General features: G+C 35.4%; 50 protein-coding genes (1 of these 50 running past the window's edge). 29 read left to right on the forward strand and 21 right to left on the reverse strand.

Annotated features, from left to right (window positions below):
* The first annotated feature begins 314 nt into the window (after window positions 1-314).
* Window positions 315-1388: a 3-oxoacyl-ACP synthase III family protein gene (locus tag ACRD7B_RS12260; protein WP_430824856.1), complete on the forward strand. Its 1074-nt coding sequence runs from the start codon at window positions 315-317 to the stop codon at window positions 1386-1388.
* A gap of 110 nt (window positions 1389-1498) precedes the next feature.
* On the opposite strand, the gene ACRD7B_RS12265 is transcribed toward ACRD7B_RS12260, so the two are convergent.
* Window positions 1499-2110, reverse strand: a complete 612-nt coding sequence (locus ACRD7B_RS12265; RefSeq protein WP_430824857.1) for a hypothetical protein — start codon at window positions 2108-2110, stop codon at window positions 1499-1501.
* 131 nt (window positions 2111-2241) lie between these two features.
* Here ACRD7B_RS12265 and sov point away from each other — a divergent pair, with 131 nt between their 5' ends.
* Complete coding sequence (gene sov, locus ACRD7B_RS12270; RefSeq protein ID WP_430824858.1) at window positions 2242-3573, forward strand: T9SS outer membrane translocon Sov/SprA; 1332 nt, start codon at window positions 2242-2244, stop codon at window positions 3571-3573.
* 4 nt (window positions 3574-3577) lie between these two features.
* Here the strand turns inward: sov and ACRD7B_RS12275 are convergent, their stop codons facing one another.
* The 4 genes from ACRD7B_RS12275 to ACRD7B_RS12290 all read right to left on the reverse strand — a co-directional run bounded on the left by ACRD7B_RS12275 (window position 3578) and on the right by ACRD7B_RS12290 (window position 6971).
* Window positions 3578-5044 carry a methyl-accepting chemotaxis protein gene (locus ACRD7B_RS12275; RefSeq protein WP_430824859.1) on the reverse strand — a complete coding sequence of 489 codons (1467 nt, stop codon included), beginning with the start codon at window positions 5042-5044 and terminating at the stop codon, window positions 3578-3580.
* Between the two features lie 203 nt (window positions 5045-5247).
* Window positions 5248-5661: a c-type cytochrome gene (locus ACRD7B_RS12280; protein WP_430824860.1), complete on the reverse strand. Its 414-nt coding sequence runs from the start codon at window positions 5659-5661 to the stop codon at window positions 5248-5250.
* Window positions 5662-5691: 30 nt separating this feature from the next.
* Window positions 5692-6573 (reverse strand): DUF5777 family beta-barrel protein, encoded by an 882-nt coding sequence (locus tag ACRD7B_RS12285; RefSeq protein ID WP_430824861.1) that lies wholly within the window; start codon window positions 6571-6573, stop codon window positions 5692-5694.
* A gap of 14 nt (window positions 6574-6587) precedes the next feature.
* Window positions 6588-6971, reverse strand: coding sequence for a hypothetical protein (locus tag ACRD7B_RS12290; RefSeq protein ID WP_430824862.1), 384 nt, complete (start codon window positions 6969-6971; stop codon window positions 6588-6590).
* Window positions 6972-7417: 446 nt separating this feature from the next.
* On the opposite strand from ACRD7B_RS12290, the gene ACRD7B_RS12295 reads away from it, so the two are divergent.
* The 4 genes from ACRD7B_RS12295 to ACRD7B_RS12310 all read left to right on the forward strand — a co-directional run bounded on the left by ACRD7B_RS12295 (window position 7418) and on the right by ACRD7B_RS12310 (window position 13459).
* Window positions 7418-7870 carry a C-GCAxxG-C-C family protein gene (locus ACRD7B_RS12295; protein WP_430824863.1) on the forward strand — a complete coding sequence of 151 codons (453 nt, stop codon included), beginning with the start codon at window positions 7418-7420 and terminating at the stop codon, window positions 7868-7870.
* Between the two features lie 91 nt (window positions 7871-7961).
* Window positions 7962-9164: an exonuclease SbcCD subunit D C-terminal domain-containing protein gene (locus ACRD7B_RS12300; protein ID WP_430824864.1), complete on the forward strand. Its 1203-nt coding sequence runs from the start codon at window positions 7962-7964 to the stop codon at window positions 9162-9164.
* Window positions 9165-9175: 11 nt separating this feature from the next.
* Window positions 9176-12835 carry an SbcC/MukB-like Walker B domain-containing protein gene (locus ACRD7B_RS12305; protein ID WP_430824865.1) on the forward strand — a complete coding sequence of 1220 codons (3660 nt, stop codon included), beginning with the start codon at window positions 9176-9178 and terminating at the stop codon, window positions 12833-12835.
* A 12-nt stretch (window positions 12836-12847) separates the two neighbouring features.
* A complete protein-coding gene (locus ACRD7B_RS12310) occupies window positions 12848-13459 on the forward strand; it encodes an ankyrin repeat domain-containing protein (RefSeq protein ID WP_430824866.1) in 612 nt (203 codons plus the stop codon).
* A gap of 112 nt (window positions 13460-13571) precedes the next feature.
* Here the strand turns inward: ACRD7B_RS12310 and ACRD7B_RS12315 are convergent, their stop codons facing one another.
* The 8 genes from ACRD7B_RS12315 to ACRD7B_RS12350 form a co-directional block, all read right to left on the reverse strand.
* Entirely contained in the window at window positions 13572-16022 is a 2451-nt protein-coding gene (locus ACRD7B_RS12315; protein WP_430824867.1) for a TonB-dependent receptor plug domain-containing protein, read from the reverse strand.
* 99 nt (window positions 16023-16121) lie between these two features.
* Complete coding sequence (locus ACRD7B_RS12320) at window positions 16122-16637, reverse strand: YfiR family protein (protein WP_430824868.1); 516 nt, start codon at window positions 16635-16637, stop codon at window positions 16122-16124.
* A 68-nt stretch (window positions 16638-16705) separates the two neighbouring features.
* Window positions 16706-17725, reverse strand: a complete 1020-nt coding sequence (locus ACRD7B_RS12325) for a glycosyltransferase family 9 protein (RefSeq protein ID WP_430824869.1) — start codon at window positions 17723-17725, stop codon at window positions 16706-16708.
* Window positions 17726-17816: 91 nt separating this feature from the next.
* Complete coding sequence (atpC, locus tag ACRD7B_RS12330) at window positions 17817-18062, reverse strand: ATP synthase F1 subunit epsilon (protein ID WP_430824870.1); 246 nt, start codon at window positions 18060-18062, stop codon at window positions 17817-17819.
* Between the two features lie 5 nt (window positions 18063-18067).
* Window positions 18068-19576 carry a F0F1 ATP synthase subunit beta gene (gene atpD, locus ACRD7B_RS12335; protein ID WP_430824871.1) on the reverse strand — a complete coding sequence of 503 codons (1509 nt, stop codon included), beginning with the start codon at window positions 19574-19576 and terminating at the stop codon, window positions 18068-18070.
* Between the two features lie 45 nt (window positions 19577-19621).
* Window positions 19622-20596: a polyprenyl synthetase family protein gene (locus ACRD7B_RS12340; RefSeq protein ID WP_430824872.1), complete on the reverse strand. Its 975-nt coding sequence runs from the start codon at window positions 20594-20596 to the stop codon at window positions 19622-19624.
* A gap of 8 nt (window positions 20597-20604) precedes the next feature.
* Entirely contained in the window at window positions 20605-23007 is a 2403-nt protein-coding gene (locus tag ACRD7B_RS12345) for an efflux RND transporter permease subunit (protein WP_430824873.1), read from the reverse strand.
* An 81-nt stretch (window positions 23008-23088) separates the two neighbouring features.
* Window positions 23089-24174 (reverse strand): hypothetical protein, encoded by a 1086-nt coding sequence (locus ACRD7B_RS12350; RefSeq protein ID WP_430824874.1) that lies wholly within the window; start codon window positions 24172-24174, stop codon window positions 23089-23091.
* Window positions 24175-24372: 198 nt separating this feature from the next.
* On the opposite strand from ACRD7B_RS12350, the gene ACRD7B_RS12355 reads away from it, so the two are divergent.
* The 23 genes from ACRD7B_RS12355 to ACRD7B_RS12465 all read left to right on the forward strand — a co-directional run bounded on the left by ACRD7B_RS12355 (window position 24373) and on the right by ACRD7B_RS12465 (window position 46022).
* Window positions 24373-24885, forward strand: coding sequence for a YfiR family protein (locus ACRD7B_RS12355; protein ID WP_430824875.1), 513 nt, complete (start codon window positions 24373-24375; stop codon window positions 24883-24885).
* Between the two features lie 152 nt (window positions 24886-25037).
* Window positions 25038-26756: a methyl-accepting chemotaxis protein gene (locus ACRD7B_RS12360; protein ID WP_430824876.1), complete on the forward strand. Its 1719-nt coding sequence runs from the start codon at window positions 25038-25040 to the stop codon at window positions 26754-26756.
* Between the two features lie 9 nt (window positions 26757-26765).
* Window positions 26766-27077 (forward strand): hypothetical protein, encoded by a 312-nt coding sequence (locus ACRD7B_RS12365; protein ID WP_430824877.1) that lies wholly within the window; start codon window positions 26766-26768, stop codon window positions 27075-27077.
* Between the two features lie 21 nt (window positions 27078-27098).
* On the forward strand, window positions 27099-27464 hold the full coding sequence (locus tag ACRD7B_RS12370) for a response regulator (RefSeq protein WP_430824878.1): 366 nt from the start codon (window positions 27099-27101) through the stop codon (window positions 27462-27464).
* Window positions 27461-27859, forward strand: coding sequence for an Hpt domain-containing protein (locus ACRD7B_RS12375; RefSeq protein WP_430824879.1), 399 nt, complete (start codon window positions 27461-27463; stop codon window positions 27857-27859). The genes ACRD7B_RS12370 and ACRD7B_RS12375 overlap by 4 nt, the downstream gene beginning before the upstream one ends.
* On the forward strand, window positions 27852-29897 hold the full coding sequence (locus ACRD7B_RS12380) for a chemotaxis protein CheA (protein ID WP_430824880.1): 2046 nt from the start codon (window positions 27852-27854) through the stop codon (window positions 29895-29897). The genes ACRD7B_RS12375 and ACRD7B_RS12380 overlap by 8 nt, the downstream gene beginning before the upstream one ends.
* A gap of 24 nt (window positions 29898-29921) precedes the next feature.
* Window positions 29922-30368 carry a chemotaxis protein CheW gene (locus ACRD7B_RS12385; protein WP_430824881.1) on the forward strand — a complete coding sequence of 149 codons (447 nt, stop codon included), beginning with the start codon at window positions 29922-29924 and terminating at the stop codon, window positions 30366-30368.
* Window positions 30369-30382: 14 nt separating this feature from the next.
* On the forward strand, window positions 30383-30868 hold the full coding sequence (locus ACRD7B_RS12390) for a chemotaxis protein CheW (protein ID WP_430824882.1): 486 nt from the start codon (window positions 30383-30385) through the stop codon (window positions 30866-30868).
* A gap of 1 nt (window position 30869) precedes the next feature.
* Window positions 30870-31739, forward strand: coding sequence for a CheR family methyltransferase (locus ACRD7B_RS12395; RefSeq protein WP_430824883.1), 870 nt, complete (start codon window positions 30870-30872; stop codon window positions 31737-31739).
* A gap of 29 nt (window positions 31740-31768) precedes the next feature.
* Window positions 31769-32668, forward strand: a complete 900-nt coding sequence (locus ACRD7B_RS12400) for a sensor histidine kinase (protein ID WP_430824884.1) — start codon at window positions 31769-31771, stop codon at window positions 32666-32668.
* A gap of 8 nt (window positions 32669-32676) precedes the next feature.
* Window positions 32677-33153: a chemotaxis protein CheD gene (locus ACRD7B_RS12405; RefSeq protein WP_430824885.1), complete on the forward strand. Its 477-nt coding sequence runs from the start codon at window positions 32677-32679 to the stop codon at window positions 33151-33153.
* 130 nt (window positions 33154-33283) lie between these two features.
* On the forward strand, window positions 33284-34363 hold the full coding sequence (locus tag ACRD7B_RS12410; protein ID WP_430824886.1) for a protein-glutamate methylesterase/protein-glutamine glutaminase: 1080 nt from the start codon (window positions 33284-33286) through the stop codon (window positions 34361-34363).
* A 44-nt stretch (window positions 34364-34407) separates the two neighbouring features.
* A complete protein-coding gene (locus ACRD7B_RS12415; protein ID WP_430824887.1) occupies window positions 34408-36285 on the forward strand; it encodes a PAS domain S-box protein in 1878 nt (625 codons plus the stop codon).
* A gap of 9 nt (window positions 36286-36294) precedes the next feature.
* A complete protein-coding gene (locus ACRD7B_RS12420) occupies window positions 36295-37146 on the forward strand; it encodes a CheR family methyltransferase (protein WP_430824888.1) in 852 nt (283 codons plus the stop codon).
* A gap of 4 nt (window positions 37147-37150) precedes the next feature.
* Window positions 37151-37975 carry a CheR family methyltransferase gene (locus ACRD7B_RS12425; protein WP_430824889.1) on the forward strand — a complete coding sequence of 275 codons (825 nt, stop codon included), beginning with the start codon at window positions 37151-37153 and terminating at the stop codon, window positions 37973-37975.
* Window positions 37976-37984: 9 nt separating this feature from the next.
* Complete coding sequence (locus ACRD7B_RS12430) at window positions 37985-38551, forward strand: chemotaxis protein CheB (RefSeq protein WP_430824890.1); 567 nt, start codon at window positions 37985-37987, stop codon at window positions 38549-38551.
* Between the two features lie 6 nt (window positions 38552-38557).
* Window positions 38558-39304: a hypothetical protein gene (locus tag ACRD7B_RS12435; RefSeq protein WP_430824891.1), complete on the forward strand. Its 747-nt coding sequence runs from the start codon at window positions 38558-38560 to the stop codon at window positions 39302-39304.
* Window positions 39305-39324: 20 nt separating this feature from the next.
* Complete coding sequence (locus ACRD7B_RS12440) at window positions 39325-41928, forward strand: PAS domain S-box protein (protein ID WP_430824892.1); 2604 nt, start codon at window positions 39325-39327, stop codon at window positions 41926-41928.
* Between the two features lie 148 nt (window positions 41929-42076).
* On the forward strand, window positions 42077-43555 hold the full coding sequence (locus ACRD7B_RS12445; RefSeq protein ID WP_430824893.1) for a phytoene desaturase family protein: 1479 nt from the start codon (window positions 42077-42079) through the stop codon (window positions 43553-43555).
* A 2-nt stretch (window positions 43556-43557) separates the two neighbouring features.
* Complete coding sequence (locus ACRD7B_RS12450; RefSeq protein ID WP_430824894.1) at window positions 43558-44394, forward strand: phytoene/squalene synthase family protein; 837 nt, start codon at window positions 43558-43560, stop codon at window positions 44392-44394.
* Window positions 44395-44396: 2 nt separating this feature from the next.
* On the forward strand, window positions 44397-44855 hold the full coding sequence (locus ACRD7B_RS12455; protein ID WP_430824895.1) for a hypothetical protein: 459 nt from the start codon (window positions 44397-44399) through the stop codon (window positions 44853-44855).
* Window positions 44852-45319, forward strand: a complete 468-nt coding sequence (locus ACRD7B_RS12460) for a sterol desaturase family protein (protein WP_430824896.1) — start codon at window positions 44852-44854, stop codon at window positions 45317-45319. Before ACRD7B_RS12455 ends, ACRD7B_RS12460 begins: the two co-directional genes overlap by 4 nt.
* Window positions 45309-46022, forward strand: coding sequence for a lycopene cyclase domain-containing protein (locus tag ACRD7B_RS12465; protein ID WP_430824897.1), 714 nt, complete (start codon window positions 45309-45311; stop codon window positions 46020-46022). The genes ACRD7B_RS12460 and ACRD7B_RS12465 overlap by 11 nt, the downstream gene beginning before the upstream one ends.
* A 36-nt stretch (window positions 46023-46058) precedes the next feature.
* Here the strand turns inward: ACRD7B_RS12465 and ACRD7B_RS12470 are convergent, their stop codons facing one another.
* The 8 genes from ACRD7B_RS12470 to porZ all read right to left on the reverse strand — a co-directional run.
* Window positions 46059-46499 (reverse strand): hypothetical protein, encoded by a 441-nt coding sequence (locus tag ACRD7B_RS12470; RefSeq protein WP_430824898.1) that lies wholly within the window; start codon window positions 46497-46499, stop codon window positions 46059-46061.
* 63 nt (window positions 46500-46562) lie between these two features.
* Complete coding sequence (locus ACRD7B_RS12475; protein WP_430824899.1) at window positions 46563-47477, reverse strand: hypothetical protein; 915 nt, start codon at window positions 47475-47477, stop codon at window positions 46563-46565.
* 55 nt (window positions 47478-47532) lie between these two features.
* A complete protein-coding gene (locus ACRD7B_RS12480; protein ID WP_430824900.1) occupies window positions 47533-50598 on the reverse strand; it encodes an ATP-binding cassette domain-containing protein in 3066 nt (1021 codons plus the stop codon).
* 22 nt (window positions 50599-50620) lie between these two features.
* Window positions 50621-51001 (reverse strand): DUF1987 domain-containing protein, encoded by a 381-nt coding sequence (locus tag ACRD7B_RS12485; RefSeq protein WP_430824901.1) that lies wholly within the window; start codon window positions 50999-51001, stop codon window positions 50621-50623.
* A gap of 11 nt (window positions 51002-51012) precedes the next feature.
* On the reverse strand, window positions 51013-51585 hold the full coding sequence (locus ACRD7B_RS12490; protein WP_430824902.1) for a SiaB family protein kinase: 573 nt from the start codon (window positions 51583-51585) through the stop codon (window positions 51013-51015).
* A gap of 324 nt (window positions 51586-51909) precedes the next feature.
* Window positions 51910-52905: a Gfo/Idh/MocA family protein gene (locus ACRD7B_RS12495; RefSeq protein ID WP_430824903.1), complete on the reverse strand. Its 996-nt coding sequence runs from the start codon at window positions 52903-52905 to the stop codon at window positions 51910-51912.
* 1 nt (window position 52906) lies between these two features.
* Entirely contained in the window at window positions 52907-55654 is a 2748-nt protein-coding gene (locus ACRD7B_RS12500) for a DUF3352 domain-containing protein (protein WP_430824904.1), read from the reverse strand.
* 97 nt (window positions 55655-55751) lie between these two features.
* Window positions 55752-57671, reverse strand: partial view of a type IX secretion system anionic LPS delivery protein PorZ gene (gene porZ, locus ACRD7B_RS12505; protein ID WP_430824905.1) — the 3' portion only. Its footprint extends 465 nt past the window's final position; 1920 of the gene's 2385 nt are visible here — the last part of the coding sequence; its start codon lies beyond the right edge, outside the window; its stop codon occupies window positions 55752-55754.

Here is a 57671-nt window from a genome sequence, read left to right on the forward strand (position 1 = left end):
CTAAATCCCCTGAAGGGGACTTAAGCCTCCACTTTAGGGGAGGTTTGGAGGGGTAAAACGAAAGTAAAATAACAAACTGTAAGTTTGCTTGTTCATAAAAATACTTTTTGGACACCCTTTTTGTTTTTTGTACCATATATTCCATGATAAATAATTCTAAGAAAAAACTTTAAAAAATCTTCATTTCATTATCAAAATTGGCAATAGAGTTGAATTTTATTAGTTTTGGACTCCTTCTATGATTGTTGGTTATAGTTTGACCAGACTAATACCTAAAATTGAAACGGGATTTAAAATATCTATAAAAATAGAGTATGAGCGCCATATACAGTATTATAACGGGATCAGGGAAATATATTCCAAAAAAAGTTGTTAGAAATGAGGATTTTCATTCCAATGTTTTTTATGAAAACAATGGTGAAAAAGTAAAGAAAGATAATCGGATAATAACTGATAAGTTTGAGGAGATAACCACTATAGCAGAGCGACGTCATGTGACTGAAGATCTTTTAACATCTGACATTGCTTTTTTTGCTGCCGAAGAGGCAATAAAGGCAGCTGGTATTAATAAAGAAGAGTTAGATTACATTATAGTCGCGCATAATTTTGGGGATGTTAATCATGGTAGTAGCCGTGTTGATATTTTACCTAGTTTAGCGGCAAGAGTAAAACATAAGCTCAAAATTGAAAATCCATTTGCTGTTGCATATGATTTACCTTTTGGTTGTCCAGGTTGGGTTCAGGCAGTTATTCAGGCTGACTATTATATTAAATCTGGTGATGCAAAAAAGATTTTGGTAATTGGTGCCGATGTGTTATCACGCATTTCTGATCCACATGATCGTGATAGTATGATATATGCCGATGGAGCCGGAGCTGTTATTATGGAAGCTAAAGAAAGTGAGACGCCTATTGGCGTCCTCGGCCATGTTTCAAGATCCGACACTTTAATTCATTCACAGATGTTGTACATGGGAAAATCGTACAATCAAGAAAATAAGGATGACCTTTATCTTAAAATGAATGGTCGCAAGTTATACCAGTATGCACTTGAGAATGTTCCTGCAGCTATTAAACTTTGTCTCGATAAAAAAGGAGTCGATATAAAAGACATCAAAAAGGTTCTTATTCATCAAGCCAATGGTAAAATGGATGATGCCATATTAAAACGTCTATATGCCTTATACAATATTGATGAGGCGCCAGAAGGAGTTATGCCAATGAGCATCTCTTGGTTGGGCAATTCGTCGGTAGCCACGGTACCTACCTTACTCGATTTAATACTAAAGGGTGAAATGGATGGACATGCTATAAATAATGGGGATACTATTGTGTTAACATCTGTGGGTGCCGGAATGAATATCAATGCGGTTATTTATAAGGCATAAGAACAACTATAGGAAAATATAACTACTAAGGAGGGCTTCCTTAAAATATAAAGCAGTTACATCGTTTTCGAAGTAACTGCTTTTTTATTTCATACACAATTTGCGACACCTTATTGTTGTAAGATTAACTCCTTTACTCCCAACAAAGCCTTTCCGCCAATGCTATCAACAACAGCAGGAGTTAGATAAATGGCATCTACATTATTTAGGTTCAAACCTTTACCTTTTGAGTATTCAGGAGTCCAGTCAGGACGTGTAAAATTAGAAAAACTTAATTGCTGTGTTACGTAGGTATCCGAAGCCGGAACCACGTACTGATAATGAGCATATGATTTATCGCCTTCGCCTCCAAAATCGGATTGCGACAACTTAATGACTAATGCTGTATCACATTTATAAGTGAGGGAAAGCCCCTTATGCTCGCTTAAATCATGACCCAAGTCACAGACAAGTTCGATAAAAACAATCTCATCCGCTTCTTTTTGTTTTAGATAGAACTCCACCTCATAAGCGCTGTCTTTAATCGTAATGGTATTTGGTAAATAATAAGAACCCAAGTTATCGGTAACAGGCTTCCAACCTTTGGCCGAGTATAAGAGGTTGGATTCTTCAGAATTATTGGACTTTTTAGTGCTACAAGCGGCAAAAAAAATAATAATTAGTGTACTTAAATAAACATGTTTCATCTCTACATTATAGTTTAAGGTATATAAATTGGCCATAAAACTACTTCTTTACTTTGGAATTTGAGTCACAATTAACAAGTCCTATGGGCAGCAACCAACGATATTTATTAAATTTGAAGAATAAATTTTATAAAACCACAGCAAAGTCCTAGTCAAAAGCCTTACAAATGACCCAACTAACATCTACCCTATTCACCTTCATTATTGCCTTATGCCTCTGTTCTTGTCAGTCTGACAATACTGAACCTATAGAGCCGGAAGATTTATCTTACCAATTAGCTAATCCGACAATCTGGTCGTTGGCCAGTACACCAGATCGTTTCACTGAGTCCACTTTAGTAAATGATCTTGGTTATGCATACAATCGTGCTAAACTTGCTTGGTATGTCATTAATCCGGAAGTGTTCTATCGAAATACTACCTTAATGCCAGATCATATTAAAAACGATGAAGACCAAAGAAATCATAGTTTGGTTCGAGAGATTTTTAAGCAAGAAATCTATCCTGACAGACAAGCAGCATATGGGAAAGCCGAAGCTATTAACAGTTTAAATCTAGCTTACTATCCAGTAGAAAGAGGCCCTTATAATTACGATACGGACAATATAAATACTGATGGTAGTCTTAAAAACCCGCAATTGCGATGGGCTGGCATGATGACATCGATCGAAATAAAGGAAACGCAAGATACCATTGCCTTTTGGTTGATGGATCCATTTACCAGCAATGAGTCAGGATATACGGGCAAGTTATACCTCAACTTCGGCACAATCTCCGAAGATGTATTGTCTGATGGTTACAATAGTTGCGAACAAGGATTAATGCTTAATGATGAAATACTAGAAACTGCATGGGGACTTATTCCATCGAATGCTAGCTACCCTAATCATTTTGACTCTGATAAAGATATCCAACTGCAACAAGATATTGGCTTAGACGGTTTTCGAAGTGACACCCTCCGAAAGGTTAATAGTGAAGCTACTTACTTCAGCGATTTTTTAAGTGTGCTTAAAACCAAACTCTCTGAACCGGCCTATGATAAAATAAGTAAAGATCCTTCGTCGGATGATTTTCACTTTTATCGAGGCTTGGATTACGATCAAATGCAACGGTCAATTCTTGATCGTTATAAATACTTTAACAACCCTGAACGGAACTCACTTGATATAAAGTTTTCTCACGAATCTTATTCTGTAGCAGCTACAACCAAACCAGACTATGAAGATATCGACCTTGATAATGCGATAAACACAACTTCAGACTATAAAGAATTTGTTATTAGTATTGATAGAGATAATATGCAACCTGATCAGCAGTACATCGATGATATGCGAATATCGTGGTCACCAAATAACATAAAAACCAGATGGTACCATTTTTCAATACCCATCGATAATTTAAACGATGAGCTCGTTGGTACCAATCAAACTTTACGCATTTATTTGAGTGAATTTAATAAGCCGATAGTACTACGATTAGTCGACTTTAAGCTACAGTAACTTTCTATTTCTCAATCTTAAAGAATGATACAATCTCTTTAAACTGCTGAGCTTGAGAGTTAAGCTCATCCGCACTTGAAGCCATGTCTTCAGCGGTCGAAGCATTTAACTGGGTGGCTCTATTCAGCTCTATGATGGTTGAGTTGATTTGTTCAGTACTCATGTTTTGTTCCTTACTGGCAATATTAACTTCGTGAATTAGTTCAGCCGTCTTTTCAATATCGGGTAGGGTTTGCGATACTAATCTAGCAGCTTCTTCAGTTACTTCAACCGATGAACCAGATAACTTAATGATTTCGTCCGCAGCACTGGTACTTAGTTCAGCCAGATTTTTCACTTCGCTGGCCACAACAGCAAAGCCTCTTCCTTCCTGACCAGCTCGTGCTGCTTCAACTGCAGCATTTAACGCCAGTATATTAGTTTGACTGGCAATATTATTAATGATGGCAATCTTCTCTGATATACTTTGAATTGAAACCAGGCTTTTATCAGCCGAGCTCCCCACATTAAGCATCGATTTGGCAGCTGCTTCTGCCTTCTCTTTCGTTTGGCCCGATAAGTGTGTATTTTGCTGGATGGAAGCCAGCATCTCTTCCATAGCTGCTGAAACTTCTTCGATTGAGCTGGCTTGCTCGGTTGCACTCTGCGCTACAAGGTTCGAGTTTTTACTAATGCGCTGACCGGCATCTGCCAATTGATCGGCACCCGAAATAATTGATTGAATAATTTTTCGCATGCTCTCTATCATCCCGTGCAGGCTAGAAGCTATTTCACCAAGCTCATCTTTACTTGTCACCTCAATATTACTTGTTAAATCGCCCTTTGTAATGTTCTTACTCGCAACTAAAATACTTGAAAATGACTTATTAATTTTTCGAATAACCATTATACCTACGAATATGGCAATGATGGCAATTAGAATACTAAACGCTGATATTTGAAAAATAGAGGATTTAACGTTCTGGTAAACCGGTTTAATACTTGTGGAGACAATAAATAATCCCCGAACATCACTGTTTAAAGCTGCATTTTGTTCTTGATTCAGAGCATGGCAAAAAGCACAGTTTTGTTCATCGCTGTAATAAACTGGACGTATTATACGCATCTCTTGCATTTCGTCATCAATCAACTTTAGTGTACTCAAAGAATCCTTAACAATCGTTTCTTCATACTTTACTTCATCCAAAGTTGAATTATGAGCCTCATTCAATGCGGTCTGAGATACAATTCGAAAATCATATGACCCCTCTAAGGTATCGTCGGTTTCATCTTTTGTATCCTCCGACATACTTCCATCGGTATGATATCGCAAAAAATGCATTGTGTATAAATCAAGAATAGAATTGCTTTTTTGTTCAAGGTCTTTAAGGCCTTGATCATAGATTCTAAATGATGAAACGATAAGTGCAATTGCTCCACTGGCAAGTACAGGAAGGATAACAAGAAGTAATAATTTTCGCTTCAGTGACATAGGTTTGGGGTTTATGAACTTACAATTTCAAGTTCTTAAAAAAGTAAATCCTCTGGTACAATTCTTTTGCCTATCACAATTAGGTACTATTTTAATACTTAATTGCATCATGCGCACGAAACACTATTTAGGGTTTCAATTTGTGCAAATGAGAGATTAGCTTAGGGCAATAATACAATTACTACCCTAAACTACTTATGGAACTATTTCTTCAATGAGCGTACATAATTAACCACTGCCCACTTATCTTCTTCACTTGGAATCAATTTCATAAAATCTGGTCGATCAGCAATTCCGATGAATGATAGATAATAAATTTCACCATCATTGTATTGATCCATTTCTGCCAGAGTTAAATCACCAGGTGATGTTTTTAAGTTCTTTGCCATCACACCGTCGCCTTCACCTTTTTTTCCGTGGCACGCCACACAATGGCGATTAAAATTTCGCAATCCAATCATTTTTAATGACTCGTCACCTTTGTGCGGATTTTCCTTGCTCTTAAATTCTGAAGGCACATCTTTTTTAACAAAGTCTTGAGCCTGAATTTGTGTAAACGACATTGCAAAAACTGACACAACAGCCATTGCTATAACTACCTTTAAATGCTTATTCATAATGTCTATATTTTAGAGTGTTATAGTTAGTTACGAGAAATTATACAATCGGGTTATAATAAAGCCAAATCGAAGCTGACCTTTTACCCAATTATTTTGATTATACAAAGCACTGTGTTGAGGAACAAAGCTATCTGATGATGTCGCAAATAGTTGAAATACGTGTGCGCTGGTTCTTATTTCCCAACCTATCCCTACATTAGGATAAGGATGATCAATGAACTCATTGTGCTCCGTGATGGATTTCGCTTTCAGTGGTAGGTCAAACTGAAATAGCACTGCATACTTATAATTAACAGTTATGCGACCATTTAATCCAACCGAAATTTTATCATGGTCAATGCCTTCTTCGGTTTTGTTATAATGAGCAAAACTTGTATTGGCCTGAATAGTTGCCCACTCGCCAAATTTTCGACTTATAATTAGCTGTCCAAAGTATGACAGACGATCTTCAAACTTATAATTGGTGCCAAAATGTTCCTTCTCACGCCCGTCAATTGCCATATTACCGTATAGTGTAACAGCAACTGGCATAGTGTTTTTTCTGGTCTGCTCAAACAAGGTATATTTCGCGGAAAAATCATTATACATTCGAATTTTACTTAGGCCGTATCCAAGCTGAAGATTCTTTATGGGCACATAGTTTATACCCATTCGTATAGATGCAAAGGGCGCATATATGCCAAACAGATCTTTGAAACCATTATCCATTGATCCGAACTTGTGTTGAATTACAAACTCAAATGTTTTTTTAACAGGAACAAAGGTGGTTTGATTATCGATTAACAATCCACTTAAGAAAGGCTCTCTGACGGGCAAATCTTTTACCTTTTGTTCGACGACGGGATCGTCCTGAGCCATAATTCCAAGGCTTAGTAAGGATAAGTAAAGCGTTAAAATCAGATGTTTCATAGTAACTAGTTTGGTTAATTGTCTTTGGCTCCTTGAGTTATCCAATTCAAAACTAAGGCCGCTTCAATTGGGGCATACTTTTTATATTGATGATCGGAATAACTAGGATTGGGATATAGATAAATCTTACTATTGGCTGGGTCGTTTTCATCAATTAGATCTGGCACAATTGAATCATAGGCCTTATCGGGGCTCAAATCAACTAAAGAGCTATTTGAATTGTGGCATTCTGTGCAGTTGTTTTTGGAAAAGATGGGTAGTATTTCTTCGGAAAAACTTACAGGAATACTTTCGTCGGGTAAATCAATTTCAACAAAATCATATTGACAGGAAGTAATACTAGCTACTAAGATAATGAGGAGAAATACTAAAACGGGGTTAATTTTTAGTTTAGTCATCAATATTTGGGTTTGAGTGTATTGCTATTACCAAATATAACTTTTTTAATTTAATTATCAAGCTTTTAACTTAACAGTTTAAGGGTTTCTAAAATTAAAATCTCTGTTCTCCAATATTGTTTAAATAAAACCACAAATTATTATACGGCTGTATTGAAATGAAAAGAGTAACTTCTATGCTTCTAACTATCAATAGCTCACAATGAGATTTTGCTCCTTGTTTTTTATTCATCAGCAAACACTTTTCTTAAATAAGAATATTGCCTTATAGAAATGGTAATCTGCGCCATATACATAAACTTAAATAGTGTTAGGTGCAGATGGTCTAGTTTTAAACTTATAAAGTAAGAAAATACTTAATTTAATATTGCTTCGAGTTTTAAAACAAAAATACTGTTGTGAAACCAGCTTTTTACTAACTTTATGCATCATCAAAACAAGTGGCTATGCTGGACAAGAAAAGGTATGCATTACAAGGCTTTTATGAAGGTAAGAATTGTGCCCAATCAGTTATTATGGCTTATGCCAACGAATTTGATATGGATACTAAACAGGCTCTTAAATTGGCACAAGGTTTTGGAGGAGGCATAGGTAAGATGCAAAAAACCTGTGGAGCGGCCAGTGGTGCCTATATGTTGATTGGCATGCGCAACTCGGCACACATAGATAATGAACATATACAGCAAAGTACTACTACCGAAATGATTCAATTATTTAATAAGGAATTTATCCGAATTAATGGGTCGGATCAATGCAATAAGCTTTTAAATATTGATTTGAAAACTGAAGAAGGGCAGGCGTCTTTTAAGGCCAAGGATATGAAAAAGGAGATTTGTTCAAAATGTGTGACTTCGGCCATTGATATCCTTGAAGATTTGTTCCAGACTCATAAAAACTAAGCCAAAATAATAGCTTAGGTATCAAAATTTAATGTGTAGACTTCATGAATTATTTCTTTAATGATGTCCAATTATATTAATGCTTTAATGAATGAAAATATTACATACTTCCGATTGGCATTTGGGACATCGGCTTCACGAGCAGTCGCAGCATGAAGAGCAAACTCTATTTCTAAGTTGGTTAATTAAGTGTATCAATGAACAAGAAATTGATGTCTTACTAATATCTGGTGACATATTTGATACCAGTGCTCCCTCATCTCAAAGTTTAACCCTCTACTATAATTTTTTGGTAGATTTAAGAAATTCACATTGTCAGGACGTTATTATAACTGGAGGTAATCATGATGCTCCGGGCACTTTAAATGCACCAAAAGATCTGCTAAAAGCATTGGCAATTAATGTGCTTGGCAAAAGTGAGGAAGATATAAAGGATGAAATAATTAAAATTAACTGTAAGGGTGAAAAATTGATGGTAGCGGCAGTGCCATACCTGCGCGATCAGGACATACGTAAAGCTATTGCAGGCGAAAGTTTTGATCAGGTTGGTGATAGATATAAAGCGGCCTTAATAAAACATTATAATGATGTGGCGGAATGTTGCCATCGCGAAAAAGAGGATAATGAATTAGTAATAGCCATGGGGCATTTGTTTGCCATTGGAGGTAGTACTAGTGATAGTGAACAAACTATTTATGTGGGTAACGCTGGTGATATTGGCGCTGATGATTTTCATCCTATTTTTGATTACATTGCTCTTGGGCACCTCCATCGAAGCCAGGTAGTTAAGAATCATATAAGATACTCGGGCTCTCCATGTATTTTAAGTTTTAGCGAGGCCAATCACCAAAAACAGCTCATTTGTATTGATGCTCAGAACGGATCCATTGATTCAATTAGTACAATCGACATCCCTCGCTTTAGGGATATCAAACAGCTCACTGGAGATCTCCATCACTGCATTAAGCAATTGAATGCGATTGATAAGGAAAATCACAATTTATTACCTTGGGTAGAAGTCGTTCTTGACAATGAAGACAATTCAGGCATTGGATATAGCCAAATTAACGAGGCTGCTGAGCAACTTCGCTTAAAAGTATTGAAAGTCTCATTGAAGAATGATACTAGACAAGCCGATCTTTTAAACGAAAGTTTCGATGGCGAGAACATCAAGAACATATCGCCAATGGATGTATTTAAATTGCGATGTGATGAACAGAACTTCGAGATAAATGACCATCCTGACATAGAAGACGCCTTTCATGAAGTACTTCAAATAGCAAGAGATAATTAGGAAAGAAAGCAATGCGCATACTTAAAATAGAACTCCAGAATATAAACTCGCTTAAATGCGAACAGCCAGTTGTTGTTGATTTTGAAAGTAAGGCTTTTCAGGATGTTGGTTTATTTGCGATTACTGGTTCAACGGGTGCTGGAAAAACCACTTTACTCGATGCCATAACTATTGCCATGTACCATAATGTACCAAGATTTAATAAAAGCAATAGCAAAGGTAGTCTGGAAGATGTGGTGAGCCACGGTGCTGCCAATGCCATGGCACGAGTTACTTTTCAATCAAATAATCAACGCTTCGAGGCATTTTGGAGTATGCGTCTGAAAACTCAGGCCGGCAAACAATTAGCCAATCCTCGAGAAGAGGTTCGACTGAAGAACCTTAGCGATGAAACCATTCTTGCCGAAAAGAAGCGTGATGTTCAACAAGGTGTTGAAGAAATAACTCAGCTCACGTATCAACAGTTTTTGCGTTCAGTAATGTTGGCTCAGGGCGAATTTGCAGCTTTTCTTTCTGCGTCGGCTAAGGATAAAGGCACCTTATTAGAACAAATTACCGGGGAAGAAATTTATAAGAAAATTGGAGAGGCTCTTGGACAACGAATTACTGAGGAGAGTAAATTATTATATGATATTAAGGCCAAAATTAACACAGTTGACCTGCTGAGTGATGAAGAGCGAGAAAGCCTTCTGGATGAACAGAGGCAGCAAGAGTTAAAGCAAAAAGAACTAGGAGAACAATTAAAAGAAAATGAGCAAATTCTTCTTTGGTATAAAAAAGCGGATGAATTAAAGCTTTCTAACAATGAACTTATCAATAGAGAAGGACTTCTTAAGGATAAATTGACAAAATATGAAAGTACTCTAAATAGCTTATCTAATCACAAACTAGCTGAACCCTTTAAAGATCAACTTCTTGCTCTGCAGCACCTCGAAAAGAGTATTGATGAGCAACAAAAAAGAAGTCTGAAATACAAAGAAATCATCAGAGTTTCACTCGAAGCTCAGGATGATATTGTTTCGAAGGAAAAACTGGCTCAAAGCAAATTAATGAAGGTTGAAGGTGAACTTGTAAGTTGGCAACCTAAGCTTGACACAGTAAATCAACTTGATACTGGGTTGAAAAGCATAGAATCTCAAAGTAAAGAGATACTTACTCGGAAAGCTGAAATACTTTCTGCTGTCAAGAAACATGAACAAGCATTAGTTAATACTAAAAGTCAGAAAGAAAAATTGGTGAACGAAGAGTTGTTAGCCAATACATTTTTAACACAAAATAAGGATGTACCCAATATAGAGTCGGAATTTTCTACCTGGGTAGAGTTATTTACTCAACGCGAATCAAACAATGATCAAGTAAACACAAGACTTAAGGCAAAAACTAAGTTAGCCGACGAACAACAGGCTTTAAAAAAGAAATCGGATGGCCTGAAACACGATCTGGATAAAGAAGCCAATGTTTTGAAGTTACTTCAGGATGAGCTAAGTCAATTAACAAACTTACAAAGCCAAAATAAGTTCGAGGAACTTCTTAACAAACAAAGAACTCTTAGTGTTGATCGTGAACTTTTATTAAAGCAACATACCATCTCCAATGATTACATTCTACAGGTTCAAAAATCAAACGAACTTGAAAAGAACGATACAACATATCAAGTGCACATTGACAATTTAAATAAACAGATTGTAGCACTTGAGGCAGACCTTTTAAAAGCTCAAACTGCTTTAACAGATGCCGAGCAAGTATTGGAACTGCAGCGGGTAATCAAAAGTTTCGATACCGAAAGGCAAAAGTTGAAAGAAGGCGAACCTTGTGCCCTTTGTGGATCTATGGATCATCCCTATGTTGAAAAGTACACCCATACTAATGTGCATGATACTCAAAAGAAAGTGGATGAGCGTAAAGCGACTTTCGACTCACTTAGTCTAAAGCATAAAGAATTACAAGTAAGTATAGCTGAAAAAAAAGCCCTAAAAAAAGCAAACCTCGATCAACTCATTAGCACAAATAAACTGATCAGTCAGCTTCGGTCAGACTTTAATAAAGAAGATTCGAAATGGGAAATTGAAAACATTAAAGAAATAATCAATGAAGGTAAGAAACTTAGTGATGAGTTAAAAATATGTTCCAAAAACATTGAGGCGGCACAAAAAAATCAAAAAGCCAAAGAGTCAAAAGAGAAAGAGTTTTCAAGTATAACGGTAAGTTATAATGAATTAAAAAATAAGCAAACAGGCATTGAGACTCAGGAAGCTAATGTGAAAAAACAGTTAATTGAAACTGATAATGATATAGCACAATTAAAAGAGCGAATATCAAAGCTTGAGCAAACACTTGCAACATCTATAAATCCTTTCGAATTATCAATGCCTCGTATCGTTGATACGCAGGATTTTCTTCAAAACACCAAACTCAAAATTGAGAATTATAGGCAAAAATTAAAAGCTCAAGAAAACATCAGTAAGTCAATCGCTGAATTACAATTGGAACTCAAACACCTTAAAGAAAGCAGTAAGGATAAAAAAGATGAGTTAGCAAAGATAGAAATTCAGGTTACCGCTCTTAGCACTGAACAAGAGAAGCTAAAGAAAGAACGGATAGCTCTTTTGCCAATCAATCAAAGCATCGAATCCAAACGAAACGAGCTTCATGAAGCAATAAAAACAGCCAATGCTGATCTTAAGCAAATAGTTGATAAGAGAAATGAAGTGCAGCAAACTTTGAAATCAAATGAGAACGCCCTAAAACAGCTTGATTCAGATTTTAATGATACTAGCGACAAACTCAAGGAGCTATTGTCAAAGCTTGACATTCAATTGTCGGGTTCTAAGTTTAAGGATAGAAGTGAATTGGAAGAAGCCATGCTTCGGAATGAAGAGAAAGAGCAGTTTGAACTTATTCAGAAGCAACTTGATAACGAAAGCATTGAGCTTAAAACTTTAAAGCTTAACCTGGAAAAAGGGCATGAACAGTTAAAGCGACAAAAAAACTTTGAACAAAGTAAAGATGAGGCTGAAAAAGACAAAGCAATTTATACAGATCATGTTAATACTTTGCTCAAAAGACTTGGGGAAATCACACAAAAATTTGCTAAGAATAACGAAATTCAAGAGCGTAACAAAGGTGTGTTTGATGAAATTAAACAGCAAGAACATAAGCTGCGAAAGTATACTGACTTAAACAAATTACTTGGAGGTTCAAAACATGCGTTTAATACTTATGTTCAACGCCTTACCTTAAAAAACCTTATTGCTATTGCCAATCGCCATTTGTATCAATTAAACAAACGTTATTCACTAAGAATGAATGATACTTACAAAAGTGGAGAGGAACTTAACTTTATGTTGATTGATCACTACCAAACCAATGTGGCACGTCTTGTTGATACCTCAAGTGGTGGTGAGAAATTTTTAATTAGCTTAGCATTGGCATTGGGTTTATCGGATTTGGCAAGTAAAAACGTAAGCATCGGCTCTCTATTCATTGATGAGGGTTTTGGCACACTGGATAATAAAACCCTCGAAACAGTTATTGCCACCTTATCTACACTTCAATCACAAGGGAAAATGATTGGCGTAATATCACATGTTGAAAACCTAAAAGAACGCATTCCAACTCAAATAAGAGTTCTTAAAAAACAGAATGGTGTTAGTGAAATAGAAATAGTTTAAACGCATTATATTATGACAAAAAAACAAACGAAATTATCTATTGCTCTTATTGGCTTGGTGTTACTTATGGCATGTAATACGACTAAAAAAGAAAACTCAAACTTAAGTCAAGAATCGGCTAATGCCGTGGTAGAGCAGCCTAAAATAGATACGGCCAAGTATTTTGAGGAGGCATTAAACGGCAACATAAGCTACGTTGAGGAAGCTATTAATAATGGCGTTGATGTAAATGCAAAAGATGAAAATCAAAGAACTGCATTGATGTTGGCAGCATTTAATGGACATCAGCACATCGTTAAATATTTGATCGAAAAAGGAGCAGACGTGGATTTAGTTGACTCAACTAAACGTACAGCACTAATGTTTGCATCTACTGGTCCTTTTAACGCAACCGTTGTTGAATTAATAAATGCCGGTGCCGATGTGAATTTAATTGATGGCCATGAAGAATGGACAGCATTAATGTTTGCCGCCGGCGAAGGACAACTTGAAGTAGTTAAAACGCTTTTAGCCAATGGTGCTGATAATAGTTTGGTTGATACCGATGGAGAATCAGCATTATACTTTGCGCAACAAAAAGGACATACTGAGGTTGTAGAGTTTTTAAAGAACTATAAAGAGTAAGTGAAGTGAAGTGAAGCATTTCTAAAGCTAAGGAGGAACAAAATACTATAAAAAAAGCAGGCCCGAATCACTTTTGATTCGGGCCTGCTTACGTTGTAATCTTGCTAGTTTATTATAGATTCAATTTTAATCCTACCAAATACAAACCATTTGGTTTATCTAAAAAGGCAAATTCAGTTGAATGATCGTTCAACATGTTGCGTGCATTCACAAAAACAGAAAGTGTTTCGCTTACCTTATAGTTGGCTTTCATATTTAGAATAAATTTCTGACTTATTTCAAAGGTATCATATTGATTTATGAAAGTTTGTTTGCCATAAAAATAGCCATTGGTATAGAATTGCCACTTAGCTGTAGGCTTATAGTCCAAGCCAATATTACCCCAGAATGAAGGTGTTGCTTCGTGTGTGAAACCACTTTTAAAATTGGATTGATCAGCCGTCAGGTTTGAAGTTGCTGAAACCATACTGTAATTAGGTAAGAATGGAATTTTCCCACTTGTAGCATCCGCAATTACTTGTTGCTCAAGTAGTCCACCAGGAGCGATTACTTCTCCAACCTGAAGAGTGATCTGATCATCACGAGTAACAGGATTGTAATTATCCAAGGTTGTTTTCTGATAAGTAAAATGTCCTTTCGCAATTAATTTTTCTGATATAATCCAATCAACATTAATAGAAGCACCCATTTGTGTTGATTCTAAAGCTAAGTTCTCATATTTCAAAAATGATCTTACTTCACTATCAACCTTTGGATTGTCTGGTTGTTCCGGATAATAAACACCTGGGTATAATGGATGTTCTTTCATACCAAAAGCACTTTTAACATTAGTACTTTCAGGCACTAAAGCTGTAAAATTCTTTGATTTTGAATAATATGCCTCAAAATCAATCATTACATTTTTCGCAGGACGCGTTCTGTAACCAAACTCAATTAGGTCAGAAGTCATAATTTCCATATTCTCATTACCCGTGAAGTGAATAAAATTTGGAGATGGGCGTCCTTCTCTATCCCATATAAAACTAGCACTTGTTTCTAGTATAAATGGCGAACGATTAGCTCGTGAATAAACCAAACGTAAATGGTTATTCTCATTCAAGGTATACGCCGACACAAATTGCCATGAAGCTTTCCAGGTATCAGGTTTTGAATATTGTTCAGCTCTTAGTGCTGCAATCAAACGTAATTTCTCTGTTGCTTTATAATCGAACCTAAGGCTTGATGAAAATACATTGAGCGTATTTTTTCCGTTGAAAAAGCCTAGGTTACTATCAGCACTTGGTAGATATTCGGTATCGTCATAAAAAACAGACATGTAACCCACACCAGGTCGTATATTCAGATTATTAAGCTGCCAGTCGTATTCCAAAGATGAGTTAAACTGCCCCATATCGGTTTTAAATCCTTGATTTCCTTTATTGAAATCTTGCATCCCAAACAAATAATTTGCTTTAATAGCAAATCCATACACATCGCCATTAAAGTCCACATAACTAGTCTTTGACTCACGGCCTGAAATTGACGTTGAGTTATCACCTAGTGTGGAGCTATTCACGTACGAATTTTGATGACCTGCACTTAAATCAAAAACAGCTTTTTCACTGATTTTGTAATTCAACATAGCATTAACACCCGTCTTCTCTCTTGACAAACCAGGTTCTGCAAATAATTCATTGATATCATCCTTTGGATCCACATATTGATATGTATTACCATATATGTCATTAAACGTTAATTTATTAAATTCTTCCTTAGTAAAGCTCTCTTTCTCATTAAATACATAGAGTTTATCTGTTGTGCGATCACGACGCTCATAATTGGCAGTCACACCAAAGGCAAACTTTTCATTCAATTGCTTGCGTAATCCAAGGTCACCAATAAATGTGCTCATATTTCCACCTTGCGCATTTACCGATAAAAGTGGACTTTCCGAGGTGATTTGTTTTGTAATAATATTTATGGCACCTGATACAGCATTTGGACCATACAAGGCACTAGAAGGCCCTCTAACAACCTCTATTCTTTCAATATCGCCAAGGCCAATTGGTAACGATTCCCATAATACACCACCCATGGCATAATTAAATACAGGGCGCCCGTTAATCATTAACAGCGTACTGTTATTCTCTGACTGAAGCATCATATTTCCGGGAGGCAAATTGTCCAAACCACGTATGTGTACATCGTAATTACCATTCGTTTTTTCTCTCACAATAACCCCTGGAACCAAGCGCAGTGCTTCTTCTATACTTGTTGCACCTGAAGCAGAAATTTCCTCTTTACTTAAAACTGTGGTTGACAAGGGAGCCTCAAATAAACTCTCAGCTTTTTTAGAAGCTGATGTTACATCTTTATTTAATAATAGATCGTATAATTCTTCCATTGACGAAACGCCAACAACGTCCATAATACTCATCAATTCTTCCAGAGGTAGCGATGACATTTCTTCAGTTGTCATGTTCAAAACCTGCTCGCGTGTGTATTTCTTAGATGTTTCTTGCGCCTGACTAATAGTTGCTATTAGTAATGCAAAAACCAGAAATAAAATATGTGATATTTTCATTTTAATAATATTTCAATTATTGGAGATAAATCTAACAATACTTAATGCTTCACTTTAGCATTTTTGTGTATTGAAAATAATATCTAATTAAGATTATTGTTATTTAACTACGGTACCTAATGATAACAACTTACTATTTACTTGTAAGCCTTGATCATTGATGTTAGCTTCACAAATTTGGTAGCGTAATTTTCCACTTGCAATCATGAAAGAAATACCAGCTCCTTGTTCACAAAGTCCTTCCTTACTACTAATAAGCAAAACAGGAACATTGGCTTGTTGGCTTTTTAATTGAGACATCAAATTACTTTTTGAGCTACCTAAGAAAACAACATGAGAAGTTTCAATGTCCTTTAAAGCATTGGCTTCCTTGATCACCAATGTTTTAGTGCCAACCTTTTTAACCTTAGCCAGGTTTTTTAATTCCTTAGCCATTTCTTTGTCACCTACTACAGTAACAATAAACTCGCTACCACTTGTAGCTGAAGTTGGCCAATCTACATTTTGAGTAAAATTATAAAGAAAGAGTGCCTTGAATTTAGGCATTTGAGCAGAGGACTTATGAACGGTTCCAAAAAGAAACAATAGTCCCAATAACAATAATTTTTGATACATCAGGTTTGGGTTTTATAAAAATGTTACACGATTTCTACGCCCAAACTATGAAAAAGTTTTATAATATGTCAATTTATCTTAATATTTTTTGCCACTGTATCAGGAAAAATATCTAACATGCACTTTTTCTTCTCCTTAAGCTTACATATTATATTACCATCTTTTGTACAGGGGCGGCATGGCAAATCAACTTCCATTACTTTCATTTTATCACCTGAAGGATAACCAAAAGCAGTTGGCCCAATTAAGGCGAATCCAGGTTTCTGGAATAAATCAGCAGCATGTAAAAAGCCTGTGTCACCACTTATAACAAATGATGCACGCCAAACAGTGTAAAAACTTTCCATTAATGAAGTGTGGCCTGCCAGATTAATCACTCGGTCAGGAGCAACGGATCGAATTTCTTCACAAAAGTCATCATTTGGCCCGCCAAGGACTACAAATCGCAAATCTTGCCTTAACTTAATTAGTTCTTGCCAATATTTTACCGGCCATCTTTTTAATTCCCACGCAGCCGATGGAACCAATGCTACCCATGGTTGATCATCTGAAATCTTGGTCAAAACCAGATTTTCAATTTTTTTCTGAACAGAATCGGGAAACTGCCAGTTGTCAAATGGCGTATTAAACTCTGTTACATTCCACTTAAGCATTGGTTTTCGAAACGAATCCAGAGCCTTAAATGGCTTTGGCAACAAGTTTATTCCAAACTTAAATAACAAAAGTCGTTTTAAGCGATCCTTATGTCTGGTTATCAATTTATTTTTTCGGAATACATTACAAATGCTCAACGGACATAAACATAACTTCAGAATATTGGAACGTATATTACTATGGGCATCGTAAACCAAATCAAATTTTTCTTGTTTAAGTTTTCCTCCGAGTTTAAATACACCCGAAAATCCTTCCTTACGATCAAATTCCCAGATATGATCAATGCGAGGATCAATTTTGAGTAACGAAGCCAAGTCGGCACGAACTACCCAATGTAACTCAGCTTCAGGAAATTTATTCTTAATGCCAGTTACAACCGACATACATTGAATAATATCACCAATGGAACTTAATCGTATAATAAGAATCTTCATTTCTGTAAATTTGTTCAAAAATAGAAAAATCCCGGCGTACAACCGGGATTTTTTAAATATCTATCAATTCAAATGAATTTTGTTCGCTAAGCTATTCGTGAATTAGTATAACAATTTTATTGCTTTTACATTCAACAACTCCACTTTTACAATCAAAGAAGTTTTCCTGTCCATCCTTACCAATCACACGAATTTTTCCTTCTGATAACACCGAAATAATTGGAGCATGGTTTTTTAATACCGTGAATTCTCCCTTTTCACCTGGAACAGTTACCAGACCAACAGGAGCGGTATAGATAATGTCCATTGGCGTTACTATTTCACATTGTAAATCCATTTGCCTTATTTCGCTTGTTTCAATAATTCTTCTCCCTTAGCAATTGCTTCTTCAATGGTACCAACCAGGTTAAAGGCGGCTTCCGGATATTGATCAACTTCACCATCCAGAATCATATTAAATCCTTTAATGGTATCCTCTATCGACACAAATACACCTTTTAAGCCGGTAAATTGTTCGGCTACATGGAATGGCTGAGACAAGAAACGTTGAACGCGACGTGCACGATGAACAACTAATTTATCCTCTTCAGATAATTCTTCCATACCAAGTATTGCAATAATATCTTGTAATTCTTTATAACGCTGTAGTATCTCAATTACGCGCTGGGCAGTATTATAATGTTCGTTACCAACAATATCAGGCGTTAACATACGCGATGTAGAATCCAAAGGATCTACGGCAGGATAAATACCTAACTCAGCAATTTTTCTACTTAATACGGTTTTTGCATCTAAGTGAGCGAATGTGGTTGCAGGAGCCGGGTCAGTTAAATCATCGGCAGGTACATAAACCGCCTGTACAGAAGTAATGGATCCATGTTTAGTGGAAGCAATACGCTCCTGTAAAGCACCCATCTCAGAAGACAAAGTTGGCTGATAGCCTACGGCTGATGGCATACGTCCAAGCAAAGCAGATACTTCTGAACCAGCTTGTGTAAAACGGAAAATATTATCTACGAATAAAAGTACATCACGCCCATCTCCAGTTCCATCCCCATCACGGAAACTTTCTGCAATTGTCAATCCAGAAAGAGCCACACGAGCACGTGCCCCTGGTGGTTCATTCATCTGGCCAAACACCATTGTTACCTGCGACGAATCCAAAGCTTTATGATCTACCTTAGATAAATCCCAACCACCTTTTTCCATCGACTCCTTAAACTCATCACCATAATTAACAATACCTGCTTCAATCATCTCGCGCAGCAAATCGTTTCCTTCACGCGTACGTTCTCCAACGCCAGCAAATACAGAAAGACCATCGTGACCTTTTGCAATATTGTTAATCAATTCTTGTATTAATACAGTTTTTCCTACACCTGCTCCACCAAATAAACCAATCTTACCTCCCTTGGCATAAGGTTCAATCAAATCAACCACTTTAATACCGGTAAATAAGATTTCCGCTTCGGTAGATAAATCTTCAAACTTTGGTGGATTTTTATGAATTGGACTTCCGCCATCTCTTGTTACATTACCTATACCGTCAATAGCATCACCAACTACATTTAACAAGCGGCCTTTTACATTGTCGCCCATCGGCATGGTAATAGGACTACCCAAGTGAGTCACTTCCATTCCGCGTGTTAGTCCATCGGTTGAATCCATTGCAATACAACGAATCGTATTTTCACCAACGTGTTGCTGACATTCTATAATAATGGATTGATCATCCTTGCGCTTTATTTCCAAGGCATCTAATATGCTTGGCAATTCTTGATCCTTTAATTCGAAGCTAACGTCTATTACCGGACCAACTATTTGAATGATGGTGCCAACAAGTTTTTCCATAAAAAGTGAGTATTTATCCTCTGTTTAATACTTATTATATCTTACCTATCGTGATCTTTCAATTAAATTCATGGCAAATTGGTTCAATTCAGCTTTCATGCTTTCTTTTCCTTTAACCTTATTCAAAGCAGCAATTGCCTTGTCAAAATACCAAGCCATTTTTTCTTTCGCTAAGTCATCCACTTTTAGCTCATTATAAATATTCCTAAGCGCTTCAACTTTCTCTTCGCGATTGAAGGTATCCAGACTTATCCAAGTCTGCAAATTTTCTTGCAAAGAACCCGACGCCAATTGTAACGCATTAATAAGTAAAAATGTTTTCTTGTTGGCAACAATATCTCCACCTATGGCTTTACCGAATGTTTTTTCATCCCCATACACATCTAAAAAGTCATCTTGCAACTGAAAAGCCAATCCTATGTTTTCACCAAATTCATACAAATTATTAGCACATTCAGGGTCGGCTCCACCGATGATAGCTCCTGTTTTTAAACTGGCAGCTAATAATACAGCCGTTTTTAAACGAATCATATTTAAATACTCTTCGACCATTACATCGCTGCGGCTCTCAAACTCCATATCGTATTGCTGTCCTTCGCAAACTTCCATGGCGGTTTTGCTAAAGAGATCTAATACCTCTTTTAAAACCTTACCATCAACATTAGCTATGTATTGATAGGCTTTTATTAACATGGCATCGCCTGAAAGAATAGCCGTATTCTCATCCCATTTTACATGAACTGTTTCGCGATTACGACGAACGTCGGCATTGTCCATTACATCGTCGTGTAATAATGTGAAATTATGGAATACCTCTAATCCCAAGCCCGCCTCAATAGCTTTATCAACATCATCACTAAATAGGTAGCATGCTGCCAAACACATGGTTGGGCGAATGCGTTTACCTCCAAGCTCCATCACATACTCGATTGGCTTGTACAAACCCTCTGGTTTGCTTACAAATTGTTGTGAGTTTATATTTTCTTCAACTTTTTTTTGAAAGTCAGCTATTGTATACATTTTATCAATTATTTGGGATCAAGCTCTTTTTTTACTTCTATGGTCAATTCATCCAATTCAATATCTTCATCTTCATTATAAATTTGAAGCAAAGGTTCCTTAAATGATTGATTTGTTATTGATTTCTCAAGGGTCAACAATAAAGCCGGAAGCAATATTAAATTTGAAAATAAGGCTATTAATAAGGTAACCGCAACCAATATTCCAAGTGCTACGGTGCCTCCAAATTGAGAAACACCAAAAATACCAAATCCAAAAAACAAGATGATGGAAGTATAAATCATACTAACTCCCGTTTCTTTTAGTGCCAGCACCACAGCGGCTCGAATGCTCCAATTGGTTTCGGACAATTCCTGCCGATATTTTGCCAGGTAATGTATTGTATCGTCAACAGAAATTCCAAAGGCAATACTAAACACGAGGATAGTTGATGGCTTAATAGGAATTCCGAAATAACCCATTAATGCCGCGGTCATGACCAAAGGAAACAGATTAGGAATTAATGAAACCAATACCATGCGCTTCGACGAGAACATCCATGCCATAAACGAAGCAATTAATATCACCGCTAAAAGTAAACTGGTAAAAAGGTTACGAATTAAGTAATCGGTGCCCTTAAAAAAAACGACGCTGGCTCCTGTTAAAGAAGTATTATATCGCTCAGGAGAAAATATTTCATCAATGTGACTTCTTATTTGCTTATCGAGCTTAACCATTTCTGTGGTTCCAATATCTTTCATTCGGAAGCTAAGCCGAGCTTTTTGCTTTGTTGAATCGACAAAGTTTGTAATCAGTCCATTTTGTTCCGCATCGCTTTTAGCAACATAGGATAGAATAAAATTACGTTCCTGATTACTTGGAATCTTATAATGTTTTTCCTTCCCATTATAAAAAGCTTGTCGCGAAAATTTAACCACTTCAACAAGCGATAATGGTTTTGATATCGCATCAAGTTCTTCTAACTCTTCCTGCAACTTATCCATGCGCTTTAAGTTGCTACCTTGAATGACACCGTTTGGTTTTTTTGTGTCGATCATTACTTCAAGGGGCATAAGGCCATTAAAGTTCTTTTCAAAAAACTTCAAATCCATGTAAAGCGGATCATCATGTGGAATATCATCCAACATGTATCCGGTTGTTTTTATTCGTGAAATGCCATAAGCACCAAGTACTAACATTATTGCAAACACCCAATAAATAATGGTACGGTGATTCAATGATATTTTCACCAAATAATTAACCGCATTTGAAATAACTTGATTATCCAGATGTTTAACATGGCGTTCCTTTGGTCCATCAAGGAAACTAAAAATAATTGGGATTAGAAGTATGGATAAGATAAATACAACAATGATGTTTATGGCCGCAATAACCCCAAACTCGACTAATATGGCACTACTTGTAAAAACGAAGGTTGCAAATCCTGAAGCTGTGGTAAGGTTTGTTAAAAACGTAGCGTTACCAATTTTACGAATTACACGCTGTAGTGCTTTTATTTTGTTTTGATGCTTGCGATACTCTTGGTGATATTTATTGAGCAGAAAAACCGAGTTTGGAATACCGATCACAATAATGAGTGGCGGAATCATACCAGTGAGTATGGTAATTTTATAACCGAATAATGCTTGAATACCTAGAGCCCATATTACGGCTATTATTACAACAAGCATTGAAAACATAACCACTTTAAACGAGCGAAAAAACAGAAAAATAATAATCGCTGTAATACCTAAAGCAAGGAATATAAACATGTTCAATTCCTTCTTAATCATCTCGGCTGTTACAACACGTATGTATGGTAATCCTGAATAACGAATTTCACGTTTAACTTCACGCATGTAACTGTCTCCGGCATTCTGGATCTCGGTAATCAAGCCAACTCGCTCTTTACTCAGAAAAATATCATCGTCGAGTGTAATGGCTAACAAATATGAATTGGAAGACTTGTTGTATAAGAGCTGCTCATAAAAAGGTAGACTATAAAACACTTCACGAAGCGAATCAAGCTCTACTTGATATTTCACTTGTTCAGGAAATATTGGTTCAACCTTAAAGTTTTTGGCAATACGATTAGCTTTTAAATTATAGGCTTGTCCAATCGAAAACACCGAAGTAACACCTTCTATCTGTTCTAATTCTTTTGAAAAATCCTGCCACTTGTTAAATTCATCTAACTCGAAAAAATCCTCGTTTTGAATCCCCACAATCACCAAGTTTCCTTCCTTGCCAAAGGTTTCTATAAATGTTTCGTTTGCCATATAAGTTGAATCATCTTCTGGCAACAAGGGAGCATATTGGTACGACATCTCAATACGGCGAGATTGTATACCCATGAATACGGTAATGAGAAATAACGCTATTAATATGGCAATTCGGTTACGTAATATATATCGTGCTATTCTAATCCACATCTTCTATAATCTATCTTTCATTCTTAATAAAACCTTACGAAAGTAGCTAAAACTGTTTTTTCAACAATGTAAATCTAATTATTACTTTGCAGCGACTACTCCTTCTATCATCAACAAGTCATCTTTGTTTGGTAAGTCTGCTAATAAATATAAATAATTTGTTGCTTTTATTTGTTGCTCAAGCATTAGCTTAACATCTTCAAAATTAGAATTCTTACTTAAGTATACCTTTATTACATCAAATGTAGAATCAGCATCATCAGCAAACCCACTACCTGCGATGCAATTTTTAATTTCATTTATGCAAGCTTCGGTTTGCTGAATAATATTTCCTTTTTTACCCTTAGAGAGCATGCTTGATGAAATCCCAGATATGAATAAGGTATTCATTTCGTTGACATACGATAATTGAGACGCGGATACTTCCTCTATATTCGCTGATGAATCTACTTTTTGATTGATGGAGAAAGAATCCTTACTGCCTGCAATAAACTGAAGATTAACTCCGTTTAATGCATTTGACATCAGACTTGATGTTGGATAAGCTCCTTTAAATAAGGTAGGATCGAAATACAGTTGCGAAACTTGTTGTACCATTTCAGCATAAGTCCAGGTGTGACCTTCGAAATCCTTTTTGACACCTTTATCTTCGAGTAAATAGTTAATATTTATTAAGTGTCCAAAGTGCATTTCCTCATGATCGAGCAACTGCTCAGTAAAATCAAAGGCCAATTGAATATTACCTAGGGTATCTCTTCCATTAATTGAACTAATTCCTCCTGAAAACAAATACTTTTCGCTCTTATCAGATACCAAAGTATAAGGCTTTTTCTGAAAATCCTTATACTCAATCTTGTAATACGCATCATTACAATAGGTAATGATAAGCTTTGCTTCTTTATCGTTGTCCAATGGTTTTAATGCACTAATGGCATAGCTGGGACAACCCTTCTTACTAATATGAGCCAAAGTGATACCCAGATTCTCGTTCGCACTTACTAAATCATCATCAAGTTGAACATCAACAAAAACTTCAAACTTAAGGGCTCTGTCCATATCCAATCCCTTAGAAGTAAAAAAGGCGTTAAAGTTTTTACTTAATTCTTGGTGCTTACCTATGAGTAATAATTGGGAATCAAATTCGGTTGTATAATATTTTAAATCCATCGTAAAATCATCTAATATAAAGGATATGCAGTACCTAAATACCACACTTAGTAAATGGCACAAAGTTACATTAAATGCTATAAATACAGCTTTATATTTTATTTGCGAAAACTAAAAATCATTAAAAAAGGCAACTAAAGCTATTTAATTGCGTACCACAGCCAAATAAGACGTTGAATTTTGTTAGGAAAGATTATTATGAAAAAGGTTTTACTTTTTTTGGGAGTTTTATTAATCCCAATGATGGCAACCTCACAAATTGCCAAATTTAAATCGGTGTTCACCTTAAACTTCATTCGCCACATTGGGTGGCCTGAAGAAACTAAACAAGGTGATTTTGTGATTGGTGTTGTTAAAAATCGTGAATTAGCCGATTGGATGACTAAATTATCTGCAGGAAAGAAGTTTGGTTTTCAAAATGTGGTTATTAAAGAGTTTCGATCACCTGAGGAAGTTGTAGATTGTCAGGTAGTATACGTTTCTTCAAACGTCAACTTCGCAAAGCATGCCGCAACCATTGTAGATAAAGTTAATGGCAAAAATACTTTAATAATAGGTGAAACAGAAGGTGCTACAAAGAATGGTGCTATGTTTAACTTCGTTGTTAGAGATGAGAAGCTGAAATTTGAAATTCATAAGGCAAATGCTGCCAAATTTGGATTGCAAATAAGTTCCAAACTGGAAGGAATGGCGGCAGCAATTAATTTGTAAGTGCAATTGCCAATTATAGTTTACATATAAAAACAGGCTAAAACTCGCAAAAAATAGATTCTTTTTAACTGAAAAGAGCTAAATTGTGTTTTAGTTTGATTAGTTTCAGGCTGTAAAACTAAAGTTGGATTAAAGATTTTAATAGTTAAGCGATGAATAATATTAAATTGAATATTGCACAGAAACTACTTTTAGGTTTTGGTGTCATATTATTGCTAATCGTAATAAATGGTGTTTGGACATTTTCTACACTAACATCAAGTAAAAATTTGAACACAAAGTTAACGGGCACCTATTCACCGTCGAGTGATAAGATGAGTGAGCTTTCAACTTTAGTTGTTAATTCGAAAATGCTCGTTCGTAGTTGGGTGTTTATTGATACGCAGTCAGACACACCAGATAAGTTGAGACTTAAAGAATTACAAGACAAAGACTATCCGGCAATAAGAGAAGAATTAAGAGCTTTGTTCGAAGGCTGGGAAGAGGAAGATGTTACTGAGGCAGAAGCAGTTTTTCATTCGATTGACTCTTTGATCGGTATGCAACAATACATAATGAGTAGCTTGAATTCATTTGAAGCCTACGAAGATGTGATGGTGCTATTTGACGTAGAACCCCAAGTTCAAGACGGAGGCGAGGTAATTCTTCTTACCGACGAAATCACTCAGAAGTTATCTGACCTGGAAAATAAGTACACAACTGCTAGCGACGAGGCTTTAGTTAAAACCAATAGTAGCTTTACCATATTACAGTGGGTAATTATTATCATGAGCATTTTTGTATTAGTAGCGGCTCTATTTACAGCATATCTGCTTTATAATTCTATTGTTAGTCCATTGGTGAAAGGGGTTAACTTTGCGCAGGCCATAGGTGATGGTGATTTAACCGCTACAGTTGATGTCAACCAAAACGATGAGATCGGCGATTTAGCGAAAGCCTTAATAAACATGGCTGATAAATTGAAGTCAACTGTTTTATCTATAAAAGAAAATGCAGATGACCTTGTTAGTTCAAGTGGCCAATTAAAAACCAGTTCGATGAACCTTTCAAAAGGTTCTGCTGATCAAGCAGCTTCAGCAGAAGAGGTATCTACTTCTATTGAAGAGATGGTTGCAAACATTGATCAGAATACGGACAACTCAATTCAAACTGAGAAAATAACGGTAGAAACGGCTAAAGATGTAAGTGTTGCTGACGAATTATCTTCGCAAGCAGCTAAGGTAATGAAAGATGTATCTGAGAAAATCACAATCATTAGTGACATCGCTTTCCAAACAAACATACTTGCACTTAATGCCGCAGTAGAAGCTGCCAGAGCAGGTGAGCACGGGCGCGGTTTCTCAGTTGTTGCAGCAGAGGTTCGTAAATTAGCAGAACGAAGTAAATCAGCAGCCGACGAAATTGTATCCTTGGTAAAGACAGGATTAAAGGTTTCTCAGGAAGCTGGCGAGAAATCAAAGGCACTGGTACCTGACATTGAAAAGACAACTCAGCTAATCAAAGAAATATCAGCGGCAAGTTTAGAACAGAAGACTGGTGCAGAGCAAATCAATTTGGCTATGCAACAATTAAATATGATTACGCAGGAAAATGCTTCGTCTTCTGATGAATTGACGCAAAGCTCTGATTCATTATCAAACTTAGCCGATAACCTTAAAGATGCGGTTAGTTTCTTCAAGATTGGCGACGGTGATGATGTTGAGGTAGCGCCAGCAAAGAAAACAAAAGTAGAGAAAGTGGATTCAGAGAAAGCTCCTGAAAAGAAGAAGGCTACACCAAAGCCAAGTACTTCAAAAAAGGATGCTAAAAATCCAAATCCGTTTTCAAACTTTGATAAAGATTTTGATTTAGATAATTACGAAAAATTCTAATTCAACCTTATGGATAATCTACCATATTCAGTATCGTATGAAGAGTTGCCTGAGAAATATATTCTTAATTTCTCGGGGCAGCTTATTATTAATTATATAGAAAACATCACTGAGCAAGTGAAAAAAAGTGTTAGCGCTAACAAGGATTTAGAGATAAATATCAAAAATCCCGATAGTGTAGATGTCACTTTTATTCAATTACTCTTGGCCATTAAGGCCACTTTTAAAGCTTCAGAAAAAGAAGTTATTATCAAAACCGAACTTAAAGATGAACTGGTAACACTCATCGCTAATTCCGGTTTTAATTATGTGCTTAATTAATCAAAAATAGAACATTAGATTATGGCTAAAACAGTTCTTATTGTTGATGATTCGGAAAGTATTCGCGAAGTTGTCAACTTTACTCTAGAAAACGAAGGTTACGATGTATTAGTAGGTGTAGACGGTGAGGATGCCTTAAAGTTCCTTGACGGTCGTACAATTGACATTGTAATAACCGACCTTCATATGCCGAATTTGGATGGCTTAGGTTTAATCAGAAAAGTAAGAGAAATGGAAGCTTACAAACATATTCCTATTCTTTTCTTAACAACCGAATCTCAAGCATCTAAAAAAATGGAAGCTAAACAAGCTGGTGCAACAGGATGGATTATTAAACCATTTGTTCCTGCAAAGCTGCTAAGTGCCATCACCCGAGTTTTACGATGATTGAAAGGATTAGACATATCTTCATCAATGAAACGTCGAATGATTTATGCCTCCTGAAAAAAGAGCTTTACCAAACAAATCACTCAGAGCTTCCAAATGATATTGCTGAAAAGGTTTTTAGAACCATGCATACCATCAAAGGTTCGAGTCCAATGTTTGGCTTCGACTCGCTTTCAGAAGTATCTCGATCTGTAGAACAAGCTTACCGTAGCTTAGACCATGGAAAGAGTAAAATAAATGAGATTATTATAAAAAAAACAAAAGATGTTGTTGCACTTATTGAAGAAGTGCTTAATTCTAAAGAGGATCACCTGCCGAATAGTGAAGACGAAAGGCAAGCTCTAATAGATTTTTTTAACAACATCAACCGTTTAAACGCACAAACCAATGATTGATAAGTTTAAAGCAAAATTTGTTGAAGAATCGCTCGACAATATCAATGATCTGGAAGAAGCCTTATTTCTTCTGGAAAATGACATGAATAATCGTGAGATTATTGAGCGTATCTTTAGGGCAATGCATTCTCTAAAAGGGGGAGGCGCCATGTTTGGCTTTAATCATTTGAGCGAATTTACACATCATCTTGAGACTGTATTTGATTTAATTCGGAACGATAAATTGGCTGTTGATAATGATATTATTTCATTAACCTTCGAGGCAATCGATCAGATCAAACACCTTTTACAAGTTGGTGATGTTGATGATGCAGATGAAAAAGCACACCAGTTAGCTTTTATTCAACGCATCGAAAAAGTCTCGAATACAGGAGGTGTCAATACTGAAGCTCCTAAAACACAATCAGCAGTAGCTGAAAGTAAACCAGCTGAAGAAGATGGATCCAAGAGTTTTCTGATTCATATCAAACCTAATGATGATATACTTAAAAATGGAACCAATCCATTTTATTTGCTCGACGATCTTCATGCAATGGGTAGTGCGCAAGTATTGGCTTTCGCTAAAGAGGTGCCAGGTTTAGATCAATTTCAACCAATAAGTAATTATTGCCAATGGCAAGTAATACTAAATACGTCTGAAAGTGTTAATGAAATAAAGGATGTATTCATTTTTGTTGAAGACGAATGCGAAATCTCGATTGAACCACTTAATTCTTCAAACATATTAAATAACACAAACCTAAAGAATTTAGTTGATACTGCTATTAGTGAACAAAAGCTGATCACTAAAGCTCAACTCGATTCTTTGGAAGGAAGTTCATCTGCTGAGGATAATGCACCAAAAGATCCTCGCAAACGAACACAGTTAAAAGAGCATAAAATTTCATCCATGAGGGTGAGCTCAGTAAAGATTGATGAATTAGTTAATCTTGTAAGTGAGTTAGTTACTATACAAGCGCAACTAAATCTATATGCTGAAAAAAGTGGTGAGAATGACATTGTTAATCTTGCTGAAAATATACAAAAGCTTACTCGCCAGTTACGCGATAATGCATTTGAAATTAGTCTGATTCCTTTACAAAGCGAATTAATGCGTTTTCAACGTTTGGTTCGAGATCTTTCCAAGGAATTAGACAAAGAAATCGACTTTGTAATTGAAGGTGGTGATATCGAATTGGATAAAAACATTATCGAACATTTAACCGATCCACTGTTACATATCATTCGTAACTCTGTTGATCATGGTATTGAAATGCCTGATGAACGAATTAAGAATGGAAAGTCGCCAAAGGGAACCATTATTTTTAAAGCCTATTATTCGGGTGCCAGCGTTATAGTTAAAGTAATTGATGACGGTAAAGGCATTGATCCTGATTTCATACGCGAAAAAGCCATTAAAAAAGGTTTGATCGATAACAAAACAGAATTAAGCCGAAAAGAAGTATTTGACTTGGTTTTCCTTAGTGGGTTTTCAACTAAAGATCAGGTATCCGATGTTTCAGGGCGAGGCGTAGGAATGGATGTTGTTAAGAAGAAAATTGGTGAAATACGTGGTGAAGTATCACTTGACTCCGAAATGGGTAAAGGTACTACTTTAACACTTGAATTACCGATGACATTATCCATTATTGATGGCTTACTTGTTAAAGTTGCAAGCAATCAATATGTGATACCTATTGCCAACATTGAAAAAATCCATGCGATTGACGATATCAATTTTGGTAGTACATTTAGTCATGTAATTACCATTGACGATAATCAATATCCATATATTGACTTAAGAGAAACTTTTCAAGAAGAGGCTGTCAGTAAAGGAACAGAGCAATTAATCTTAGTTAAGTTTGAAGATAAAAAAGTGGGCTTGCTTGTCGATCAGGTAATTGGTGAGTATCAAACCGTGGTAAAAGCTTTAGGTCGATTCCTAAAAAAACAAGAGAACATTTCGGGAGCATCTATAATGGGTGACGGTACTATTTCAATGGTTATTGACACGAATCGTTTAATTCATAATAATGCAACTAACAAATACAAAAAGTAATATTTGAGTATTAACAACTTAGGGATGAAAGAACAATTTACATCAATCATATCATTCTACATCAACAAAGAAGTGTTTGCCTTCGATACTTTAAAGGTGCGTAATATATTGGAGTATGATAATATAACCCATGTGCCTAATACAAAAGATTATCTTTTGGGCGTAATAAATTTACATGGTAATATTATACCAATTGCCGATTTTCGAGTAATGATGGGCATGGAGAACATTGAAAACACTCAAGACACATCTATAATTGTTGTTTCAAATGATGGTAAAACAGAGTCCTTAATTGGAATTGTTGTCGACAGTGTTAAAGAGGTTTTTGACACCGAAGACATTAATGTTCAAGATTCAGTATTTCACGGAAATGCCGGATTGATAAGTGCTTTTGAAGGTTCGATACATAAAAATGGTGAGTTCATTCACATCATTGATTTAGATGAAACCGTACAGGAAATTGAAAACTAATAAACTCTAATTAAATGAGTCAGCAAATCGACGCATATTTAACTTTTACGATAGGAGAAAATACCTTTGGTATTCATGTCGAGAAGGTACTTGAAATAAAGGAGTATCTGGAACCGAAATCAGTTCCAGAAAGTTTGCCGTATATTAAAGGAGTAATTGATCATCGTGATCAAATAATTCCCGTAATTGATGCAGCTGCTAAATTTAATATGGGAAACATTTCTATCACACCTCAATCCTGTATTGTTGTAATGGAGGTTAATAAATCTGAAAATGGTGACCCATTTTCTATTGGTGTGTTGGTAGATGCTGTTTCAGATGTATTTGAGTCTGACCCTGAGAAAGTACGGAAAATTGAGAATGATTTTAAGCCTGGCTACATAAATGCCACGTATAAAATAAATGAGAATTTAGTGATGATTCTTGACACTGATAAGGTGTTTAATGAGAAAGATATTATTGCTCTTGATAAAATCATGAGCGATTTCGAGAACGAATAGAATGCTTGAAAATAAAGATTTAAATACGAATAAAAAGGAACTGGAATGCTTTAAAGCAGAATTGTCAGATGCCGATTTTTTAGCCTTTAGCGAATTCATTTACAGTGAATTTGGCATAAAGATGCCACCAATAAAACGCATAATGCTTCAAGGCCGTTTACTTAAACGTATTCGTGAACTTAATATGCTATCGTACAAAGAGTACAAAGAATATTTTTTCAGTCCTGAAGGACAGAAAAAAGAGATCTTTAACTTTTTGAATGTGATTACAACTAATAAGACTGATTTTTTTCGTGAGCCAATCCATTTCGATTTTTTAAGAGATCAGATATTACCTCAGTATATTAAAAACAATGAGGCTCTTAAAGTTTGGAGTGCTGGCTGCTCAAGTGGAGAAGAACCTTATACTATTTCAATTGTACTAAACGAGTTCAAGGCTGAAAATCCAACATTCCGATTTTCCATTCTTGGGTCAGATATCTCAAATAGAGTTTTATCTAATGCGGCTAAAGGAGTATATGCTGAAAATAAGGTAGGTTTAATGCCCATGTCTCTTAAGAAAAAATATTTTCTTAAGAGTAAAGATAGGGCAAATCCATCCGTAAGGGTAAAGCCCGAACTGCAATCGTTTTTATCACTCAAGTATGTCAACCTTATGGATGGGCAATATGATGTGAACGAAACCTTTGATGTGATCTTTTGTCGTAACGTTTTAATTTATTTTGATCGTGCTACGCAAGAGAAGGTGATTAGCAAATTATGTAATTATTTAAAACCCGGGGGGTACTTTTTTATTGGACACTCCGAATCATTATCTGGTATGAATGTGCCGCTTAAGCACATTAAACCAACCATATTTATTAAAGAATAATAACAGTCCGGAAATATAAAATTATAGTTATGAGCGAATTAACGGATAGGCAACTTTTAAAGGAACTCAGGTTAAGACTTGAAGAGAGAAAAAAGTATGATACTGAAATGAAAGAGCTTTCCAAAGACTTTCAAACAGTAACAAAGAAACTTAAGGAATCAGAGGCGCTAAAAAGTCACTTTATTTCTAATATTTCTAACGAAATAGTAAACCCTTTTACTTCCATATTGGGATTATCTAAAGCTATTCTTTCAGTCGAAAAAAACGATTGGAAAAAGGTGGTTTCGATGGTCGCATTAATCCATAGTGAAGCTTTTAACCTTGATTTTCAGCTAAAGAATATTTTTGTTGCAGCAAAAATTGAAGCTGGTGAAATAGCGCCAAATATTACAAAGGTTAATATCCGAAGTGTTGCACAATCGGTAATTGATGCATTTAATATCATCTCACGAAAAATGGGAATTGATATAGATCTTCAGTTTAATGTTGAATATGGTTTTGGTAAAAACTTTTATTTTAAAACCGATTCAGAAAAAATAAAGCTTGTTTTAAGTAACCTCATTAATAATGCCTTAAAATACAGTTATAAAGACAGTAAAGTAACTGTAAAGATATGGGTTGATGATGATATTTTAAATATAGCTGTTCAAGACAGTGGTACAGGAATCTCAGAAAAGAATCAGAAAATTATTTTCGAACGATTCAAGCGTCTTGACTCTGGTATTAATTCAATTAACCGTGGACATGGATTAGGATTATCTATTACCAAAGCATTACTCGATGTATTAGGCGGTCACATAGATATTGAAAGTAAAAAAGGAGAAGGATCAACCTTTACTGTTAATTTGCCGGAAGCCAAAAATATTATTGAAGGTTTCAGTGGTGATGGTAATGATGTGTTCTTTGATGACGATGACGAGATTTTTTAAGGAATAATATGGAGAAGAATTATTTACAACATTTTCTCTACCCCTCTTCCTTACATGTCAATAAAGATCCATACGTCATTAAAACCATATTAGGAAGCTGCGTAGCAGTCTGTATCTGGGATAAGAAGCTAAAATTTGGTGGTATGAACCATTACATGCTTCCTAACTGGAATGGGAACGACTTGGCTTCCCCAAAGTATGGTAACATTGCAATCGATAAGATTATTGAACGCATGTTTTATTTAGGCAGTGAGAAAAAGAATTTGGTAGCTAAAATATTCGGCGGTGGCGAATTACTCGAAGCTAGTACAGGCAACTCCATGCTCATTGGAGAACGTAACATACGTGTTGCGCGCCTTATGCTTGAAGAGCGAGACATTCCCATTGTAGCATCTAGTACGGGAGGAAAAAGAGGCCGAAAAATTTTATTTTTCAATGATACAGGCGAGGTACGCCATAAGTTTCTAGAAAAAAAAGTATATTAAGGCTTCATAAAATGTAACAAAGTAGTTTCTTTATTGTAGAGAAGAAATGAAAGAAATTGCTTAAGTTGGCACTTTAAGCAAAGGACACTCGAAAACGAAATAGTTTTCGATAAATAAAAGGAATTGAGGCATGGAAAAAAAGATTCGGGTACTTGTTGTTGATGATTCGGCTGTAGTTAGACAAAGCTTATCATCTATTCTTGAATCAGATCCTGATATTGAAGTAATGGGTACTGCTGCAGATCCTATCATTGCAGTAAAAAAAATAATGAAAGAAATTCCCGATGTTATTACACTTGACATCGAAATGCCCCGAATGGATGGTTTGACATTTCTACGAAAAATAATGTCTCAACATCCCATTCCTGTGGTTGTTATCTCTAGTTTAACAACAGAGGGAACCGAGGTAGCCATGAAAGCACTCGAATATGGCGCAAGTGAAATTATTGGTAAACCTGCAATGAATGCCGCTCAATTCATTAATGAATCCAAAATTTTACTTTGCGATGCCGTAAAAGCTGCATCACATGTTAAGCTAAAACGCCGCAAGATAGCTACTGCTCCTCCAATGCCTGCCGTTAAGCCAAAATATTCTGCGGATGTAATGATCGATAAAGCGCCGTCATTTAAGCGTATTATTGATACTGAAAAAATAATTGTACTTGGGGCATCAACGGGAGGTACTGAAGCTATTCGACAATTTCTGAAGCGATTACCCGATAAAATGCCTGGTATTGCTATCGTACAACATATGCCTGAGGGCTTTACCAAATCTTTTGCCAATAGCCTTAATAATATTTGTGGTCTTGAAGTTAAAGAAGCTGAACACGGTGATAAGTTATATCAAGGCCGGGTTTTAGTTGCTCCAGGTAATAAGCACATGTTATTAAAACGAGTTGGTAAAGAATATTCGGTAGATGTAAAAGAAGGGCCACTTGTTAACCGACATCGCCCATCGGTGGATGTACTTTTCCGGTCAGCAGCAAGATATGCCGGTAATAATGCAACCGCTATTATACTAACGGGTATGGGTAATGATGGAGCCAAAGGTTTGCTAGAGTTGAAAGAGTCCGGTGCTCATACTATTGCTCAAGATGAAGCCTCGTCGGTTGTATTCGGAATGCCAAAGGAAGCTATTAAGCTTGACGCGGCAAATCAAATATTATCGCTTGAAAAAATAGCACCATACATAATATCCAAATTAGGATAATAATTCATGTATTTTTAATTGATTGAACTTAACACTATTTTCTAATGGGAAAAGGAAATATAAAAAATATAAGAAGTAAATTTACCTTAAGAGGGTTCTTACTTGGTCTGACTATCTATTTAGTTGCGTTGTTTTTAGGCGTTCAAATTATAGGTGATACATACAAGCTAAATAGTATATTTGATCTATATCCAATTCTTCCGGCCTTGTGGATATTTACCATATTCCCATTTGTGACAGCCTATATTGGTTACTATATATCAGGTAATTTTAATAATGTCATCAAAAAGCAGCGCAAACACCTGAAACATGAAGCCCATAGAAGTAACTTAGTTTTAGACTTTGTTGATAACCTTCGTCAGGATAATTTTGAAGCAGCTTTGCAGCTAAATGAAGAAAAGGATACACTTGCCAAATCCTTATTACGTTTACGCGATTATCTTATCAAAAGTAAAAAAGATGAAGAGCAACGTAGGGTTGAAGAAGAACAACGTAATTGGGTAACCCAGGGTCTTGCACAATTTGGGGAGATCTTGCGAAAAGAAAGTGATAACCTTGAAGATTTAAGTTACAACATTATCAATTACCTGGTTGATTATATGAAAATTAATCAAGCAGGTTTTTATCTCTTAAATAACTTAAGCAAAACCGAGAAATTTTTTGAGCTTACGGCTTGTGTTGCGTTTGACCGCAAGAAGTTTACCGATAAGCGAATTGATTGGGAAGAGGGCTTAATTGGTAGATGTGCACTTGAAATGGAAACCATCTATATGACGGATGTTCCTAACGATTACTTAAATATTACATCGGGTTTAGGTGAAGCTAACCCTCGATCAATTCTAATTGTACCATTAAAAACGAACGATGAAATATATGGCGTACTTGAAATGGCCAGCTTCAAAGAGTTTGACGATTATGAGATTGAATTCGTTGAAAAAACGGCTGAAAGTATTGCCTTAACCATTTCATCTGTACAAAATACCATACGCACTACAAAACTTCTTAAAGAGACGCAGAATCAAGCTGAGCGAATGTCGCAACAGGAAGAAGAGCTTCGTCAGAACCTGGAAGAAATGCAGGCTACTCAAGAAGAAAGTGACCGCCGCGAAGTAGAGATGAAAGGTATTTTAGAGGCCATTGATCATGCTGCCATTAGCTCCGAATTTGAAGTGGATGGTACGCTTATTAATGTCAATCAAAACTTCTTAAGAACATATAGGTACAATCCTGAAGAAATTGATGGACAGAATATAAAAATATTCTTCTTTAAAGATGATGTTACTGAACTTGATCAGATATTAACTGATCTGCGAAATGGACATAATTTTAAAGGTAGAGTTAAGCGCAGGACTAAAATGGGAGATGAAATTTTCCTATTAAGTACCTACACTCCGGTAATTGATCATGAAGGTGAGATTATTAAGATTCTAAGCCTTGAGAATGACATTACGGAACAAGTTAAAATGGAAGAAGAGCTTAAGCACAGTAAAGATGAACTGGGCGTAATGCTTGATGAAGCCAAGAAAGAAGTAACAGAACAATTTAAGGAAATTGAAGCGGTTAAAATCAGGAATGAGAAAACACTTGAAGGTGCCTTGGATGCCATTATTACTACTAATAAAGATGGTATACTCGAATTCTTTAACGTTGCTGCTGAAAAACTTTGGGGCTATGATAGATCGGAAGTACTAGGCCAACATGCCTCAATGTTATTCTCCGATGAAACCCAAAAGAACGATGAATTCATATCTGCTTTCATATCTAGTGATAAAGATAAAATTATAGGTGAGCGCCGCGAAGCACCAATAAAAAATAAAGTTGGTACTGAAGAAGCTGTACTTTTCTTATTGTCAGAAGCAAAAGTTGGAGAGGATCATTCTGTAACAGCCTTCATTCAGAACGTTGAGGTAGAGTTATTTTAAAGTTGTGATATGATAGAGGGGATTGAACTAAAGCAATATTTGCATGAGCTAAAGAAGCATACGGCTTATGATTTTAGCGATTATTCCGATAATTCTATTCATCGTAGAATTTTAAAGATTCTAAAAGACTACGATATTTCAATGGAGCAACTAATAGAACGAACAAAATCGGATAGTGCCTTTGTCGAAAAAGTTGTTGAAGAGATTACGGTAAACACAACCGAATTATTTCGAGATACACATATATGGAGTGCTTTTTATGAAAAAATATACCCTTCAATAAAGAGCAAAAAATTCATTAATATTTGGCATGCTGGTTGCAGCTCTGGAATGGAAGTCTATTCAAACCTAATATTATTAAATGAGTTAGGCCTATTAGATAAAGCGAGAGTTTACGCTACAGATATTAACACACGTATGGTGACCATGTCCAAAAATGGTCAATACAATTATCGCTTCAACTATAGGTACCTCGATGATTTCAATTCAACGCTTGCTAAAAAACCGATTAATGGTATTTCTAAAATCGATTTTAGCAAATATTTTGATATTGATGAGGACAAGGATACAATGACTGTAAAAGCTTTTCTTCGTAAAGTTCCTCAGTTTATCAAGCACGATTTAGTACAGGAAGAAGTGCCCTTTTTCAATAAATTCGATATTGTTTTCTGTCGAAATGTATTGATCTACTTTAATAGCAAACTTCAATCCAAGATATTTAAATTGTTTTATGAGCAAATGTATCCAGGTAGCTTCCTTCTTTTAGGTAATCATGAAGTTTTATCTGGTTTTTATAAAACCAAGTTTATAAAAAACGGGCCAGTATTTGTAAAAAATACTGCCTTTCATTTCAAATATTAGTCAAATGGCGGTAAACTATAGCATACGAGAGCTTAGAGGTGCAGCTGAAGAGTTGACTAATAAAATGGGCATTCCATTTAATGAATGGAGTCAATCGTTTTTAAAACGTCGATTGTTATACGCAACCGAAAAGCTTGGTATTAGGAAACATGAACAATTGCTCGAGGCAATTAACAACGACGAGCAAAAAGAAGAATTTTCTCGCCATATGACTGTGCCGGTAAGTGAGATGTTTAGGGATGCTAGACTATGGCGTACTTTGCGACAACACTTTAATGAAACATCATATAACGACACTATTAATGTTTGGATACCGGATGTGTCGACTGGAGAAGAATTATATACGCTTTTAATTTTAGCGAAAGAAAATGGCTTATCCGATAAGATGAACGTTTGGATAAACCATAACTCAAAATCGATTCTTAAAGATATTGAAAATGGGATTGTTGGCACCCGAAAATTAGACACCAACTCTTTTAATTACAAGCGTTTTGAGGGCACAGCATCATTTGACAATTACATTTCAGAAATTGAAGGCGGGTTTCAATTAAGTAATGATCTGCTGAAGAACGTAAACTTCGTACATGGCTATTTTCTGAATACTGCACCTCAGGAAAGGATGGATTTAATCCTATTTAGAAATGTAATGTTGTATTACAAAAAAGACTTTCATAACACACTTAAAGATTACGTTGATCAAAAGCTCAAGCCGGGTGGATTATTATGTGTAGGTGTTAAAGAAGTACTTCCATCTCCATTTTCATCTCGCTTCGAATGTATTGATGTGAAAGAAAAAATTTATCAAAAATTTAAAGTATTAACAGACTAAATATATCACATGAAGGGGCAATATAAGGCAGTAGTAATTGGTGGTTCAGCAGGGAGTTTTTCTGTTGTTAGTCGCTTATTATCTAAACTGGACAGTAATTTTCCTCTTCCTATCATTCTTAGCCTGCACCGTTTAAAACACGTTAGATCAGGACTGGTTGAAGGCATTAGTTTAAAATCAAACTTAAAAGTGATAGAGCCAAATGACAAGGAAAAAATTGTGGCTGGTAATGTATACCTGGCACCTTCTAACTATCATATGTTTATCGAACATGATGGCACTTTTTCACTGTCTACCGAAGAACCTTTAAACCATAGTCGCCCGTCAATTGACCATACCTTGTCTTCGGCAGCTTTCTTTTTTAGGGCGAAACTAGTCGGTATATTGCTAACTGGTGCTAATAAAGATGGCGCAAAGGGCATGAAAGACATTGCAGACAAAAAAGGTTATACAATAGTCCAAGATCCTTCCACATGCGATATTGATACTATGCCCAAGAATGCGCTGAGAATAATGAAACCTAACAAAGTTTCTTCTCCAGATGAGATACTTAGTTTTTTAAATAACCTAGCCTAAATACGGATGAAAAAATATAGCTATATCTATTTATTGGGAAGCCTTATTCTTGTAACGGCATTGGCGAAGTACATTTTTGTTCCAACGGTATTTCCACCGTTTTACTATACCTTCGAAATTGTATCCTTACTTTTAGTATTAGGCTTAACTTATTTTGCCGTTAAAAATTTCGATACACGAACAGGTGATACGGAATGCGAAAAACAATGCGCTCAACGAGATAAATTATTAGGTGAGAACAAAGAACTAAAAAGAAAAATTGAGGCTTTAGAGTTAGAGAAAACAAATACTCAAAATTATCAATCAAAGGAAGAACAGTTTTTATCAGCTCTGAATCAACTAAGTATTTCTGAAACAGAAAATGTAGGTAATGCTATATTAAAACTCATTGGCGATCAATTTGAATTAATTGCCGGCATTGTTTATGAAAAAAATGATGACAGCACTTCATTTCAAGCTAATTCAACTTTTGGAGTTGATGACGATTGGAAGGTTGAGCCGATTAAACAAGGAGAAGGTTTGCATGGTCAATCAATTGCAGAGAATATAGCTACTGAAATAAGTGAGATTCCCGAAGAATATTTTGAAGCAAACTCAGGCACAGGTAAGGCAAAGCCAGCTTATATTTATATATTACCGTACCAAATGGAAAATGGTAAAGCTTGGTTGATAGAAATAGCTTCATTCAAAAAAATAGGTATTCACGATATGTGGAATAAATACCTTGAATCGGCTGAAAACAAGAACAAATAATCTGTTGAATTATTATATATATGGCAAGATTATCGAAAAAACTTAAACGACTATTAACTGTAACGGCTATTAAAGAACGCGATTGGTATGTTCTTTCAATAGGTCTGTTGATGTTGCTATTTCTTATTTGGTCTGGTTTTTTATCCTTAACAAATTCGTATTTTTCTTTTGAGAATATAATACGTATTCACCGTTCTATTTTAGTATGGTTTATTGATTTACTTGTATTCTTGGTACCTCTTATTGTTTTATTCATAATTAACTACAATAAAACGAATAGCCTCAAACTAAAAGAGGAGATTCGACAATTACAAAGTAAAATAAACCTGAGTATTGACCTTGCCGAGAAAATAGGACAAGGGGATTTAGATAATGTAAATCATACGGAAGGAAAACTATCTGAAACATTAGTTAATCTGGGCGAAAATCTAAAGCAAACAAAAGAAAAAGAAGAAATATATAACTGGATTGCAAGGGGTAAAGAAACTATTTCAGATATTCTAAGGTCGCACAATAGAGTTGATGATTTAGCCGACGAAGTATTAAGAGGAATTATTAACTATTCGGGAGGAATACAGGGTAGTTTATTTTTACTTGAAGGTAAGGAATTGGTTAATATATCAACATATGCCTACAATCGTAAACGCTTTGAGAAGCAGAGAATACCGATAGGTAAAGGACTAATTGGAGAAGTTGCATATGAAAAAGCGATGATCTACCGAACCGAATTACCTGATGATTATTTCAACATTACATCAGGACTTCTAGGAGATAGAAAACCGAAAAGTTTAATTATTGTACCTCTACTGCAAGAGAAAGAATTGCAAGGTATATTTGAAATAGCATTTTTAAAAGATGCATTGCCGGCTCATATACTTGAGTTTGCAGAAGAACTTAGTAGTATTGTTGGGCGTACTATCTATAATTTAAAGATTAATCAAAAAACAGAAACACTTCTTAAGGAATCGCAGGAGATGACGGTTACACTAAAGAAGAATGAAAAGCAACTTCAGCAAAGTGCTGCTGAAATGTTAGAGGCTCAAGACGACTTAGAAAAATCCAACAAACTATTAGAAAGTCAAATTCAAGAGGTTGAACATGCGCAACAAAGGCTTGAGGCGCTATTAACCAATGCTTCAGAGTTTATCTCAATTTATAATGAAAATCAACAATTAGTATTTGAAAGTCCATCCGTTAAACAAATTCTTGGCTATAGTCCCGAAGATAAGATATCTGGTATGGATCCTGATTTATTGACACCACGTGGCTATAAAACCATTAATAATTTATTTAAGTATTTGCTTGAAACACCGGGTGGAGAACAATCAGCACAATATACCTACCTAAAGAAAAGTGGGCAGAAACTTTTCCTTGAAACAAAGGGTAAAAACTTGTTACATGATCCTGCCATAAAGGGAATTATTTTCAACACACAGGATATTACCGAACGTAAACGTGCTGAAAAGGAAGAACGTATGAAGAGTCGAATGCAATCATTATCTGAGAATTCGCCGGATATGATTATTCGAATTAATACAGGTGGTAAATTAGTATACGTCAATCCACAAGTTACTTCATTTATTAAGCAAGCCGGCTCAGAACTAGTCAAAAAACGTGTTAATGAATTAGACATTGACGAGAACTTTAAGGAATACATGATGAGTTCCCTAAAGGAAATTCGTAAGGGTTTAGAACAGCTTATTTCTGAGGTAGAGATTGAAACCGAAGATGGTATCAGAATTATGGAAATCAAAGCCATCCCAGAATTCAATGAAGATAAGGATCTGGAATCAATTCTTTTTGTGGCTCACGACATGACCGAATTCAAAAAGATTGAACAAGAAATAAAGGAGAAGAACAAAAAGATATCAGATAGTATTAATTACGCTCAACGAATTCAAACAGCCATATTGCCTGATACTAATTTATTGCAGCAATATTATCCGCGTTCATTCATCTTTTACCGACCAAAAGATGTGGTTAGTGGTGATTTCCCTTGGATGTTCAAAAAGGACAATTACTTCTACATAGCGGCCGTCGATTGTACGGGGCATGGGGTTCCGGGAGCATTGCTTTCATTCATTGGTTATTTCTTAATGAATAACATTGTAAGTTCATCCAATAAAATGACAGCTGCTGAACTACTTGATAGCTTGCATCTCGAAGTTCGACGAACTTTAAGACAAGATCAGGAAGGAGCTAATGGCCGCGATGGAATGGATCTGGCTTTGGCTAAAATTGATCTTGACTCAGATGAGTTACAGTTTGCCGGTGCTCATAATCCAATGTATTACCTATCCGAAGGAGAGCTTCAGATATATAAAGGATCGCGAAAAGGTATAGGTGGCAAACCGCTTCTTAAGAAAGTTGAGAAAGACTTTGAGAATAACGTTATTAGATATAAAAAAGGAGACCAGTTCTTTATTTTCTCAGATGGTTTACCCGATCAATCAGGCGGGCCGAAAGGACGTAAATACCAATCGAAAAGAATTAGAGAAGGTTTAACTGAGGCGCCAAATCAAACGATGGCTCATTTTGAGCGCCATTTTACCACTGATTTCTATGATTGGATGGGAGATTACAAGCAAGTTGATGATGTGCTATTAATAGGCTTAGAATTATAACTATTATCAAATAATAATACTACGGCTAGACTAATTTGTCTGGCCGTTTTTGTTTCTTTCAATTCATTATAAAATATTTCTACCACAAACCTGTGAACCTTTTCCATCAATCAATGTTCATCTTTTATACTAATCTCTTAGTCAAAAGATGTCGCAAACAAATAGTTTATCTAAAAAGGTTGTTATTATTGGTGCAGGTTTTTCATCACTTTCGGCCGCATGTTACCTTGCAAATGCTGGTTTTGATGTTACCGTGGTTGAAAAAAATGAATACTCAGGAGGAAGAGCTCGACAACTGAAGAAAGACGGATTTACGTTTGATATGGGGCCTACCTTTTATTGGATGCCGGATGTTTTTGAAAAATTCTTTAGTGATTTTAAGCGATCGGTTAGCGATTTTTATCAACTAGAAAAGCTTAATCCAGCCTATACTGTTTATTTCGAAGATGATTCACAGATAAGTATTGCTGATAACATTAATGACATCTTCAAAACCTTTGAGAGTAATGAGAAAGGAAGTTCAAAGCAATTAGCCAAGTTTTTAAAAGTAGCAGAAGATAATTATAACATCGCGGTAAAAGACTTGGTTTATAAACCTGGCGAAAGTTTATCTGAAATTATAACACCAACCACAATAACCAAACTTTCAGCTTTTGTTGATACTATAAAAAAGCAGGTTGGACGACAGTTTAAAAACAATAAACTTAAAAAAATTCTTGAATTTCCAGTTTTATTTCTTGGAGCCAAACCGTCAACAACACCGTCGTTTTACAATTTTATGAATCATGCCGATTTCAACTTAGGTACCTGGCACCCAAAGGGTGGTATGTTTGAAGTTGCTCAGGCAATTCATTCATTGGCCATTGATTTGGGTGTGAAGTTTAAATACAATAGTCCCGTACAAAGTATTAATATTCATGATAAACAAGTCAAATCGGTTACAAGCAAACATGAAAATATTGAGTGCGATATTTTATTAAGCGGGGCAGACTATCACCATACCGAGAAATTATTACCTAATGAACTGAGACAATATTCTGAGGCATATTGGGGTAAAAAAACCTTTGCTCCTTCTTCACTACTATTCTATGTTGGTTTTGACAAAAAAATTGACAATGTTGATCATCACACTTTGTTTTTTGATGTTGACTTTGAAGCACATGCTGAAAGTATTTACGATACCAAGGAGTGGCCTTCGGAACCCTTGTTTTATGCAAGCTTCCCAAGTAAAACAGATGATACGTGCGCACCCTTAGAAAAGGAAGCAGGTATCTTTCTTATTCCATTAGCACCAGGAATAGAAGATACGCAAGTTATACGTGACCAGTACTTCGAAATAATTTTATCTCGACTGGAAAAAAGGACTAAACAAAACATACGATCTCATGTTCTATTTAAAGAATCGTATTGTATAAATGATTTTGTTTCAGACTATAACTCTTATAAAGGCAATGCTTATGGTTTAGCAAACACATTAACCCAGACACATGTGTTAAGACCTAAGTTAAAGAGTAAAAAAGTAAAGAACCTCTATTTCACGGGGCAATTAACAGTACCTGGTCCAGGCGTACCACCATCTTTAATTTCGGGCAAGGTAGTAAGTACATTAATTAATAAATACCATTAATTATGAAACAGTTATTTGACACATCTAGTTACAGTTGCAGTCGGTTAGTAACAAAAACTTACAGCACATCTTTTTCAAAGGCAATAACACTTCTAGCACCTTCAGTAAGGCCAGCTATTTATGCCATATATGGTTTTGTGCGTTGTGCAGATGAAATAGTTGATTCTTTTCAATCCTATAACCAAGAAGAATTACTAGATGAATTTGAACGAAACTATGAAAAAGCCTTAGAGCGCCGGATCAGTATGAATCCTATACTAAATTCGTTTCAAGAAGTAGTACATAAATACAAATTATACGAGCTCGTAAAATCGTTCATGAATAGCATGCGAATGGACTTGTATAAAGCCGAATATACTACAGCCAAGGAATACGCACAATATATTTATGGCTCCGCAGATGTAGTTGGTCTAATGTGCCTAAAAGTATTTGTAAATGGAGATGATGCCAAATACGACAAGTTGGAACCTTTTGCCATGCGCTTGGGCTCTGCTTTTCAAAAGGTTAATTTTCTTCGCGATCTTAAAGATGATACACAAGAACTAGGTCGTTCATATTTCCCGAATTTGAAAAGTACTCATTTAGATAATAGAACAAAGCAAGAGATTATTAAGGATATTGAAGCTGATTTTGCCGAAGCCTATAAGGGAATAATACGCTTACCTTTAGAAGGAAGATTAGGTGTCTATCTGGCTTATCGCTACTATATGCGATTGTTACGTGAGCTTAAACAAGCAGATAGTAAAAAAATACTCAGTCAACGCATTCGCATTAATAATTTCCTTAAAATGGAAATATTATTAAAATCTTACCTTCGTTATAAGTTTAATATCCTGTAATTATGAAGGTTATATTACTGACTCTACTGTTGTTATCATCGTATGATAATCCTCTTGATAGTATTCGCATGGCTTATCATCAGCTTAAATCAGAAGAAGCTCTGGAGCAGTTTTTAGAGAGCATTGATTACATAGATAACACACAATTAGTGCCATATAAAGCATCCGCAATTATGCAGAAAGCGGAGTATGTAAGTTCGCCTTTTTCAAAACTTAAATTCTTTAATCAAGGTAAGCACATCCTTGAAGAGTATATAAAGAAAAATCCCAATAACATAGAAGCTCGCTACGTACGAATAATGGTGCAGAGCCAACTTCCTGGTTTTCTAGGTTATAAAAATAATATGGAATCTGATGCTGCTTTTATTCATACGAATATTCAATCCACCAACATTCCTATTGATTATTCTCAATTGATTCTAATAAACATAGATAAGTATACCAAAAAAGTTGAACCATGATACTATTTTACATTGTCGTAACAGTTTTAACATTTTTGGCCATGGAGGCTGTTACGTGGTTTACGCATAAATATGTAATGCATGGCTTTTTATGGGTTTTACATGCCGACCATCATGACTTAAGTAAGGTAACAACCTTTGAGAAGAATGATGCGTTTTTTATAATATTTGCCATACCAAGTATTCTTTTGTTTTACTTTGGCGTAAATCCCACTATTAATTTCAAGTTCTTCATTGGCTTAGGCATTTTCTTTTATGGGATGGCGTATTTCTTAGTGCATGATGTGTTTATTCATCATCGCTTTCCATGGTTAAAAAAAGCGCAGCACCGCTATTTAATCGGTTTACATCTGGCTCATAAAAGTCATCATAAAGGAGGAAAGTGTTTTGGTATGTTGTACGTACCAAAGCGATTTATGGACGAAGCAAAAAACATGACAGATACTTTTTCAAATGCCCTTTAATCAGCATTACACCTATTTAATAATAGATTTGGCCTGTATAAGTGTGCCATTAATTGCAAGCTTTTATCGCCCAAGACCATTTTTCAAGGAGTGGCGTTATTACTTTCCTGCAAATCTCATCGTTTCTCTTCTATTTATTATCTGGGATATCATCTTTACCGACGCTGGTATTTGGGGATTTAATCCGGATTATTTAACTGGTATTTATATTTTTAACTTACCTCTTGAAGAAGTGCTGTTCTTTATCTCTATACCTTATGCCTGTGTTTTCACATGGTTTGCAATATCATACCTTATCAAGCGCAATCCAATCACCGTGTTTCAAAAATACTTGAGTCTATTTTTTATCGTTTTACTACTTACATTCGGCATAGTGCATATCAATAAGTGGTACACTTCAATAACTTTCTTAATAACAGCTGTTATCCTCTTATTCTTCTTGTGGAAAGGAGCAGATCTTTCTTACGTATATCTGTCATATATATTCGTCCTTCCTTTCTTTTTTATGAGTAATGGTATTTTAACCGGATCAATTATTGAATCGCCAATCGTTTGGTATAACCACCAAGAAAACATGAATTTGAGGATAGGAACAATACCTGCAGAGGATAGCATTTATGGTTTCTTGTTGGTTCTTCTAAATATAGAATTGTATCAGTTTTTTAAACTTAAATGGACAAACAAAAAAAAGGCTACTGAATAATCAGTAGCCTTATATATTTTTAAGTTTCATTTGAAACTATAACTGCTTCTCTAAAGATAAAACTGCTTTTGCACAGCCTTCACCACCACCTTTAAATGAAAAAACTAAGTTGTAAACTCCAGCTTTTCGACAAACATAACTAAACTCGTCGTACGTTTTTCCATTGTATAAATTACTTGCTAAAACACGCGTATTATCTTTATCCTTTAGCTGTAAAATAATCTTATCGGCATTGGATGCTCCATTGACGACGTTAAATTTATACTGACTATTACTTTGCATAACAAATGAGAATTTGATATACCCGGTTTTTCCGTCTTTACTCTCTTTTACTAATTCTGCAGTAAAATCTTTAATATACTGGCTGCTGCCCATTTCTTTTATTGCAGCTTTTAATAAGTCATCCCCACACTGAGCATAACTCGAAACTGAAAACATAGTTAAAAGAAATAATAAACTATATAGTGACTTCTTCATTGGTTTTATTTTTAAGTGTTTGGATTATGAGGCAAAAATAAGATTTTTATAATATACTCAAACCTAAGACACAATGTAATCGCGTAAAGAATAAATTTCAGCAATAATACCAGCCAATTGTTCTGGAGTAATTTCAATGTGACTTACCTCATCCTGTACAATGATTAATTTACCATCTTTTTCAATTGTTTTCGGCTCAGTAAATTCGGTGGTGATCTTAATATCTTTATATGCCTCTTTTAATTTTCCAATACGACCAGCCAATTCAGCAAAATCAGGATCAGCATCGTAATTATTCAGAATAATCTCTAAAATATTAATAATATCCTTTTGCTCAGCAATTCTATTGATCAAATCTTCATCATTGGTCTGCTCAATTACTTTACTCGAAATGTATAATCCTTCGACCCAAGCACCAGTTACAATTAAAGATGATACATTACTACGCTTTTGATTACGTAAGTATGAATCCATTTTATTGAAACTGGAAATCGAAATCTGCATTAATGAATCCAAATTATTACTATTAGTAGCCAAACGTTTCAACGAATTAAAATCGAAGAATTGTCCAACTTTAATACCTTCGGCTAAGGACTTAATTGCAACTAAGTAAGATACAACAATTGTATTTTTGTCGTAAATATTAATGTAACCTAGGTCAGCACTATAAACACCTAAGTTCAATGCACGTTTATAACTTGTATTATAAGCATCAATTTGCTCCGAACTATTCAAAATCTTTTGTGAGAAATCAACTCCTGTTGACTTAATTAATGAAGCCATTTCAACAGGCGACGAAATATTCTGAATAACATCACTCATTACTTCTTCAGAAAGCTCTAAAGGAGCGTTGTTTGCCAATGAATCATTAAATGTTAATTCATCAGATGAAGATCCTTTTTTAGCAGATCCTGTACATGCAGATAATAAATAAAGACTCGCAAGTATTAGGGTTAAGTAATTGATTTTCTTAAACATATTTGTAATTTTTGATTCCAATTAAACAGATTATACTATTGAATACTATAAAAGGTTACTTTTTAAACAGTTTTAATTCACCTAAGAAGTCTAGTGATTTCTTCAGCAAATCGAAATATAGCACCAGATACATAAGTAGTGTCAACAACCAAACAACAGAAATATTGAACCACAAAGTGTCGAAATAACGACCAGCAAAATGTTTCTGAGGCGCCAAAAAGTGCGCTCGGTAATCCAAATAATGACTTGGCTCTGGAATTTGATATATTGGATCTACTACCTGTACCAGTTTATCGCCATCGCGTAAAATCTTGTTCTTATCAAATGTTTTACGAACAACATCTTCGATGCTTTCATTATGGTACTCATCTTTAATTCGATTAAATTTTTCTCTATTTCCCTTTAAATTGGACGAAATAAAACGATCAATTTTTGAATTTGCTTCCGTAAATATCTTTCCATAATGATCAAGAAGCGTTTCAAGATAGGCTTCAAGGTTGGAAGCAATCTCGGGTGTAAAATCTTTCGGATTTAACTGATCAAGATTATCAAAACCAATTACCGGTACTCGTTTGAGTTCTTTAGAAACTTCGTTATGTAATAATGCCAAATCATTTTCAAAAGCTTCGGCATTGTCCTCATTTACATTAAGGAAATGGCTACGGCACTTGTTAAGAATCTCCTGTAATTCAGGAATGTAATAAACTTGCTTAAAGTCAGAGCCACTCTGCTGTAACTCAACTTCAAAAATATTTTTCTTGTAATTATTGTGTTTATACTGATGCACCATCAAACCTTCATAAATATAACGAGATGGCATCGCCTCAGCAACAAATGGCACTTTATCAATACTGGTAAAATCTTTATTAAGCTTATCAAATGTAAACATGGCTCCACCCAATACCATCTGAGGTATCATTACTAAAGGAATTAGAATGTAGATGGTTACAATGGAGTTAAATGAGGCCGACAAGATTAAACCTAATATATTAGCAAAAGCTGATACTGAGAACAATGCTAGCCAGAACTCAAAGGTCATACCTTTAATACCCAATATATAATTGGCCACTGCAACAAATAGTAACATTTGTATGGCCGATAAGGTAAACAATAACAATACCTTTGACGCTAAATAACTCGAGCGACTAAGGTTTAAAAATGACTCTCTTTTTAATATTTTCGCATCCTTAAATATTTCTTCGGCACTAACAATTAAGCCAAAAAATAAGGAAACAATAATCCCCATAAAGAAGTATGGCGGAATGTTATCATTTTCCCTAAAAATATAGGTGTTGGACTCAGGGTCTACAATGTAGTGAATTAGGTAAGCTAGTATAAATCCTAATAAAGGTGCTTCAAGCAAGTTTAGTAGGATGTATTGTTTATTACTGATTTTTGCAAAGAAATCGCGCGTGGTGTAAATCTTGAATTGGTTAAACCACGAAGGGATACTCAATGATTTTGGAGGCGCTGAATCAACCCGTTCAATCTTCGGTAATTCAATATTCTCCTTGTAATGCTCATGCCATTCTTCGGGTTTAGTCTTCCGTTGATTGGTGTAATTTCCATATTCATCGATCACATTTGCATCGATAATATTAAAAATTAACTCTGGATTAAGGTTACCACATGTTCCACATTCTCCTTGATCACTATTGATTTGAGCATCTAAGCGCTTAAAATAAATAAGTGACTCACTTGGGTTACCATAGAATACTGGATAGCCACCAGTATCAAGGATAAACATTTTATCAAACATCTTATAGATGTCTGATGATGGTTGGTGAATTACAACATAGATTAACTTGCCCTTTAAAGCTAATTCACGAAGTAAATTCATTACGTTTTCCGAATCGCGAGATGATAAGCCTGATGTTGGTTCATCGACAAATAGCACACCTGGTTCACGAATTAACTCGAGTGCGATATTCAAACGCTTTCGTTGTCCTCCACTAATCATTTTATTTAATGGAGATCCAACCGTTAAATTACGGCGCTCATACAAGCCAAGGCTGGTTAATGTAGTATTAACCATTTCCGTAATTTCTTCCTTATTTTTATCCTTAAAGCAAAGTTTGGCGTTATAATACAGGTTATCAAAAACCGAAAGCTCTTCGATTAAAAGATCATCCTGAGGAATGTAACCGATAACACCTTCCACTTTATCATGATCCTTATGAAGATTGTAGCCGTTTATTAAAACTTCGCCCTCAGTTGGTGATTCATTACCGCACAATACATTAAGCAATGTGGTTTTACCAGCACCGCTGGCACCCATTATTCCAATCAACTTACCTTGGTCTTCGGATATATTTACATCACGCAAACCTATTCCGCCAGATTTAAATTGGAATTTTACATTTTTAACTTCGTAGGAAATGCGGGAAACGGACGAGTCAGACATAAAGTGCCCAACCACATCGGTGTAATAAACTGGTTGCCCCTTAGGTAATTTGATAAAACTTCCTTTAGGGAATAGGTATATTCGGCGATTGTTGATAAGCAGTCCATTCAAAAATAGATCCTGAGTACCAGTATAACGCACAAAATACAAGCCAGCGCTTTTTACTCTTAGAACAATAACATCTCCATCTAAAGCCCCTGTCTTAATATGGAGAGCCTTGTCTAAATTAGAATCCTTATCATTTACAATTAATACATCAGGAACATCTAACTTGTCCAACTCATTATTAACAGTATAGGATTCTATTGCGTCTATTTCTTCCTTTGGTAATTTAAACACATCGGCAACTGTATTAATAATTGCCATTCGCTGTTCGGTAAACTTTCGATCAGCATTTACCAATTCATATAAACGCAGAAGAACAACTACTTTTTGTTCTTTATTTAGCTTCTTATTTATCTTCTTACAAATTCCTAAAATCTTCACAGAATCCTTCATGGAGGTAAGTTTTACCTTACCTTCAGGCTCTTCTTTACCAAGCTTCGAATCTTTAGAGAATTTAAGAAAGAGGGAATAATATTCTTCAACAGCTTCGGCACTCAACTGCTGCTTCAAAAACGTTTTTACATATTCTGTTTCATTAGCTTCTACTCCACCATCCTGTTTGGCGATTAGGCCAAACAGTTGCATCAGCGCTTTCAGAATTTCTTCACTCATATTTTAAGAATAGGGGGTGTTGTTAGTCGGTATATGCGATGTATTCAAATTGGATTTCAACGATGTCAGCATACTCTTCACCAGCTTCTAACATGTCTTCTTCCTCCTCGTGATAATGCCAGTTAATAAGTACATCGTTTCCATTCTCTACTATTTCTTCAAATTTTAGAAGAATATCAAGAATAATTTTTGATGAAGCCGTATTGAAATATTCCAGCTTAAAGTTAAAAACTGTTTTATCATTTGGTGACTCTGAATACCCATCAATCCATTCAAGAATTGGTTCGTAAAACATATTGACATCTTCTGGTAATGAACGTCCAGAGATTTCAAATTGACCATTGTCTTTATCCAGAATTACATTGGGGGTGTCGTCAGTTCCCTTAATGTTAATAAGTTCCATATAGTGTAGATTTAAGATCGTTTAATAGTTGATGTTAAAATAAAAAAGCTCACCTCATCATTTAGCTCCTTAAACTGGAAATTTAGACGGCTACCTGATTTTTTAGCAATGTCAATAAAACCAAGACCAGCTCCTCCTTTTTCAGAGATTTTGCCTTCGCGCATTTGTTGTTTATACAAATCAGAAAGACCTTTCTTGTCAAGACTATTAACATGTTCCAAACTCTTTTTTAAATCCGGAACTTTTTCATTTTTAATCACATTACCTGTTATGATATTGTAACTTTCTTCTCCGTGACTAACCATCACAATGCCTCTGCGTTCATTTTCTTCTTCTTCAGTTAACGAATCAGCATGTTTACTAATGTTCTGGAGACACTCCACCATTACATTAAACACTTTTCGTTGAACAGAATTTGACTCTGACGTTTTGGCAAGACTTTTTTCAGTTAACGAGGTGAAAGTCTTAGTGATTTCCTGAGTCACTTCTCCTTCGTAAACTAAATTGATTTCATTGGTTTTCATGCTTTTGTACATCTGGTACGCAAAATCCAGAAAACCTTGATTTTCGTTAATTTTAGTCATTGTTTATAAGTGTGTTAAACTTTTAATACAGTTAATCCACATACTTTTTGTTCCACTTATGGACACAAAAATAAAAAGAAGCATTTGAACCCCAATAAAATATGGAGAATATTACTTCAATCATTATGTTTTAGTCTCATTTAAGTTCATAATCAGCAATAAAAGCAAGACGATGAATTAAATTACAAGATAGAAATTTAATTTATAACATCTACCTAGAAATGCTCTTACGGGAAAAAAAATGAATAGTTTGAAAAAAAGCACGAAAACTCCTTATTTGGCGGAGGAAAGGAGATTTTTTCATAGATGAACTATTTATAGTTCTTAGTTATCATCGATATTTTGCCAAAGACCACTCTTAGTCGAACTTATAGCTGCATCTAATACTTTTTGATTTAGTACCGCATCTTTACTCGAAAATGCTAATTCCGCATTTCTCAGAATAGCCCTTGCAAAATCTTTTACCATTAATCCATATTGATCCACAATATCAAACTTAATTTCGCGCTTTCCAATAGCTGTATTTACAGTTACAACAGCTGGCACATCGGCAAATGCATTAAATGGTAAATTCACTGTAATACTACCTGCAGTACCAACAATATCAACTTTCTGAAAGGCATCTGAGTTTGTGCTTATCTGAAACGTTGCCTTTGCGCTATCAAAATCCAAAATAGCGGTACTCATAACATCTGTTTTGAATTTTGGGTGATAACTCATTTGACAACTAATTTTTAAAGGCTCGCGCTGTAATATGAAACGCGGAACTGAAATGGCATAACAACCAATATCACGCATTCCACCACCCCCATATTCTACTATGTTTCGAATATTGGTTTCTGATTGATTATTGTACGAAAAAGAAGTGTGGATATAATTGATTTTACCAATATTATTTGTTCGTATATGATCATAAACAAATTGCCATTGAGGATGGTATTTATACATGAAGGCTTCCATTAAATATTTACCCTTATCGTCTGCTAACTGAACCAAACGTCTGGCTTCCTCGGTATTCATACAGAGCGGTTTTTCACACAAAACGTGCTTCCCTGCGTTTAGTGATTTCTCAATCCATTCCGCATGAAGGTGATTAGGTAGTGGTATATACACGGCATCCACATTGGGATCTTTTAGCAAGGCTTCGTAAGAGCCATAGCTGCGACGGATACCAAACTCTTTGGCAGCAGATTCGGACTTATTTATATCACGAGAAGCAATGGCAACCATATCAACCTCTGATAACTGACCAATCGGCAAAACCATTCGTTTAATAAAATGATTTGACACCCCTAATATCCCCAAACGTAACTTCTCCATTTTACTCCACTCTATAGTTGTACAAGTAATTATTACTTCCCGCCACTATTAAATTAAACTTGCTGGAAGATGATTTTAAAAAGCCTATGCTGAACCTGGACTTTCCTCGTAATGGGAAACCTACATAGGATTTACCATCGTAATTTAATAAATGAATTTGCTCATGTTCTGGTTGAGAAATTCCAAATTTGATATTATTCGCAGAAAAGTGATAAACATCTACATTTAAATCAATATTATTTTCAAATTCTTTCTTAAAGATTGGCTTTAGTTGATTGTTATATAATCTCAATTCTTTTTCTTGCGATAAAAGGTAATTAATTTTACCATTCTTCACGAAACAGTTCAAGCGATGATTACTGTCAATTTCTCCAATTGAATTAATATCGACATCGCCCGAAGCCAATTGTATTTTAACGATTTCGCCTTTGCTACTTGATGTAACTAAAGCATCCTTGCTGGTATTCTTACCTTCCAAAAAGAAAACACTATTCTTATTTCGCGAAAATGCTGTTTTTACGGGAACACGAATATTTCCTCTTCTATCAAGAATATAATTGTTGACATGGTCAGAAAAAGCAATATAGTCTTTATTGTTGCTTCTAAAGTGCTGAATACGCTGATTGACGACTCCTTCACTACCCTTAAACTTCCAACCAGGAACAATATTGCCTTTTTCATTATAGAGATAGACCTTTTTATTTTCGCAGCTAATAAAGAAACGATAATCCTTATTTTTGTCGTAGTCGACTACTGCCACTGGGTTGGTTGCGGGTGACGGCAAATTGACAGGAAAATTAGCCACATGGTTTCCATTCCGATCCAAAAGGAAAAGCTTATTCCTGGTATTAAATAAATATTGCAACTTATTGTTCTTGTAAAAATCAACTTGTTCGATTGCACCAAGAATAGGTTCATTTAATGGCTTCTTCCATAGTACTCGTCCGCTATTACTTAATAAATACAAGTTATTAGAAGCATCTTGTACGATAACTTCTCGCTCTTTGCTGTAATGATTTTTCACCAAAGCCGGCTTTAGTATAGCTGTGGAGTCTAATAAACTTTGCCATATGGTGCGAGGTTCAGAAGCTCTGGTTGGCAGATGTTGCAAATATAGCGTAGAATACATCATTGATCCAGTTCCACTTAACTGACATCCAATTGCATAAAAATTATTCAGGGCTTCCTTTTGCTCCGTTTTTAGCTGAGCAAATAATGGCGACATAGAATTCTCAAAAAACGTGGTCAGATGACCTGTTTCGCAATATAAAAACACATTGTCGCGCATGGAAAAATTCTCAAGATAATCCTGATGAACATTACTATTGCCCAATGTTTCTTTGAGCATGTTAGTATAAACAAACTGTTCTAATGTTTTTGTGGCATCGGCAAACACAATGTAATCCTTATAAAAAGTATAATATTTTTGAGGAACTTTAGGAAGGAAGGAATCAAATTGAGTTTTTAAAATATCATTAGGAAAACCTTTATAAATATCAAACGTTAGCTCACCATCCGGTCGATATGTTCGATATACCTTTTGACCGTTTGCAGTAATCTTTTCTAAAATCTGATTAATTGCTGCTTTTGTTCGTGATTGGCTATTAATCTCAAAAATCAAGCAACCATTATTTGCAATAGTTTGATGATCGTAATCAGAATACGCTAAGGCAAATTTACCGGTTAACTGACTAAAGTATTCCTTTTTAAAATCAATTTCATTCTGTTTAAAAAAAGATTGTAATTGTGTATAATTAGCATTCGTCTCCGATGAATTTTTGTAATAAGTACCTATTCGATCATAAACTTGTTCGCCATCTTTAAAGCTATACGATAAATAGGCTCTTGTTTTGGAAGGTAATACTTCGATTAAATTTGACTTTATTGGTTCAGCATTATTAAGCATTTGACTGTAAACACCATCTTCGCCTCCCGATAAAAAACCATTAAGCAATATTCCATCCGAACTGATATCTACATCTAATTCACCCCACTTAGATTGCTTTTCAAGTTTAGCTAATCTTTTATGCTCCGTTTTTAAAAAAGTAGGTTTCAATACATCTGAAATCCTTTGAAAGTTGACATAAACATTAATTGAAGCACTTTTTCCAGCCGTTTTCTTTATCTGTTGGAAATCTGATACAGCTGACCAATCCTCCTTACTTTTTAATTGTCTTAAACTCGATTCAACCAATAACTCAGATTGACTCAACAAGGCAAACCCACTATAAATTGACAAGAAAATACCATTTCCACTCACAGAATTATTTAATTCGTAGATTTTACTTCCGTTGTATTGGCGAGACGAAACGGAATAGTATTCAGGATTTAAATTATTTAAGAGTTCTTCGAGCTTAATGACTTCCTTTTTATTGCTAAATTGCACTATATAAAAAGCCTTTACATCCTCCTTCCCAACGGTATGAAGCGATGCACACATTGGTAATTTAGTAAAATCTTTTATCGAGCTTTCGCCGATGATATTAAGAGAATCAATATCTTTTAGAGGTTGAAGTGCCGCAGAAATTATGGTTGATTGAAATATATCTTCTTTAAAATCTGCTTTTTCAATTAATCGACTTTTCAGATAGTTAATATTCCTTGTTTTTATTATTATTCCTGCATTACTAGGAACAGCCCTTAAACAATCCTGCTGTTTATAACTTTTGTGTTGACTTAATTGATATAGTATACTAGCAAGTACTGCAACTGTAAGTAGGATAATTACAAAAGTCCAACTCCTTTTCATGCGCTTAATTAAATGTAAATAATTATTAGAGCCCTGTTTCTAATCTATGGTAAAATTATAAGTGATAAGTTAGTTGACCAAATTTCAGGGAATTTAGTTAGCGAACAATTAAAACTTTTGTAGTCTCAACTTGCGAACCATCTTCAGAGGATACATAAATTACGTATACTCCTGACTTGACTTTCTTTCCGCTAAAATTTGTTCCGTTCCAATAAGCTTTACCTCCCAAAGAAATAGTTTCATAAACCAACTTGCCGCTTACTGTTGTGATTTTAACATTACTATTTCGAACCAAACCAGTAATGGTTATATCTCCATGAAAATCTTCCCTGACAGGATTTGGATAGGCATAAATTTTATTAAAACTTGTCGCACCCTCACTAGCCTTTCCTTTAAAGGATACCAACCCTTTATCTGTTCCTATAAAAACATCTCCCGAAGATGGGTCAATCGCAATACTAAATATTCTGTTTGAAGGTAATGGGCTATTATCTACATTAAATGAATGAAATGTTTTCAGTCCATCACTTGAAATATGATATACACCGTTATTTTCGGTACCGAACCATTTTCGATCTGCTCCATCTACAGCCATGCATGTGATAATCTCTTTTTCCAGTAGGTAATCAGCCTCGTTACTTCCATCGTTACGAGGCACCTTAATTCGGCTTGCTACTGGATAATCTTCTTGAAAAATAGCCCATGGTCGATAATAAACCAATACTCCTTTATCAGTACCAATCCAAACGTATCCACTCTTATCTTCAGCGAGGCAATAAATTTTTCTTGTAATCTCTTGGGCAGATTCATTCCATAACCTTAACTGTCCTACATTTCTTTTGTCTGTTTCAGTGCTTGGGTGCTTAGGTCCTTTATAGATGTCATCCGTGTCATCGATTAAAGTACCATTTGGATTTATTACTAACAAGCCTTGACGATCTCGAAACGGGGTAGGAAATATTACAAATACATAATCATCCTTTGTAATTAATATTTGATTAGTACTATGATGCCCGCTCATTGTTTCATAAGTAAAGCTCTTCCAATTCTTAGAATCACCACTTTCTTTAACTTTAATGCCAGATGAAACCGAACTGTTTGACATCCAGATATTTCCATCACTATCTGAATCAAGCCCTCCCACTCTTGTATAGTTTGGTGCATACCCTGAAATATTTTCCAAAGCACTGTTATGTTCGTTATAATTCTCAAGTATTGAACTTCCTTCAATTTCGAATAAACCACTACCCCAACTTGACATATAAATCTGCTGATCGTTAATAGAGCTACTACAAAAGTTAAATGTATCCCACCAATACTGTTCCGTGTCTTGTTTGTCACTCCAGAAATGTATCCATCTATTATTATTTAAATAAGAGTATTCCACATTTCTTCTTAAATTATCAAAATCATTTGTCACACCTCCAGCAGATACATAAACCCCATCACTGGTACCTAAAATTCTAAACGCATTATTTGAATACGTACCATTGGGAACAAAAGAATAATCAGTGTTCCCTGATTTTACAACTAAACCATGCTGCTTATCACCAATGTAATACTTCTGATTTTTTTGAGAATATAAGCCATCGTTTACATTTATGCTCTCCACAACCTCTTCTTCAAATAGGTAATCTTCAATTTTCTCGATTTCTTCTAATTGTGTATTATATCGACTAATGGCTCTTAGCTCATTAATTACCAATTCAGAATTGTTTGAGTATATACTTCTATAGTTTGATTTTGAAGAAAAGAGCTGCCAACTATTTTCAGCACCTATAAATATTTCGTAGGGCTTATTTGATGTTTTTCTAACAGCCGCCATGCGATCTGCAAATCCAATTACAGAAACATATTCGTCGGAAACCCCAGTAACTTCTTGCCATGATTCAAAGTAAGCTATTTGTGGATCGTCTATGTCGGCTAAAAGTACCCCCCTTTCTGTGGCGGCATAAATATCATCTCCACTTATAGCTATTTGGTTAATTCGAAGGTTGGTAGAATTAATACCTAAATA

Source organism: Carboxylicivirga fragile (assembly GCF_050589805.1).
In the GTDB taxonomy this organism is placed as follows: domain Bacteria; phylum Bacteroidota; class Bacteroidia; order Bacteroidales; family Marinilabiliaceae; genus Carboxylicivirga; species Carboxylicivirga fragile.

Coding starts and splice junctions, on each gene's coding strand:
- ACRD7B_RS12375 (WP_430824879.1), top strand. CDS start 27,461: ATGATTGAAAGGATTAGACATATCTTCATCAATGAAACGTCGAATGAT.
- ACRD7B_RS12355 (WP_430824875.1), top strand. CDS start 24,373: ATGAAAAAGGTTTTACTTTTTTTGGGAGTTTTATTAATCCCAATGATG.
- ACRD7B_RS12490 (WP_430824902.1), bottom strand. CDS start 51,585: ATGACTAAAATTAACGAAAATCAAGGTTTTCTGGATTTTGCGTACCAG.
- ACRD7B_RS12415 (WP_430824887.1), top strand. CDS start 34,408: ATGGGAAAAGGAAATATAAAAAATATAAGAAGTAAATTTACCTTAAGA.
- ACRD7B_RS12435 (WP_430824891.1), top strand. CDS start 38,558: ATGAAAAAATATAGCTATATCTATTTATTGGGAAGCCTTATTCTTGTA.
- ACRD7B_RS12265 (WP_430824857.1), bottom strand. CDS start 2,110: ATGGCCAATTTATATACCTTAAACTATAATGTAGAGATGAAACATGTT.
- ACRD7B_RS12445 (WP_430824893.1), top strand. CDS start 42,077: ATGTCGCAAACAAATAGTTTATCTAAAAAGGTTGTTATTATTGGTGCA.
- ACRD7B_RS12485 (WP_430824901.1), bottom strand. CDS start 51,001: ATGGAACTTATTAACATTAAGGGAACTGACGACACCCCCAATGTAATT.
- ACRD7B_RS12380 (WP_430824880.1), top strand. CDS start 27,852: ATGATTGATAAGTTTAAAGCAAAATTTGTTGAAGAATCGCTCGACAAT.
- ACRD7B_RS12360 (WP_430824876.1), top strand. CDS start 25,038: ATGAATAATATTAAATTGAATATTGCACAGAAACTACTTTTAGGTTTT.
- ACRD7B_RS12340 (WP_430824872.1), bottom strand. CDS start 20,596: ATGTATACAATAGCTGACTTTCAAAAAAAAGTTGAAGAAAATATAAAC.
- ACRD7B_RS12395 (WP_430824883.1), top strand. CDS start 30,870: ATGCTTGAAAATAAAGATTTAAATACGAATAAAAAGGAACTGGAATGC.
- ACRD7B_RS12385 (WP_430824881.1), top strand. CDS start 29,922: ATGAAAGAACAATTTACATCAATCATATCATTCTACATCAACAAAGAA.
- ACRD7B_RS12275 (WP_430824859.1), bottom strand. CDS start 5,044: ATGTCACTGAAGCGAAAATTATTACTTCTTGTTATCCTTCCTGTACTT.
- ACRD7B_RS12390 (WP_430824882.1), top strand. CDS start 30,383: ATGAGTCAGCAAATCGACGCATATTTAACTTTTACGATAGGAGAAAAT.
- ACRD7B_RS12430 (WP_430824890.1), top strand. CDS start 37,985: ATGAAGGGGCAATATAAGGCAGTAGTAATTGGTGGTTCAGCAGGGAGT.
- ACRD7B_RS12480 (WP_430824900.1), bottom strand. CDS start 50,598: ATGAGTGAAGAAATTCTGAAAGCGCTGATGCAACTGTTTGGCCTAATC.
- ACRD7B_RS12425 (WP_430824889.1), top strand. CDS start 37,151: ATGGCGGTAAACTATAGCATACGAGAGCTTAGAGGTGCAGCTGAAGAG.
- ACRD7B_RS12325 (WP_430824869.1), bottom strand. CDS start 17,725: ATGAAGATTCTTATTATACGATTAAGTTCCATTGGTGATATTATTCAA.
- ACRD7B_RS12280 (WP_430824860.1), bottom strand. CDS start 5,661: ATGAATAAGCATTTAAAGGTAGTTATAGCAATGGCTGTTGTGTCAGTT.
- ACRD7B_RS12320 (WP_430824868.1), bottom strand. CDS start 16,637: ATGTATCAAAAATTATTGTTATTGGGACTATTGTTTCTTTTTGGAACC.
- ACRD7B_RS12450 (WP_430824894.1), top strand. CDS start 43,558: ATGAAACAGTTATTTGACACATCTAGTTACAGTTGCAGTCGGTTAGTA.
- ACRD7B_RS12440 (WP_430824892.1), top strand. CDS start 39,325: ATGGCAAGATTATCGAAAAAACTTAAACGACTATTAACTGTAACGGCT.
- ACRD7B_RS12420 (WP_430824888.1), top strand. CDS start 36,295: ATGATAGAGGGGATTGAACTAAAGCAATATTTGCATGAGCTAAAGAAG.
- ACRD7B_RS12290 (WP_430824862.1), bottom strand. CDS start 6,971: ATGACTAAACTAAAAATTAACCCCGTTTTAGTATTTCTCCTCATTATC.
- atpD (WP_430824871.1), bottom strand. CDS start 19,576: ATGGAAAAACTTGTTGGCACCATCATTCAAATAGTTGGTCCGGTAATA.
- ACRD7B_RS12410 (WP_430824886.1), top strand. CDS start 33,284: ATGGAAAAAAAGATTCGGGTACTTGTTGTTGATGATTCGGCTGTAGTT.
- ACRD7B_RS12495 (WP_430824903.1), bottom strand. CDS start 52,905: ATGGAGAAGTTACGTTTGGGGATATTAGGGGTGTCAAATCATTTTATT.
- atpC (WP_430824870.1), bottom strand. CDS start 18,062: ATGGATTTACAATGTGAAATAGTAACGCCAATGGACATTATCTATACC.
- ACRD7B_RS12315 (WP_430824867.1), bottom strand. CDS start 16,022: ATGAAAATATCACATATTTTATTTCTGGTTTTTGCATTACTAATAGCA.
- ACRD7B_RS12370 (WP_430824878.1), top strand. CDS start 27,099: ATGGCTAAAACAGTTCTTATTGTTGATGATTCGGAAAGTATTCGCGAA.
- ACRD7B_RS12345 (WP_430824873.1), bottom strand. CDS start 23,007: ATGTGGATTAGAATAGCACGATATATATTACGTAACCGAATTGCCATA.
- ACRD7B_RS12475 (WP_430824899.1), bottom strand. CDS start 47,477: ATGTTTAAGAAAATCAATTACTTAACCCTAATACTTGCGAGTCTTTAT.
- ACRD7B_RS12295 (WP_430824863.1), top strand. CDS start 7,418: ATGCTGGACAAGAAAAGGTATGCATTACAAGGCTTTTATGAAGGTAAG.
- sov (WP_430824858.1), top strand. CDS start 2,242: ATGACCCAACTAACATCTACCCTATTCACCTTCATTATTGCCTTATGC.
- ACRD7B_RS12465 (WP_430824897.1), top strand. CDS start 45,309: ATGCCCTTTAATCAGCATTACACCTATTTAATAATAGATTTGGCCTGT.
- ACRD7B_RS12470 (WP_430824898.1), bottom strand. CDS start 46,499: ATGAAGAAGTCACTATATAGTTTATTATTTCTTTTAACTATGTTTTCA.
- ACRD7B_RS12260 (WP_430824856.1), top strand. CDS start 315: ATGAGCGCCATATACAGTATTATAACGGGATCAGGGAAATATATTCCA.
- ACRD7B_RS12405 (WP_430824885.1), top strand. CDS start 32,677: ATGGAGAAGAATTATTTACAACATTTTCTCTACCCCTCTTCCTTACAT.
- ACRD7B_RS12500 (WP_430824904.1), bottom strand. CDS start 55,654: ATGAAAAGGAGTTGGACTTTTGTAATTATCCTACTTACAGTTGCAGTA.
- ACRD7B_RS12310 (WP_430824866.1), top strand. CDS start 12,848: ATGACAAAAAAACAAACGAAATTATCTATTGCTCTTATTGGCTTGGTG.
- ACRD7B_RS12365 (WP_430824877.1), top strand. CDS start 26,766: ATGGATAATCTACCATATTCAGTATCGTATGAAGAGTTGCCTGAGAAA.
- ACRD7B_RS12455 (WP_430824895.1), top strand. CDS start 44,397: ATGAAGGTTATATTACTGACTCTACTGTTGTTATCATCGTATGATAAT.
- ACRD7B_RS12300 (WP_430824864.1), top strand. CDS start 7,962: ATGAAAATATTACATACTTCCGATTGGCATTTGGGACATCGGCTTCAC.
- ACRD7B_RS12285 (WP_430824861.1), bottom strand. CDS start 6,573: ATGAAACATCTGATTTTAACGCTTTACTTATCCTTACTAAGCCTTGGA.
- ACRD7B_RS12350 (WP_430824874.1), bottom strand. CDS start 24,174: ATGGATTTAAAATATTATACAACCGAATTTGATTCCCAATTATTACTC.
- ACRD7B_RS12305 (WP_430824865.1), top strand. CDS start 9,176: ATGCGCATACTTAAAATAGAACTCCAGAATATAAACTCGCTTAAATGC.
- ACRD7B_RS12460 (WP_430824896.1), top strand. CDS start 44,852: ATGATACTATTTTACATTGTCGTAACAGTTTTAACATTTTTGGCCATG.
- ACRD7B_RS12400 (WP_430824884.1), top strand. CDS start 31,769: ATGAGCGAATTAACGGATAGGCAACTTTTAAAGGAACTCAGGTTAAGA.